Annotated in this window: 51 protein-coding genes (2 of these 51 cut by a window edge); 32 read left to right on the top strand and 19 right to left on the bottom strand. The window is 68.5% G+C overall.

The genetic code is table 11. The features are described 5' to 3' along the window. The 7 genes in view from SAOR_RS02310 to SAOR_RS02280 are tightly spaced (at most 46 nt apart) and all read left to right on the top strand, a layout consistent with a single transcriptional unit that may run on beyond the window. Window positions 1-219, top strand: partial view of a C4-dicarboxylate TRAP transporter substrate-binding protein gene (locus SAOR_RS02310; RefSeq protein WP_185015523.1) — the end only. 903 nt of this gene lie to the left of the window's left edge; the window shows 219 of its 1,122 coding nt (coding positions 904-1,122); the start codon falls outside the window, past its left edge; the stop codon is at window positions 217-219. A 46-nt stretch (window positions 220-265) separates the two neighbouring features. Continuing rightward, on the top strand, window positions 266-1,456 hold the full coding sequence (locus tag SAOR_RS02305; RefSeq protein WP_123630047.1) for a CaiB/BaiF CoA transferase family protein: 1,191 nt from the start codon (window positions 266-268) through the stop codon (window positions 1,454-1,456). Window positions 1,457-1,470: 14 nt separating this feature from the next. Further along, window positions 1,471-2,487, top strand: coding sequence for an NADPH:quinone oxidoreductase family protein (locus tag SAOR_RS02300; RefSeq protein WP_123630046.1), 1,017 nt, complete (start codon window positions 1,471-1,473; stop codon window positions 2,485-2,487). Further along, window positions 2,484-3,017, top strand: a complete 534-nt coding sequence (locus SAOR_RS02295) for a TRAP transporter small permease (RefSeq protein ID WP_123630045.1) — start codon at window positions 2,484-2,486, stop codon at window positions 3,015-3,017. Before SAOR_RS02300 ends, SAOR_RS02295 begins: the two co-directional genes overlap by 4 nt. Continuing rightward, a complete protein-coding gene (locus SAOR_RS02290; RefSeq protein WP_123630044.1) occupies window positions 3,014-4,321 on the top strand; it encodes a TRAP transporter large permease in 1,308 nt (435 codons plus the stop codon). The genes SAOR_RS02295 and SAOR_RS02290 overlap by 4 nt, the downstream gene beginning before the upstream one ends. Window positions 4,322-4,358: 37 nt before the next feature. Then, window positions 4,359-5,708 (top strand): acyclic terpene utilization AtuA family protein, encoded by a 1,350-nt coding sequence (locus tag SAOR_RS02285; RefSeq protein ID WP_123630043.1) that lies wholly within the window; start codon window positions 4,359-4,361, stop codon window positions 5,706-5,708. A 5-nt stretch (window positions 5,709-5,713) separates the two neighbouring features. Further along, on the top strand, window positions 5,714-6,082 hold the full coding sequence (locus SAOR_RS02280; protein WP_123630042.1) for an AtuA-related protein: 369 nt from the start codon (window positions 5,714-5,716) through the stop codon (window positions 6,080-6,082). 370 nt (window positions 6,083-6,452) lie between these two features. Here the strand turns inward: SAOR_RS02280 and gfa are convergent, their stop codons facing one another. Beyond that, window positions 6,453-7,016, bottom strand: coding sequence for an S-(hydroxymethyl)glutathione synthase (gfa, locus tag SAOR_RS02275; protein ID WP_123591502.1), 564 nt, complete (start codon window positions 7,014-7,016; stop codon window positions 6,453-6,455). A gap of 210 nt (window positions 7,017-7,226) precedes the next feature. Between gfa and SAOR_RS02270 the strand changes: the two genes are divergently transcribed. The 8 genes from SAOR_RS02270 to SAOR_RS02235 all read left to right on the top strand — a co-directional run bounded on the left by SAOR_RS02270 (window position 7,227) and on the right by SAOR_RS02235 (window position 17,133). Then, window positions 7,227-8,429: a M48 family metallopeptidase gene (locus tag SAOR_RS02270; RefSeq protein ID WP_185015522.1), complete on the top strand. Its 1,203-nt coding sequence runs from the start codon at window positions 7,227-7,229 to the stop codon at window positions 8,427-8,429. Between the two features lie 314 nt (window positions 8,430-8,743). Continuing rightward, entirely contained in the window at window positions 8,744-10,075 is a 1,332-nt protein-coding gene (locus SAOR_RS02265) for a porin (RefSeq protein ID WP_123630040.1), read from the top strand. Between the two features lie 143 nt (window positions 10,076-10,218). Beyond that, a complete protein-coding gene (locus tag SAOR_RS02260; protein ID WP_123630039.1) occupies window positions 10,219-11,163 on the top strand; it encodes an SHOCT domain-containing protein in 945 nt (314 codons plus the stop codon). A gap of 289 nt (window positions 11,164-11,452) precedes the next feature. Continuing rightward, window positions 11,453-13,219: a PQQ-dependent methanol/ethanol family dehydrogenase gene (locus SAOR_RS02255; protein WP_123630038.1), complete on the top strand. Its 1,767-nt coding sequence runs from the start codon at window positions 11,453-11,455 to the stop codon at window positions 13,217-13,219. 67 nt (window positions 13,220-13,286) lie between these two features. After that, on the top strand, window positions 13,287-13,766 hold the full coding sequence (pedF, locus tag SAOR_RS02250; protein WP_123630037.1) for a cytochrome c-550 PedF: 480 nt from the start codon (window positions 13,287-13,289) through the stop codon (window positions 13,764-13,766). A 41-nt stretch (window positions 13,767-13,807) separates the two neighbouring features. After that, window positions 13,808-15,235 carry a cytochrome c-550 PedF gene (gene pedF, locus SAOR_RS02245; RefSeq protein ID WP_123630036.1) on the top strand — a complete coding sequence of 476 codons (1,428 nt, stop codon included), beginning with the start codon at window positions 13,808-13,810 and terminating at the stop codon, window positions 15,233-15,235. A gap of 186 nt (window positions 15,236-15,421) precedes the next feature. Further along, a complete protein-coding gene (locus SAOR_RS02240; protein WP_123630035.1) occupies window positions 15,422-16,189 on the top strand; it encodes a quinoprotein dehydrogenase-associated SoxYZ-like carrier in 768 nt (255 codons plus the stop codon). Continuing rightward, window positions 16,186-17,133, top strand: a complete 948-nt coding sequence (locus tag SAOR_RS02235) for a quinoprotein relay system zinc metallohydrolase 1 (RefSeq protein ID WP_123630034.1) — start codon at window positions 16,186-16,188, stop codon at window positions 17,131-17,133. The genes SAOR_RS02240 and SAOR_RS02235 overlap by 4 nt, the downstream gene beginning before the upstream one ends. A 284-nt stretch (window positions 17,134-17,417) precedes the next feature. On the opposite strand, the gene SAOR_RS02230 is transcribed toward SAOR_RS02235, so the two are convergent. Genes SAOR_RS02230 through SAOR_RS02205 form a run of 6 tightly spaced genes read right to left on the bottom strand, consistent with a single transcriptional unit; the run spans window position 17,418 to window position 21,721 of the window. Then, window positions 17,418-18,140, bottom strand: coding sequence for a hypothetical protein (locus SAOR_RS02230; protein WP_123591510.1), 723 nt, complete (start codon window positions 18,138-18,140; stop codon window positions 17,418-17,420). A 2-nt stretch (window positions 18,141-18,142) separates the two neighbouring features. Next, on the bottom strand, window positions 18,143-18,655 hold the full coding sequence (locus SAOR_RS02225) for a hypothetical protein (RefSeq protein ID WP_123591511.1): 513 nt from the start codon (window positions 18,653-18,655) through the stop codon (window positions 18,143-18,145). A 27-nt stretch (window positions 18,656-18,682) separates the two neighbouring features. Continuing rightward, window positions 18,683-19,291: a hypothetical protein gene (locus SAOR_RS02220; protein WP_123591512.1), complete on the bottom strand. Its 609-nt coding sequence runs from the start codon at window positions 19,289-19,291 to the stop codon at window positions 18,683-18,685. A 10-nt stretch (window positions 19,292-19,301) separates the two neighbouring features. Then, window positions 19,302-20,039 (bottom strand): MotA/TolQ/ExbB proton channel family protein, encoded by a 738-nt coding sequence (locus tag SAOR_RS02215; protein WP_123591513.1) that lies wholly within the window; start codon window positions 20,037-20,039, stop codon window positions 19,302-19,304. 57 nt (window positions 20,040-20,096) lie between these two features. Next, window positions 20,097-21,407, bottom strand: a complete 1,311-nt coding sequence (locus SAOR_RS02210) for an FCSD flavin-binding domain-containing protein (protein ID WP_123630033.1) — start codon at window positions 21,405-21,407, stop codon at window positions 20,097-20,099. Beyond that, on the bottom strand, window positions 21,404-21,721 hold the full coding sequence (locus SAOR_RS02205; RefSeq protein ID WP_123591515.1) for a c-type cytochrome: 318 nt from the start codon (window positions 21,719-21,721) through the stop codon (window positions 21,404-21,406). The genes SAOR_RS02210 and SAOR_RS02205 overlap by 4 nt, the downstream gene beginning before the upstream one ends. Before the next feature lie 377 nt (window positions 21,722-22,098). Here SAOR_RS02205 and SAOR_RS02200 point away from each other — a divergent pair, with 377 nt between their 5' ends. From SAOR_RS02200 to SAOR_RS02170, 7 genes are read left to right on the top strand one after another with little or no spacing between them, the layout of a single operon-like run. Then, entirely contained in the window at window positions 22,099-23,091 is a 993-nt protein-coding gene (locus SAOR_RS02200; RefSeq protein ID WP_123630032.1) for an ABC transporter substrate-binding protein, read from the top strand. Further along, a complete protein-coding gene (locus SAOR_RS02195) occupies window positions 23,088-23,831 on the top strand; it encodes an ABC transporter permease (protein ID WP_123630031.1) in 744 nt (247 codons plus the stop codon). The genes SAOR_RS02200 and SAOR_RS02195 overlap by 4 nt, the downstream gene beginning before the upstream one ends. Continuing rightward, window positions 23,828-24,628: an ABC transporter ATP-binding protein gene (locus tag SAOR_RS02190; RefSeq protein ID WP_123630030.1), complete on the top strand. Its 801-nt coding sequence runs from the start codon at window positions 23,828-23,830 to the stop codon at window positions 24,626-24,628. Before SAOR_RS02195 ends, SAOR_RS02190 begins: the two co-directional genes overlap by 4 nt. Further along, complete coding sequence (locus SAOR_RS02185; protein ID WP_123630029.1) at window positions 24,625-25,398, top strand: ABC transporter ATP-binding protein; 774 nt, start codon at window positions 24,625-24,627, stop codon at window positions 25,396-25,398. The genes SAOR_RS02190 and SAOR_RS02185 overlap by 4 nt, the downstream gene beginning before the upstream one ends. Continuing rightward, on the top strand, window positions 25,398-26,396 hold the full coding sequence (locus tag SAOR_RS02180) for a PQQ-dependent catabolism-associated beta-propeller protein (RefSeq protein WP_123630028.1): 999 nt from the start codon (window positions 25,398-25,400) through the stop codon (window positions 26,394-26,396). The genes SAOR_RS02185 and SAOR_RS02180 overlap by 1 nt, the downstream gene beginning before the upstream one ends. Window positions 26,397-26,404: 8 nt before the next feature. After that, a complete protein-coding gene (locus tag SAOR_RS02175) occupies window positions 26,405-27,646 on the top strand; it encodes an ABC transporter substrate-binding protein (RefSeq protein ID WP_123630074.1) in 1,242 nt (413 codons plus the stop codon). Further along, the gene (locus SAOR_RS02170; RefSeq protein ID WP_123630027.1) at window positions 27,643-28,455 is read left to right on the top strand and encodes an ABC transporter permease; all 813 of its coding nucleotides are present in this window, start codon (window positions 27,643-27,645) and stop codon (window positions 28,453-28,455) included. Before SAOR_RS02175 ends, SAOR_RS02170 begins: the two co-directional genes overlap by 4 nt. A gap of 372 nt (window positions 28,456-28,827) precedes the next feature. Here the strand turns inward: SAOR_RS02170 and SAOR_RS02165 are convergent, their stop codons facing one another. The 5 genes from SAOR_RS02165 to SAOR_RS02145 form a co-directional block, all read right to left on the bottom strand. Then, on the bottom strand, window positions 28,828-29,406 hold the full coding sequence (locus SAOR_RS02165) for a PepSY domain-containing protein (protein ID WP_185015521.1): 579 nt from the start codon (window positions 29,404-29,406) through the stop codon (window positions 28,828-28,830). 142 nt (window positions 29,407-29,548) lie between these two features. Continuing rightward, a complete protein-coding gene (locus SAOR_RS02160) occupies window positions 29,549-31,873 on the bottom strand; it encodes a TonB-dependent receptor (protein WP_185015520.1) in 2,325 nt (774 codons plus the stop codon). Between the two features lie 109 nt (window positions 31,874-31,982). Further along, window positions 31,983-33,290, bottom strand: coding sequence for a sensor histidine kinase (locus tag SAOR_RS02155; RefSeq protein ID WP_123630024.1), 1,308 nt, complete (start codon window positions 33,288-33,290; stop codon window positions 31,983-31,985). Between the two features lie 4 nt (window positions 33,291-33,294). Continuing rightward, complete coding sequence (locus SAOR_RS02150) at window positions 33,295-33,927, bottom strand: response regulator (protein WP_123630023.1); 633 nt, start codon at window positions 33,925-33,927, stop codon at window positions 33,295-33,297. 197 nt (window positions 33,928-34,124) lie between these two features. Next, a complete protein-coding gene (locus SAOR_RS02145) occupies window positions 34,125-35,636 on the bottom strand; it encodes an aldehyde dehydrogenase family protein (protein WP_123630022.1) in 1,512 nt (503 codons plus the stop codon). A gap of 381 nt (window positions 35,637-36,017) precedes the next feature. Here SAOR_RS02145 and SAOR_RS02140 point away from each other — a divergent pair, with 381 nt between their 5' ends. The 4 genes from SAOR_RS02140 (at window position 36,018) to pqqD (ending at window position 40,219) form a co-directional block, all read left to right on the top strand. After that, entirely contained in the window at window positions 36,018-37,997 is a 1,980-nt protein-coding gene (locus SAOR_RS02140; RefSeq protein WP_123630021.1) for a sigma-54-dependent Fis family transcriptional regulator, read from the top strand. A gap of 196 nt (window positions 37,998-38,193) precedes the next feature. Beyond that, window positions 38,194-39,105 (top strand): pyrroloquinoline quinone biosynthesis protein PqqB, encoded by a 912-nt coding sequence (pqqB, locus tag SAOR_RS02135; RefSeq protein WP_123630020.1) that lies wholly within the window; start codon window positions 38,194-38,196, stop codon window positions 39,103-39,105. Between the two features lie 62 nt (window positions 39,106-39,167). Beyond that, complete coding sequence (gene pqqC / locus SAOR_RS02130; protein WP_123630073.1) at window positions 39,168-39,926, top strand: pyrroloquinoline-quinone synthase PqqC; 759 nt, start codon at window positions 39,168-39,170, stop codon at window positions 39,924-39,926. Then, the gene (gene pqqD / locus SAOR_RS02125) at window positions 39,923-40,219 is read left to right on the top strand and encodes a pyrroloquinoline quinone biosynthesis peptide chaperone PqqD (protein WP_245965370.1); all 297 of its coding nucleotides are present in this window, start codon (window positions 39,923-39,925) and stop codon (window positions 40,217-40,219) included. The genes pqqC and pqqD overlap by 4 nt, the downstream gene beginning before the upstream one ends. A 39-nt stretch (window positions 40,220-40,258) precedes the next feature. On the opposite strand, the gene pqqE is transcribed toward pqqD, so the two are convergent. Next, complete coding sequence (pqqE, locus tag SAOR_RS02120) at window positions 40,259-41,413, bottom strand: pyrroloquinoline quinone biosynthesis protein PqqE (protein WP_123630019.1); 1,155 nt, start codon at window positions 41,411-41,413, stop codon at window positions 40,259-40,261. A 65-nt stretch (window positions 41,414-41,478) separates the two neighbouring features. Next, the gene (gene pqqA, locus SAOR_RS16885) at window positions 41,479-41,685 is read right to left on the bottom strand and encodes a pyrroloquinoline quinone precursor peptide PqqA (RefSeq protein ID WP_221179847.1); all 207 of its coding nucleotides are present in this window, start codon (window positions 41,683-41,685) and stop codon (window positions 41,479-41,481) included. 88 nt (window positions 41,686-41,773) lie between these two features. On the opposite strand from pqqA, the gene SAOR_RS02110 reads away from it, so the two are divergent. Together SAOR_RS02110 and SAOR_RS02105 are read left to right on the top strand one after the other, a co-directional pair. Further along, window positions 41,774-43,243, top strand: a complete 1,470-nt coding sequence (locus tag SAOR_RS02110; protein WP_123592082.1) for a sensor histidine kinase — start codon at window positions 41,774-41,776, stop codon at window positions 43,241-43,243. Beyond that, complete coding sequence (locus SAOR_RS02105; protein WP_123630018.1) at window positions 43,240-44,613, top strand: sigma-54-dependent transcriptional regulator; 1,374 nt, start codon at window positions 43,240-43,242, stop codon at window positions 44,611-44,613. The genes SAOR_RS02110 and SAOR_RS02105 overlap by 4 nt, the downstream gene beginning before the upstream one ends. Here SAOR_RS02105 and SAOR_RS02100 read toward each other — a convergent pair. Continuing rightward, complete coding sequence (locus SAOR_RS02100; protein ID WP_123630017.1) at window positions 44,610-45,638, bottom strand: 3-oxoacyl-ACP synthase III family protein; 1,029 nt, start codon at window positions 45,636-45,638, stop codon at window positions 44,610-44,612. The two genes, SAOR_RS02105 and SAOR_RS02100, sit on opposite strands and share 4 nt — an antisense overlap. A gap of 280 nt (window positions 45,639-45,918) precedes the next feature. Continuing rightward, window positions 45,919-46,317 (bottom strand): rhodanese-like domain-containing protein, encoded by a 399-nt coding sequence (locus SAOR_RS02095; protein WP_185015519.1) that lies wholly within the window; start codon window positions 46,315-46,317, stop codon window positions 45,919-45,921. A gap of 402 nt (window positions 46,318-46,719) precedes the next feature. On the opposite strand from SAOR_RS02095, the gene SAOR_RS02090 reads away from it, so the two are divergent. The 3 genes from SAOR_RS02090 to fhuB all read left to right on the top strand — a co-directional run bounded on the left by SAOR_RS02090 (window position 46,720) and on the right by fhuB (window position 50,386). Then, window positions 46,720-47,487 (top strand): ATP-binding cassette domain-containing protein, encoded by a 768-nt coding sequence (locus SAOR_RS02090; RefSeq protein WP_123590892.1) that lies wholly within the window; start codon window positions 46,720-46,722, stop codon window positions 47,485-47,487. A gap of 92 nt (window positions 47,488-47,579) precedes the next feature. Further along, window positions 47,580-48,416, top strand: a complete 837-nt coding sequence (locus SAOR_RS02085) for an ABC transporter substrate-binding protein (RefSeq protein ID WP_185015518.1) — start codon at window positions 47,580-47,582, stop codon at window positions 48,414-48,416. Then, window positions 48,416-50,386, top strand: a complete 1,971-nt coding sequence (gene fhuB / locus SAOR_RS02080) for a Fe(3+)-hydroxamate ABC transporter permease FhuB (protein WP_123630014.1) — start codon at window positions 48,416-48,418, stop codon at window positions 50,384-50,386. Before SAOR_RS02085 ends, fhuB begins: the two co-directional genes overlap by 1 nt. 380 nt (window positions 50,387-50,766) lie before the next feature. Here fhuB and SAOR_RS02075 read toward each other — a convergent pair whose 3' ends face one another. Then, the gene (locus SAOR_RS02075) at window positions 50,767-52,434 is read right to left on the bottom strand and encodes a multidrug ABC transporter permease/ATP-binding protein (protein WP_123630013.1); all 1,668 of its coding nucleotides are present in this window, start codon (window positions 52,432-52,434) and stop codon (window positions 50,767-50,769) included. Window positions 52,435-52,438: 4 nt separating this feature from the next. Beyond that, a complete protein-coding gene (gene fhuF / locus SAOR_RS02070; protein ID WP_123630012.1) occupies window positions 52,439-53,167 on the bottom strand; it encodes a siderophore-iron reductase FhuF in 729 nt (242 codons plus the stop codon). Window positions 53,168-53,387: 220 nt separating this feature from the next. On the opposite strand from fhuF, the gene SAOR_RS02065 reads away from it, so the two are divergent. After that, entirely contained in the window at window positions 53,388-54,944 is a 1,557-nt protein-coding gene (locus SAOR_RS02065) for a flavin-containing monooxygenase (RefSeq protein WP_123630072.1), read from the top strand. Window positions 54,945-55,038: 94 nt separating this feature from the next. On the opposite strand, the gene SAOR_RS02060 is transcribed toward SAOR_RS02065, so the two are convergent. Then, a protein-coding gene (locus tag SAOR_RS02060; RefSeq protein WP_123590886.1) for a PQQ-dependent sugar dehydrogenase crosses the window boundary here: on the bottom strand, window positions 55,039-55,814 show its 3' portion. The gene runs 493 nt beyond the window's last position; the window shows 776 of its 1,269 coding nt (coding positions 494-1,269); its start codon lies beyond the right edge, outside the window — the gene reads right to left on this strand; it ends in the stop codon at window positions 55,039-55,041.

Raw genomic sequence — 55,814 nt, 5'->3', positions numbered from 1 at the left:
GAGGACATGGCCGAGCGGCGTGACGCCTTCATGGAATCCCAGATCGAGCAGTCCGCCAAGACCGCGCGCGAGCGCGGGGTCGAGAATCCGGACGCCATCGTTCAGGCCTTTCTGGACAATCTGGAGGCGTGGCGTGGTCGCATCGAGGGCCAGGATCTGTCCGAGCAGGAATACTACGCCCTGCTCAAGAAGCACCTCCTGAGCGAAAACGGCCAGTGAGCCGCGACAACCCCGCGGGTCGGCGGAGCACGACGACGAGGACGGCATGAGCGACGCGGCACTGCAGCCCTACCGCGGCATCCGCGTCCTCGATCTGGCCCAGGGGCTGGCCGGGCCCTACGCCGCCGGCATGCTCGCGGCGATGGGCGCGGACGTGATCAAGGTCGAGCCGCCGGAAGGCGACTGGGGTCGGCTCATGGGCGAGACCCGCGGCGGCCACAGCACCATGGCGGCACCGGCCAACTGGGGCAAGCGGGCGATCTGTCTCGACGCCCGCTCCGAGGAGGGCCGGGGCGTGCTGCACCGGCTCGCCGTCAGCGCGGATGTGGTCGTGGAGAGCTTCCGGCCCGGCGTCATGGCCCGGCTCGGGCTCGACTATCCCCGTCTGTCCGCGCTGCGGCCGGGGGTGATCCTGGCCTCGATATCCGGCTACGGTCAGGACGGACCTTATGCGAAGCGTCCCGGGTCGGACACCATTCTCCAGGGCGCGAGCGGCATGGCGGCGATGAATCGCGATGCCGACGGCGCGCCGCGGCGGGTGGGCATGCTTGCGGTCGACATGGTCACGGGGCTGTACGCGGGCTATGCCATGGGCGCGGCCTTGTTCGAGCAGCGCGCGACCGGCGCCGGGCGGCATCTCGAGATCTCACTGCTGGAGGCCGCGGCCGCCTTTCAGATGACCGCGCTGCTGCAGAACCTGATGCGCGACGGCCAGGCCGGGACGCCGACCACCGCGCCGTCGGGCTTCTTCCCGACGCGCACCGGCATGATGGCGCTCACCTGCCTGCGCAACACCATGTTCGAGAAACTCTGCGACGCCGTCGGCCGCCCCGAATGGGCCGCCGATCCGCGTTTTGCCGACAATCGCGATCGCATTGCACACGCCGAGACCCTGCACGCCGAACTGGCCGCGGTGCTGGCCGAGGGCGATCGCGCCGACTGGATCGAGCGCTTCAACGCCGCCGGGGTGCTCTGCGGTCCGGTCAACGAATACGCCGATCTGGTGGACGATCCGCAGGCCCGGCATCTCGGCCTGTTCACCGAGGTCGAGGCCCCGGGGCTCGGGCCGCTGCCGCTGGTCGGGCTGCCGGGGGCGGGGCTGACGCCCGACCGGCTGCGCCCGGACCCGGATCTGGGCGGCCACACCCGCGAGATCCTGGCGGAGGCCGGCTACACGGCCGCGGAGGTATCGACCCTGATCGGCGCCGGCACCTGTCTCGAGCGACCGACGGACTGAAGGAGAAACGCGCCATGCGGGCGATCGTCTGTGAGCAACTCGGCAGTTATCGCGATCTGGCCGTGGCCGAACGGGACGTGCCGTCGCCGGGGCCGGGCCAGGTGCGCCTGCGGGCCGCCTATGCGAGCGTGTCCTTCGCGATCACGCTGGTGATCGCCGGCCGCTACCAGCGCCGCTCGGAGCCGCCGTTCGTGCCCGGCAGCGAGGTCTCGGGGGTGGTCGAGGCGATCGGCGAGGGCGTCGATGCGTTTGCCGTGGGCGACCGCGTGGTGGCGATCGTGCGCGAGGGCGGGTACGCCGAGCACGTGGTCGCCGAGGCCACCACGGTCTATCCGGTGCCCGACGGGCTCGGACTCGACCGGGCCGTCAACGTGCCCATTTCCTACGGCACCGCCTATGCCGGGCTGATCTGGCGTGCGGGCCTGGCCGCCGAAGAGACGTTGCTGGTGCACGGCGCGGCCGGCGCGGTCGGTCTGGCCGCGGTTCAGATCGGGGCCATGACCGGTGCGCGGGTCATCGCCACCGCGAGCAGCGACGCCAAGTGCGAGGCCGCGCAAGCCGCCGGCGCCGCCCATACGATCAATTACGCCCGGAGCGGGTTTCGCGACGCGGTCAAGGGGCTGACCGACGGCGCCGGTGCGGACGTCGTGTTCGACCCGGTCGGCGGCGACGTGCTCGGCGAGTCGCTGCGCGCGACCGCGGTCGAGGGCCGGGTGGTCACCGCCGGCTTTGCCAGCGGCAGCATTCCGCAGGTGCCGGCCAACATCCTGCTGGTCAAGAACATCAGCCTGCTGGGGCTCAATTTCAGCGAATACTTCGGCTGGGGTGTGCGCGATCGCAGCGTCGAGTTCGCGCCGCGGCTCAAGGCGAGCATGGCCACGTTGCTGGAGGCCGCGGCGAGCGGTCGCATCGCGCCGGTGATCGGTCATCGGCGCCCGCTGGAGGAGGTCGTGGCCGCGCTCGATCACCTGGTCGAGCGGCGCGCGATCGGCAAGGTGGTGCTGGTCATCGACGCCGAGGTGGACGCATGAGATCCGTGCTGTCGCCGCTGGCCCGGGTGGCGGCGTTCATCGCCGCCGTCGCGACCGTGCTGATGATGGTGCATGTGACCGTCGCCGTGTTCATGCGGGTGGGCTTCAACGAGCCGTTGCTTGGCACGATCGAGGTCGTGAGCTACTTCTACATGGTCGCCGCGGTCTTTCTCGGCATCTTCACCGCGGCCTGGCAGAACGCCCATATCCGCGTGGATGTGCTGGCCAATCTCCTGCCGGCCCGCGTGCGGCGGGTCACGGATCTGCTGGCCGAGATGATCACGCTGGCATTCTTCCTGTGCTTCGGCTGGGGCCTGTGGCGGACCGCGCTGACCAAGACGCGCCAGGGCGAGGAAGTCGATGCCATCTTCGCCCATCTGACGGTATGGCCGGCGCGCTGGCTGGCGGTGGCGGGTCTGGTGCTGGCGGCGGCGGCGGTGGTCTGGCGGCTCGGCCGCATGCTCGTCGGTGCCGACACGCACGAGGCCGCCGAAGGCCTGGTCATCGACGACGAGGAGGCCACGCGATGAGCCCCCCGATGATCGGACTGTACTGCGTCGGCCTGCTGCTGGTGCTCATCGCCATCCGCGTGCCGATCGGCGTGGCCCTGGGTGCCACCGCGGCCGTGGGCATCTACTGGCTGCGCGGACTCACGGCGATGCTGTCCTCCCTGGGCGCGGCCACGTTCGATTTCGTGGCGCACTGGTCGCTCACCGCGATCCCCATGTTCATCCTGATGGGGGCGGTGGCCTTCCATTCGGGGCTGACCGCACATCTGTTCCGCGCCGCGCGGGCGTGGCTGTCGTTTTTGCCCGGCGGGCTGGCGATCGCGACGAATCTGGCCAGCGCCGGCTTCGCCGCGGCGTCGGGTTCGAGCGTGGCCATGGCCGGGGCGATGTCGCGACTGGCCGTGCCCGAGATGCTGCGCGCCGGCTACGACAAGGGCCTGGCCACGGGCGTCGTGGCCGCCTCCGGAACGCTCGGCGCGCTCATCCCGCCGTCGATCCCGTTCATTCTCTATGCGGTGTTCATGGAGGCCTCGGTCGGCGCACTGCTGCTGGCGGGGCTGCTGCCGGGGCTGCTCACGATGGTGGCCTATACCGGGCTGATCATGGTGCGGGCGACGCTTAACCCCGAGCTCGCGCCACGCAGCAACGACGTGTTCACGCGCGGCGAGAAATGGCGGCTGCTGGTTCGGGCCTGGCCGCTGCCGCTGATCGTGGCCGGCATCGTCGGCGGTCTGTACTCCGGCACCGTCACCGCCACCGAGGCCGGCGCCTTCGGCGCGGTGGTGGCGATCGTGGCCTCGGTGCTCGATCGTTCCTTTTCCTGGGGCATGCTGCGGATTTCGGTGGTCGAGACCGTGCGCACCACCGCGGCGATCTTTCTGATCGCGGTCGGCGCGGTGCTGTTCAGCCGTTTCCTGACCCTGAGCCAGATCCCCATGCAGATCGGCCTGCTGGTCAACGAATACTCGGTGAACCTGCTGGTGTTCTTCCTGCTCACCTCAGCGTTCTATCTCGTGCTCGGGATGTTTCTCGATCCCATCGGCCTGATGCTGGTGACGCTGCCGATCCTGGCGCCGATCATGACCAGCCTGGGCGTCGACGAGATCTGGTTCGGCGTGATCGTGGTCAAGTTCATCGAGATCGGCCTGCTCACGCCACCGATCGGGCTCAATCTGTTCGTGACCTCGGCCGCGGTCGGCGATGCGGTGCCCTTCGATCGCGTCGTGCGCGGGACCCTGTGGTTCCTGTGCGCCGAGGCCGTGGTCATGGTGCTGCTGTTCTCGTTCCCGTCGATCTCGCTATACATACCCAGCCTGATGCAGTGAGCGACATCGTTTTCTGGCTTAAAACCACGGACGAACCATGCTGAGAATCGGAACCGGCTCCGGCTGGTGGGGCGATCGCATCTCGCCGGCCGCACAGGTGGCCGAGAAGGGCGATCTCGATTATCTGTGTTTCGAGACCATGGCCGAGGCCACGGTCTCGACCGCCCAGGTGCGTCGTCGCCGCGATCCGGACTTCGGCGGCTACGACACCTATCTGGAGGATCGCTTCGACGCGGTCCTGCCGCACTGCATCCGCCGCGGCACGAAGATCGTGACCAACCAGGGCTGGGTGAACCCGCTGGGCGCGGCGCGGGCGATTCGGGCCCGGCTCGACGCCCACGGCGCCCATGACTGGAAGGTGGCGGCCGTGATCGGCGCCGAGGTCACCGACCGCATCGGCCGGCTGGCGGGGCCGATTCTGGAAACCGGCGCCTCGATCGACACGATCGAGGGCGATATCGTCTCCGCCGAGGCCTATTTCGGCGCGGAGCCGATCGTCGCCGCCCTGGCCGCGGGGGCGGACGTGGTGGTGACCGGTCGCGTGGCCGATCCGGCGCTGTTTCTCGCGCCCATGATGCACACCTTCGGCTGGACGCGGGCGGACACCGCGCGGCTGGGTCAGGGCGCGGGCATCGGCCATCTGTTGGAATGCGGCGCCCAGGTGACCGGCGGCTATTTCGTCGATCCCGGCTACAAGGACGTGCCCGAGCCGTGGAATCTCGGCTTTCCGGTCGCCGAAGTGGAGGCCGACGGCGCGGCGGTGCTGACCAAGGTTGCGGGCACCGGCGGCGTGATCGACCGGCGCACGGTGCTCGAGCAGATGTTCTACGAAGTGCACGATCCGGCGCGCTACATCACGCCGGACGTGGTGGTGGACTTCACCGGCGCGTCGATCGAGCCGATCGGGCTGGATCGGGTACGCGTGTCGGGCATCACCGGCAGCCCCCGCACGGACACGCTCAAGGTCTCGATCGGCGCGCAGGAGGGTTTCATCGGCGAGGACATGTTCTTCTACGCGGGGCCGGGCGCCCTCGACAAGGCGCGGCTGGCCGAACGGATTCTGCGCGAACGCTTTGCGGTGGTCGACCTGAAGGCGGCGGACCTGCGCTTCGATTTTCTGGGCGTGAACGCCATCCACGGGGCGGCCACGCCGGAACCGGCGGCCGAACCCTACGAGGTCGGGGTGCGGGTGGCCGCGCGCTGCGCCACGCGCGCCGAAGCCGCCAAGATCGGCCGGGAGGTCGACGGCATGGCCGTGTCCGGGCTGGGCTCCACCGGCAAGCGGGTGCCGTACGCCGATCGCGTACGCGAGGTCATCGGCATCTGGTCGACGCTGATCGACCGCGAGGCGGTCGCGCCGGACATCGTCTTCGTCGACTCGGAGTAGGTCGCATGGCTCACCACACCACCGTTCGGGCGCTGGCCCATTCGCGCTCCGGCGACAAGGGCGATACCTCCAACATCGCCGTCATCGCCTACAATCGCCCGGCCTACGTGCTGCTGCACGAGCAGCTCACCGCAGCCCGGGTCGCCGATCGGCTCGCCGGCGTCGTCGAAGGCGAGGTGCGGCGTTACGCGGTCGACGGGCTGGGCGTGCTCAACTTCGTCTGCGAAGGCGCGCTGGGCGGGGGCGTGTCGCGCAGTCTGCGACTGGACAACTACGGCAAGACGCTGGCCTCGGCAGTGCTGCCGATCGAGATCGCGCTGCCGGCCGACTTCGATACCGAGCTGTTGCGCGGGCCGACGCCGACCTTCGACTAGGGCCGTCAACGCCTCACACGAACGCCGCGTCGGCCGCTGCACCTCGTGTCCGGCCGTCGCTGCGTGGTACGCCACGATCCTGGCGTGCAGAGCCCCAGAGCCCCAGAGCCCCAGAGCCCCAGAGCCCCCAGGGCCCCCAGGGCCCCCAGGGCCGACGGTTCAGGGCGGCCCACCCTGAAAGCAAGCGTCCCGTGAAACACAAGAGATGCGGCGATTCAGCGCTGTAGCACGCCGGCGCGAAGATGCCCGCACGGCGCGCGCCGCGCGGGACAGCGGCAGGTCGACGGGCGCGGCTCGTCGTACCGGTGCCCCAACGCGATCGCCCCGGCATGACCGGGGCGATCGACGTCGGGCCGGTGGGTCGCGGCTGCTAGAGCACGCCCTTCTGCTTGGCCGTGTGCGTGGCGATCACGTCCATCAGCGTCGGCGACAGGCAGTCGTAGGGCTCGAGGCCGGTGTCGTGGAGGTGACGGCGGATATCGCCCATCTTCTCCGGGTCCTGGCCCGATTCGATGATCGACGACACGAAGGCCGCGAACTGGGGCGGCGCCCAGCCGTCGTCGTCCGAGAGCTCGGTATGGATGAAGTCCAGCCCGTGGAACGGGTGGTTGGTGTCCTCGATGTGGCCGTACATGTGCACGCCGCAATCCTGACAGGCGTGACGCTTGATCGCGGCGTCCGGGTTGACCACCTTCAGCTTGTCCTGGTTCTTGGTGACCTTGACGCTGTCGCTGGGCACGACGGCGATCTGCGCGAACAGGGCGCCCTCCGGCTTCCAGCACATGGTGCAGCCGCAGACGTGGTTGTGTGCGCACTGAGAGGATACGCTGACCTCGACCGGGTCGCTGCACTTGCAGCGCAGGGTGCCGCCGGAGAAGTTGTCGGCCGCCGGCGTCATGCCCTTGTCCACGGAAGGATGGATCGCGATGCTCATGGAGTACTCCTCGTCTTCGGAAAATGTGATTGTTCGTTGTGGATGCGGGCCGCGGGTGTTCGATCGCGTCCGCGCTATCCGTCACATTACGCGGCTTGCGCAGCAGGTCAACTTGGAGATGCTGTCTGCACGGGCGATGGGCCGAGGCGCGCGGCGCGGGGCGTGGGGCCGACGGGCCGCGCGGGCCGGTTCCCGAACGATGCCGGCGCCATGAGCGGTCTGCCGTGGACCGTGGCGATCGTGCTGGCGGTGTGGTTGCTTGCCGGACTCGTGCTCGAGGCCGTGCTCGCCTGGCGCCAGTGGCGTCATCTGGCACGGGTCGAGCCGGGCCGCGAGCCGGCGGCCACGCATTGTCGACGCATCCGCTACGGTCAGCGGCGCGCGCTGTTCCAGTGGCTGGCCTCGGCCGAGACCGTGCTGCGCGTGGCCGTCTGGCTGGGCGGTGGACTGAGCCTGCTGGCGCGCGCGGTGACGCCGGACGGCTGGCTCTCGGGCGTGGTTTTCGTGGCGCTGTTCGCCGCCGTCGATCAGCTGCTCGGGCAGCCGCTGCGCTGGGGGCGCTGGTGGGCGGTCGAGCGCGCCTTCGGAACGTCCCGTCTCGACGCGGCGGGCATGGCGCGGGACAGGCTCGCATCGGGCGGCCTGGCCGTGCTGCTGGCGACTCTGGCCGCCGCCTGGGCACTCTGGCCGTTCGGCCTGATGCCGGCCGCCGTGGCCTGGCCGCTGTGCGGACTGCTCGCGATCGCTGCCGCACTCGCGTATTTCTGGGCCCGGCCCAACCTGATCGCGCCCCTGTTCAATCGTTTCACATCGCTGCCAGCCGGTGCGCTGCGCCAGCGTCTGGCCGCGATGATGGACCGCAGCGGCGCGCACCTGAGTGATGTCCGCATCATGGACGGATCGCGCCGCTCGACGCTGGCCAACGCCTACTTCGCCGGTGTCGGCCGCAGCAAGCGGATCGTGCTGCTCGATACGCTCATGGAGCAGCTGCCACCGGCCGAGATCGAGGCCGTGCTGGCGCATGAGCTGGGCCATTTTCGGTGCGGTCATTTGCAACGTTATTATGGCCTGTTGTTCGGCCTGATTCTTGCTGCGGTGTCGCTGCTGCCGGCGCTGCTGTCGGCAGCCGGCATGGAGGCTGCGCCGGTAGTGATGGCGGCCGCTCTGTTCGTGCTGCTGCCGGCACTGGCCTGGCCGTTGCGGCCTTTGCTGTCGGCGCTCAAGCGTCGCTACGAGTATGAAGCCGACGCGTTCGCGGCCCGCCACGCAGAGCCCGCGGCGCTGGTTTCGGCCCTGCGGCGGCTGCTGGCCCACAACCTCAACGCGCCCACCATGGATCGCTGGTACGCCGCGTTCCATGCGACCCATCCGCCGGGCGACGAGCGCCTCTCGCGCCTGCGGTGCTACATGTGAGTTTGCTGCGCCCTGCAGCCGGTGGCCGTCTGGGTGTGTTGCAAAAACAAGACAGTGGTGCATCGCCTCGGCGACAGGCTGTCACGCGAGTGAATCGCTGCCGCGCACCCCATCTTCCGATTATTCCCTGAAAACCCGCAGCCGGCGGGTCTCGTTCCAGCATGGCACGCGGATTGCTGCCAAAACTTCATCCGGTCGATTAGGGATGGACCGGTAAGTCGCGGCTTCGACAACAAATAAGGCACGCCGTGCCGCTCGCACAACGCGATCGCCGCAGCCGCATAACAACGAACAAAGTGGAGAGGGGATTCAACATGCGATTGAGGAAACTGGCGCTGTCAGCGGCGGGTTCGCTGGCCCTGATCGGAACGGTGCCCGCGGCCCATGCCATCGACATGGAGGCCGGCGACTGGACGTTCTCGGTCAACGGCAACGTTAATGCCAACTATGTCTACACCTCCTGCGACAGCGGTTCGCCGATCAGCTTCGGCGGTTCCCTGGCGGGCGGTGTCGTGGGGGCCTGCAACATCAACGGTCCCATCGACGACAACGTATCGTCGGTTCGCACCGGCCTGCTGCCGGCGGCGCTGGTCTTCGGCGCCTCGACGCAGCAGAACGGCTGGGACATCTCGGGTACGTTCGGCCTCTATCCGGGCATCGTGACCAACGACAACGCGAACGGCACCGGCGGTTCGCCGAATCTGGCACCGGGCAACAACGTGGCGCTCGGCTCGACCAGTCTGGACATCCGTCAGGTCTTTCTGGAGTTCGGCAATTCGGAGTTCGGCACGGTCAAGGCCGGTCGCGACTTCGGCCTGTTCGGCTATGACGCCATCATCAACGACATGACGATCCCGGCCGTCGGCGTGGCGACGAACGCGGTCGGTTCGCCGGCGAACACCACGCTGGGTTCGATCGGCTTCGGCTACATCTATACGGATACGCTCAGTCAGATCAACTACACCACCCCGGACATGGGTGGCTTCACCGCGACCGCCGGTGTGTTTCAGACGATCGATTCGCTGAGTTCGCCGTCGACTGTTGGCGTAGGCGAGAGCCTGCCAGGGTTTCACGGCCAGCTACGCTATGAGTGGGATGGTGCCTTTGTATCGATGAACGCCGTTACGTTGGAAGTTAATGGCAACGATATTGATATTGACAATGATGGCGCGCTCGAGCCGGGTACTCAAGTGATTGACGACGAGCGCGTCTACGGCGTCGATCTGAACTACAAGCAGTCGCTGGGCGCGCTGGACTTCCTGCTGTCGGGTTACTACACCGAAGGCCTGGGTTCGGTGGCCTATCTGTTCGACGCCTTCGACGCCGAGGGCAACAAGCGCGATTCCTACGGTGGTCTGGCGCAGGTAACCTACACCGCGGGCAAGAACAAGTTCGGCCTGAACTACGGTATCTCCTATCTGGATACCACCGAATTCGACGAGGCCAACCCGACCGCCGACGGTGTCTGCGATGCGGATGCGGTCTGCCTGTTCGAATCCAACCAGAAGGTCACGGCCGGCTACTACTACAGCTTCACGCCGAATCTGACCCTGACGGCCGAGTACTCCTACGCCGAGTCGCAGAACCATGCGGGCGACGAGTACGACGCCAACAACGTCAACGTGGGTGCGTTCTTCTCCTTCTGAGAGCAGCGCGATCCGCATTCTCCAGCCGGGCAGCGGTTTCCCTCTGCCCGGCTTTTTTCGTCATGGCCCGGCGTTGTTCGAACCGGTCATGCTCTATGATCGAAGCCAGCAGTCGAACGATGCAGGGCGAACAGGGAGGAGCAATGCATAACAAGCGAATACTGACGGGTTTGATGATCGCGTCGATGACGGCGGGCTGCAGCGCGCTGCCGAACGTCGGCGACCGGGACAATCCGCCGGCCTACGTCAACGTCGTGAACACCGAGGAGATCCGGATTCGGCTCATCCCGCAGGATGCGGGCGCGCAGCAGACCAACGAGCATCCGGCAGCCTTCGAGCCGGCTCAGCTCGAGGCCCTGCTGAGCTCGCTGCGGATCGAGAACGAGGACGGCCGGGCGTCGACGCTGACGTCGCCGTCGCGCATCCGGCAGCTATCGGCCTCGTTGTCCAAGGCGTTCGTGCGCGCCGGTCCGCGTCAGGACGTGGCCTTCGTGGTGTTCCGACGCGTCGCCCAGGGTCAGTTCGCCGGCAGCGCCCGCCACGTGACCACGGGCCGGGCGTTCTATCGGGGGGATACGCTGCACATCATCTTCGGCGAGTTCGACGACAGGTTCAGCGAATTCCGCGACATGTCGATCAACGAATTCGAGTATGGCAGCCGCGCGGAACCGCGACAGGTGGGTGCGCAGCGCCTCGTGGCCGGCGAGAGCTGGCATTGGCACGGCGAACGGCGCGACTGGATCGAGCTCGAGGCCACGCCCGAGGCGATCGAGGCGGCCCGGGCCGCGGCGCCGCGGGTGATCGAATCGAGTGCGAGCACCGCGGCGCAGCCGCTGGAATACGGCCCGGCCGCCGCCGGCAAGCCCGAGACCGGCACGGCTGAACCCGCATCCGAGGCTCCCGCGGCGGCCGAGTCGTCGGCGTCGATGACGGCTGAGCCGGCGCCCGCGGCCCCTGCCCCGCGGGACGCCGAATGGTCGCGTATCGAAGAGCGACTGACCCGTCTCAAGCGCCTGCGCGAGCAGAATCTGATCAGCGCCGACGACTACGAGCAGAAAAAGGACGCGCTGCTCGAACGACTGCCGTAACCCGCGATACGCCCGATCGGGACAATCTGTCACGCGGCCGGGACATTTTCCCGGCTGCTTTTTATGACGTCCCCCAGAAGACCGGTTCGCGGTCGTGGCCACGGCGGGCCGGCGCGCGGGGTTTGGCGCGTTTTACTATTTTTAAATCAATACTTTGAGGTGCAATCGCGGTGTCTTTTTGAATCGGTCGTGCCGCAATCAATCGCTGGCACCCTTCTTGCGACCCGTGGTCACGGCGTCGCCGGATTCGCCGGTGACACACAAGAAAAACCGTATTCAGGAGGAGACCATGAAAACCGATTCCGTCCTCGGAAGGCGAGGGGGGTTGTTGGCGCTCGGGACGCTGTTTCTGGCGTCTTCGACGGCAATGGCCGCCGGGGTCAGCTGGGAACAGATCAAGAACGACCAGCAATCGACCGACAACGTGCTGCACGTGGGCATGGGCACCCAGATGCAGCGTTTCAGCCCGCTGGACAAGATCAACACCGACAACGTCGAACATCTCTACCCGGCGTGGGCGTTCTCGTTCGGCGGCGAGAAGCAGCGCGGCCAGGAATCCCAGCCGCTGGTTCACGACGGCAAGATGTTCGTCACCGGGTCGTATTCGCGCGCCTGGGCGATCGACGTGAAGACCGGCGAGGAGATCTGGCAGTACGAGCAGCGTCTGCCCGACGGCATCATGCCCTGCTGTGACGTCGTCAACCGTGGCGGCGCGCTCTACGGCGATCTGTTCATCTTCGGCACGCTCGACGCCAAGCTCGTCGCGCTGGACCAGGAGACCGGCGACGTGGTCTGGAGCGAGACCATGGCCGACTACAAGGAGGGATACTCCTACACCGCGGCGCCGCTGATCGTGAACGACATGGTCGTCACCGGCGTCTCCGGCGGCGAGTTCGGCGTGCTCGGCAGAGTGGAGGCGCGTGACGCCAAGACGGGCGAGATGCTCTGGAGCCGGCCCACCGTCGAAGGCAACATGGGCTATGTCTGGAAGGACGGCGAAAAGACCGAGAACGGCATCAGCGGCACCCGCGGCGAGACCTGGCCCGGAGACATGTACAAGCGCGGCGGCGCGGCCACATGGCTGGGCGGGACCTACGATCCGGAAACCGACCTGATCTATTTCGGTGCCGGCAACCCCTCGCCCTGGAACTCGCACATGCGTCCGGGCGACAACCTGTTCTCGTCGTCGATGCTGGCCATCGAGCCCGAGACCGGCAAGATCGCCTGGCATTACCAGAAGACGCCGCATGACGCCTGGGACTACGACGGCACCAACATGTGCATCCCGTTCGACAGCGACGGCGAGAAATACTGTGCGTCGGCCGACCGCAACGGGTTCTTCTACGTGCTGGACCGCACGAACGGCGATCTCGAGAGCGCGACCAAGTTCGTCAACGAGGTCAACTGGGCCGAGAAGGTCGACATGGAGACCGGCCGTCCGGTCGAGACCGGCAAGCGCCCGGGCGATCCGTCGGAGACCGAGGGCAGCAAGGGCGAGTCGGTGTTCGTGACGCCGTCCTTCCTGGGGGCGAAGAACTGGATGCCGATGTCCTACAACCCCAACACGGGGCTGTTCTACGTGCCGACCAACGAGTGGGGCATGGACATCTGGAACGAGCCGATCACCTACAAGGCCGGCGCGGCCTATCTGGGTGCGGGCTTCAACATCCAGCCGCTCAACGAAGATTATATCGGCGCAGTGCGTGCGATCGACCCGAAGACCGGGGAGATCAAGTGGGAGGCCAAGAACAACGCGCCGCTGTGGAGCGGCACGATGACCACGGCCGGCGGCCTGGTCTTCTACGGCACGCCCGAGGGCTATCTGAAGGCGCTCGACGCCGAGACCGGCGAGGAGCTGTGGAAGTTCCAGACCGGCTCCGGCGTGGTCGGTCAGCCGATCACCTGGGAGATGGACGGCGATCAGTACGTCTCCGTGACTTCCGGCTGGGGCGGCGCCGTTCCGCTGTGGGGCGGCGAAGTCGCCAAGCGCGTCAAGTTCCTCAACCAGGGGGGCAGCGTCTGGGTCTTCAAGATCCCCGACGGCCTCAAGCAGTAACGTCTCATCGGGAGGCAGGGCCGGCGTTCGCGCCGGCCTGCGCCTCATTGCACGGATCCACTGACACATGAACAGAACGAACAGGCGTGCGCTGACCGTCGCTATCGGCGCCAGCGCGCTCTGGCTGGCCGTCGGCCCGGCGTGGGCGCACGGCGACGTCGGGCCGCAGGCGGTGGCTACCGACGGTCTCGAACCGCTCGCGGCGGACGCGTGGCTGGATGAGAATCCCTACCGCGGCAATCGGCAGGCCATCGAGATCGGTGCCTCCGCATACGGGCAGAACTGTGCCCGGTGCCACGGGCTCGATGCCGTTTCCGGTGGCATCGCACCGGACCTGCGTGAACTCGGCCCCGAGTATGACGATTATTTCATCGGCAAGGTCCGCAGCGGCGTGCAGCGCAACGGCATGACCTACATGCCGGCCTTCGAGGGTGTGCTGGATCAGGAAGCGATGTGGGCGATCCGCGCCTATCTGGACAAACGCCACTACGAATACAACGACAAGGATCCGGCCGCGCTCTACGAGCAGGCCGAGGGCCGCGGCTGACGCGCCGCGTCGGCAGCGCCGGATCGGAGGAGAAACACCCTATGACGAGATTCAAGCATGCGGCGATGGCGCTGGCCGCCACGGGCGCGATCGTGTTCGGCGTGCCGGCCTTCGCCCAGCACGGGGGCGGCGGCGAGGCGGTCGATACCAGCGCGCTAGCCGACCTGCCCGATGGCCAGTGGCTGAGCGAGAATCCCTACCGGGGTTCGAAGAAGGCCATGGACGTCGGCGAAAGTGCTTACGACGCCAACTGCGCCCGCTGTCACGGCATCGACATGATCTCGGGCGGCATCGCGCCGGATTTGCGCGAGCTCGGGCCGCAGTACGACGAGTACTTCATCAACCACGTCCGTAACGGCGTCAAGCGTGCGGGCATGACCAAGATGCCCGCCTTCGAGGGCGTGCTCGACCAGAAGACGATGTGGGCGATCCGCGCCTATGTCGACAAGCGCCACTACGAGTACAACGACAAGGATCTCGAGTCCCTGTACGAGCAGTCCGACGAGAACGGCTCAAGCGACGAAGACGAAGCCGAAACGGAGGATTCGGCGGCGGCCGACTCGACCGGCGAGCCATCCACGGATGCTGATGGCCGCGACGCGGACACGGCCCGCGCCACGCCGGCGGCCGACACCGACCGTCCCGACGGACTGCAGCGGATCCGCAACAACGGCACCATCGAAGTGGCGGTCTATCGCGACTTCCCGCCGTGGTCCTACAGCTCGGAGAGCGCCGGTGTGACCGGCATCGATGTCGACATCGGCCGGGCGCTGGCCGAGCGGCTGGGGGTCGGCTTCTCGCTGCGCAGCTTCACCGCCGACGAAACCATGGGCGACGACATCCGAAACCAGGTCTGGAAGGGGCACTACCTCGGCGGTGGTACGGCGGATGCGATGCTGCATGTGGGCATGGCGGATGCCTTCCAGAACGCCAACGATCAGGCGACCTTCATCGCGCCCTACTACAACGAGACCATGGGTTTCGCCTACGATGCCAGCCGCCTGGGCGGCGACATCGACGGCGCGCTGGCGCTCAAGGGCCAACGCATCGGTGTCGAGATCGATTCCCTCGGCGATTATTTTCTGACCTCCGCGTTTCAGGGCCAGCTGCGCGAGGACGTCGTGCACTTCGATTCGGTGCCCGAGGCCATGACCGCGCTCAACGAGGGCGAGGTGAGTGCCGTGATGGCCCCGGTCGGCGAACTGGCCGGGGCCGCGGCCATGCTCGACGAACAGAACGTGACGACGCGCACGGTCAAGCTCACCGGTATGTATCAGACGGACTGGGACGTGGGCGTGGCCATCAAGGCCGGCAATCCCGATCTGGCACAGGCGATCCGGACCGAAATGGCCGAAATGCGCAGCGACGGCACCATCGAGGCGATCTTCAAGCAGTACGATGTACCGTATCGTTCGCCGCATGATGACGGCGACGCGGCCGGCGGGGAGGAGCGCCCGACCACCAGCTGAGTGTCGGCGTAAGCCCGACCGGGGCGACGGCGATCGAGCCGGTAGGCAGACGCCGTCTTTCCGGCGGGCGCTGCGCCGTGGTCGCCGCATTCGGCCGGGTGAGACGCGGCGATTGCATCGTCGCGGTACGAGTCGGCGGTCGGGATGTCGGGCACGGTGAGTCACGGCGCGTGAGGAGGCCAACGAATGAACACGATCTCTAAAACCCTGGCCCTGATGCTTTTGGTGCTGGCGATGCCGGCGGCGGCTGCAGCGTCGGATGATCCGCTGGATTCGTCTCAGTGGCGCTATATGCTGCGGCAGTACTTCCCCGATGCGAAGGTGGTTTTCGACGACCGGGTTCGGGTCGTCGCCCCCGACTACGCCGAGGATTCGCTGGCCACGCCAGTGCAGGTGCGGGCCGAGGGCCTGGAGGACGTCGAGCGGGTGCTGGTGCTCGCCGACCACAGCCCGATCAACCCCGTACTGGACTATTACCCGGTTCGCGCCGCACCCGCGATCGGCTTCCATTTCAAGGTGCAGCAAGCCACGCCGATACGCGCGGCGATGCGCACCGCCGACGGCACCTGGCACGTCGGCGGCGTCTGGGTGGACGCCGAGGGTGGCGGCTGCACCGCGCCGAGCGTCGGCAGCGCCAGCCCGCTGTGGGAGTCCCGTCTGGGCGAGGTCGAGGGCCGGCTGTGGGCCCGGGGCGATCGCAGCCAGCGCCTGAAGTTTCGGGTCGTGCATCCGATGGACACCGGCCTGGCCGCCGGCATCCCGGCGTTTTTCATCCGCAGCGTGACCGTCAGCGATGCCGACGGCCGGACGCTGGCCCGGCTCGAACCGGACGAGCCGGTCGCCGAGAACCCGGTGTTCGCGCTCGATCTGAAGCATGCCGGTGCGGTCACCGTGGAAGGCCGTGACAACAACGGCAATGTCTTTAGCGCCCGCATTCCGGCGCCCGCCTCATGAGCCGGGGTGCGTTGTCCGGGTGCCTGCTGCTGGCGGGGCTGCTCGTAATGCCGGGGGCGATGGCGGCATCGCGCTATTACGACATCGAGCCGGTGGAGGTCGCCGCCGATACCTACGTCGTGTTCGGTGCCCAGGAGAACTTCAACGACGCCAATCATGGCGCGATCGCCAATACCGGTTTCATCGTGACCGACGAGGGCGTCGTGGTCATCGACACCGGACCCTCGCGCCTCTACGGCCAGGCGCTGCGCGAAGCCATCGGCAGGATCACCGAGCAGCCGGTGGTCCAGGTCTATATCAGCCACGCCCATCCGGATCATTTTCTGGGGAACAACGCCTTCGACGATGTGCCGATCGCGGCGCTGCCGGGCACCATCGACGCTGTGCGCGCCGTTGGCGCCGATCTGGCCGGGAATCTGTACAACCTCGTGGGCGCGGCCATGCGCGGCACCAGCGCCGTCGTGCCGGATCAGACCGTCGAGGCCGGCACGACCGCCACCTTCGGCGATCATCGGCTGCAACTGCTGGCGGCCTCCGGCCACACCGCCGCCGATCTGATGATTATGGATACCACCACCGGCGTGCTCTTCGCCGGCGACATCGCCTTCCACGATCGCGCGCCGACCACACCCAATGCCGATATCGACGCCTGGCGGGCGGTACTGGCGCAGACCCGGGAGCGCGAATTCGCCGTGCTGGTCCCGGGGCACGGGCCGAGCACGCCGGACGACGCGCCCCTGAGCCAGACCGGCGACTATCTCGCCTGGCTGGTGGATCGCTTCACGCAGGATGCGAACGACGGCATGAGTGCGGCCGAGGTGATGTTCCAGCCGCTGCCCGAGCGCTGGGCGCGGCTCGCGGTGCAGCCCGGCGAGTACCGCCGTTCGGTCTCGCATCTGTATCCGGCCATCGAGCAGTCGGCGCTGCCCGAGCGCACCGAGTAGGATCAGCCGAAATCGCCCGCGTCGGCCTTGCTGCGAGTATCGTTCGAGCGCTTCGCCGGGCGTGAGACCGCCGGCCGTGGGGCGATGCAGCCCGGCCTGCGATCGCAACGGCGCCGATGATCCGAATCCGATCCCGTGGCCCGGAGCTTCGAAGGCCATCAAGCCGGCGCGTCCCGCGGCACCGGTCGACCCGATGGTCCCGGCGTACGGCGTTGATGGCGCGGGTGTATCACGACCGGCGGCGACGCGGCCCGCGGCGGGCGTCGACGAACCGGCGAGCCGTTTCAGCCCGGCGCCCCCGTCAGCACGATCTCGATGCGTCCACCGGTGATCGTGCGGTCGCCGCTGGTCAGGCGTTCGTCCCGCGACAGCCGCGTGAGGCCGACGCCGGGGCAGTACCACTCCCGCTGCTCGATGGGCACGTCCGAGGCGGCGAAGCCCGTCTCCGCGTCCAGATGGAAGCTGGCCCGGCCGACTGCGAGCACGCAGTCGCTGTAACGGCCTGCGGGCACCTCGATCTCGGCGTCGGTGGCTTCGATGTGGTAATCGAGATCAATGGTGTTGCCGGGCGCATGGTCGGAGATGAAGGTGCGCGCGCGGCCGAGCAGATAGGTGTGGGCGGGGGCGCGCCAGCGCTGGCCGGTCTCGACCGGTCGCGGCAGGATGCGCACCGGCGGCTGATCCATGATCGGTACCGTCTGTGCGACCGATTTCACGGCCACCCGATAGAGTCCGTCCTCGCGTTCGGCGATGTAGTAGCGCGTGCCGTGCTGGTTGCGCCGGATGAGGATGTCCTCCTCGCCGGCGAAGTAGCCGCGTTCGACGTTGCTCATGGTCAGGCGGCTGTCGCGCGGGTCTTCGCCGTGGGGACGGGTGGTCACGCGATACTGCCATTCGAGCCCCGCTGCGAGCGGGAACAGCGCATCGGGTTCCGGCGCGCTGTCACAGCCGGCCAGCAGCGTGCCGACGGCGGCCAGGACCAGGCCGGTGCGAAACGATCGGCGCATGCTCATTTCTCCGGCAGGCTCGGCTCGGGCAGGTCCTCGAGCTGGATCTGCTGCGTTTCCGGCGCGAAGTAGTTGGTGTCGGCGGCACGCCGGCCCTCGACGTCCGGAGTGGCCGTGCCGAGCTGCAGCTGGCCGTTGCGCATCTCGTCGCGGGCGCGCTGGACCTGTGTGTGCAGCCGGCGCTCGTAGGGCAGCGCGAAGGCGCGCGGCGTGCCGATCGGGTCGTCGTCGATCACCGGCGTCACCCACAGGTAGATGCGGCCGGGGTCGCCGTCGCCCTCGTCGGGTTCGGTCACTGTCGACGCGTTGAGAATGAAATGGTGGGGCAGAGCCTGACCGGTCGGCCAGCCGCGCAGCCCCTGCAGCGATTGCCAGGTCACGAAGTAGAGCGCGCTCACGGCCACGATGCAGGCCAGTCGCACCCACAGCGGCCAGCCGCTGCGGATGTTGAGCGCGAGCACGAGCACGCCCAGGGCCACGTAGGCGCCGGCGAGCAGCCAAAGGGTCTCAGTCATGGCATACCTCGTTGAAGCCGATCCCGATCATTCCACGATCGATGCCGGCAGGGTGTTCACGTCGTCGACCGAGCCGTCATCGTTGACGGTGAAGCGCACCGCGGTCTTCTCCTGGCCGACGTATTCGAGTGTGGTGTTGTTCCGGTAGACGATCGAGACCTGCGGATTGATCCGGGTCACCGTCACCTCGACGTCCACCGGCCGGCCCTCTTCGCGATCGCTCTCGGTGGCGTAATAGTGCAGGTTGACGACGTACTCGCCCGGCGCCTGACCGCGGATCGTGACCACTTCCTGATTGAGGTCATTGGTTACGCGCCGGCCGTCGACGATCATCTCGTCGTTCTGCAGGCCGCGGTCGTCGCGGTCGAGGTTCATCAGCCCCGACTCCGGATTGAGGTACCACACCTTGGTGCCGCCCGGCCCGCGCACCCACAGGTCGACGTCGTCGGGTCGGCCCGGTTCCCAGGTGGCGGTGATGATGTACTCGGCCTTCGCCGGGATGTCGCCTTCCTTGGTCGGCGGATTCAGGAAGAACACCGAAATCAGGAACATGAAGGTGAAGCCCAGCAGGGCGTTGAACAGCAGATCCGTGAAGGGATCCGTCTCGGTGCCGCGGCGCTTGCGTCGGAACGCCATGCGCGTCGTGTTAGCCGAGGTGCCGCTGCTGGGCGAAGGTCACGATCCGCGCCTGCAGCCGGTCGGCGGCCCGATCGAGCAGCAGATAGTGCAGGCTCAGCACCATGCTCGTCGCCAGACCCGCGAGCGTCGTGTACAGCGCCACCCGCATGCCCTGGCTCATGCCGACCAGCAGCTGCTGGACCGCGGCGACGTCGAAGGAGGTGGCGCTGTCCACGGTCGCCAGCATCACGATGAAGCCGATCACCGTGCCCAGCAGCCCGAGCTTGATCAGGCCGTTGACGATGAACCAGCCGAATTCATGCGGGCCGGACAGGCGTTCGCCGAGCACGTCGACGAGCGCCTCCGGCGCCTCCGCGGAACGGGTGTTGCGAATATGCAGGAGTGCGGCCAGATAGTGCGCGCCGGCGCTGTCGGGCACGCGCCGCGCGCCGACGCTCAGGCCGCCGTCCGTGGCCACGGCGAGCGTGTCGCCGTTTCGGGCGCCGATCATGATGGCGTCGAAGCGGGCCGCCTCGCGTGACAGCCAAGCGCTGCGCAGCCCTGCGTAGCACCAGGTCACGACGAAGATCGCCGCGATCACGAGCGTCATGCGCGTGCGATCGCCCGCGACCAGCGCCTCGAGGGCCCGGTACTGATGCGCCACGAACAATGCGAACACGAGGACGCCGGTGATGATCAGCCACTGCTGCAGGACGCGCCATGCAGCGCCTTCGCGGTGTGGTTGCGCTGTCGTCGATAGCCCCATCTTGTTCTCCCGTTCGCTGCCGCCGGCCGGGTTTTCGCCACCCGGCGCCGATCCCGTTCACCCCGGCGCAGCGCCGCTGCCGAAACTGTCCCGCACCAGATTCCGATACAGCGAACGGGCGTATTCGGATTCGGCCCGGCGCGTGTCGGGGCCCGCCGCCAACGCGGATGTGCCGCCGGCCTGCTGGACCGCGGCGATGCGGTCGCCGTTGATCCGGTAGACCTCGGTGACGCTGATGCCATAGTCCGGCGCGACCAGGCTGTAGCAGGCGTTGATCAGAGGCGCTTCGCCCGGCGGCTCGCCCGCCAGCGCCTGCGCGATCGCCCGGGCACAGACCTGGGCTTGCATGTGTGCCGAATAGGCCGACTTCGGCATCGGCTCCGCGCGGATCGCGTCGCCCAGCACGTGCACCCCCTCGTGGCCGGGCGCCGCGAAGTCGTGCACGTTCACCGGCACCCAGCCGGCGTCGTCGGCCAGCCCCGCGTCGCGTGCGAGACGGCCGGCCCGCTGCGGGGGAATGACGTTGAGCACGTCGGCGGCGATCTCGTCACCCCCGACCGTGTGCACCCGGCGGCCGGCGACGTCGATGGCCATCGCCCGGGCGCCGTCGTCACGTCCGCGCCATTCGACGCGGCCCGGATAGCGGCTGTCCCAGCCGATCCGGAACAGCGGCTCCTTGGAGAAGTGGTTCTTGGCATCGAGCAGCAGCACGCGGGCGCGCGGCTTGTGTTCGGCCAGAAAATGCGCGATCAGGCTGGCGCGTTCGTAGGGTCCCGGCGGACAGCGGTAGGGATTGTCCGGCACGGTGAGAACCACGCGGCCGTCCTCGGGCATGGCCTGCAGCTGGCCGTGCAGGCGGCGCAGCGCCGCGGCGCCGCCCGGCCAGGCCGCGGGTACGCGGTCCAGCGCTTCCGGGCCGTAGCCGTCGAGCGCGTCGTAGTCGAAGTCGATGCCGGGGGCGACCACCAGCCGGTCGCCCGCGATCCGGCGGCCGTCGGCCAGATGCGCGGCGCGTGCCGAGGGATCCACGCCCTCGATCTCGGCGTGGACGACATCCACGCCGGCCGCGGCCAGGCCGCGATGGTCCTGCGTGATCGCGGCGGCCGGGTTCAAACCGCCGACGACCGTGTTGCAGAACGGGCCGGTGACGAATTCCCGCTGCCGGTCGATCAGGGTGACCCGCGCCGCCGGGGCCAGCCGCCGCAACGCCAGCGCGCAGCTGGCACCGGCGAAGCCGCCGCCGGCGATCACGATCCGGGGCCCGCGCTGCGCGCCGAGGATCGGCATCGGCGCCGCTGCCGCGAGCAGGCCGGTGCCCGCCAGGGCGCGCATGAGCGCGCGGCGACGCGCATCGTGACCGTCGCTCATGGCGAGGCGGGCTCGGGTCGGTCGGCGAAATACCGCGCGAGGGCGGCCGTCGCGGCGGCATCGTAGGCCGGCGCGAGACGATTCATGATCGTGCCTTCGCCGTCGCGGAACGCGGCCATGCGCCGCTCGAACTCGGCCACCGGCATGCCGGCGATGTCGGGCACCGCGCCGGCGCTGTGGCCGCCCGGCCCGTGACAGCCGGTGCAGGCGGCGGCCAGATCGGCGCCGTCGGTCGTGCCGGCCAGGGCTTGGGCCTGGGCCGGGCCGACGGCGAGTGCGATCAGGACAATCGGCAGCCGGAATCGGGATTGCATAATGCACTGACGCTACGCCGCCCGCGCCGCTCGAGCAACCGTCTCGTTTTCGTGACAGGCCGATTGCAGCCGATTGCGTGTCGTCGCGGTAGAAACTCGGGAACGTCGGCGCGGGGCTATGGTCGAATCGGGGAAGAAACACGCCCCGGCTTGGTTGCTTCGGAAGCGCTTTACGGGCAATTTGATTGCTTGGCGCGGAATAACGTGCGGCAACGGCTGGCGGCGGGCGATGCCGGATCACGCACGGCCGGGTCATCAGAACGAACAATACGATACGGGCCGCGGCTCTCAGAACCGACGGCTCCGGGCGACGGCGCCAGCCGTCCCGCGAGGCGGGCCGGTGCGAGGCAGGAGAGACAATGACGATATATGGACGCATGCGTCGGGGCACGGCGGCGTGTCTGGCGGCTGCGATGCTGCTGGCACTGCTGACGGGCTGTACCGGTGAGGACAGCGAACCGGACACGCTGCGCGTGGGCGTGCTCAAGTTCGGCAGTGTCAACTGGGAACTCGACGTGGTCGATCGTCGCGGTCTCGACGAAGCGCACGGCATCGACATCGAGGTTGTGCCGCTGGCGTCGGAGAACGCGCTCGCGGTGGCGCTGCAGGGCGATCGCGTCGATCTGATCGTCTCCGACTGGCTCTGGGTCGCCCGCCAGCGGGCCAAGGACAAGGACTACCAGTTCGCCCCGTATTCGCTGGCGGTGGGCGCGATCATGGTCAATCCGGCCGCGGAGATCGACAGCCTCGCGGACCTGGACGGCCGCAAGCTCGGCATCGCCGGCGGCCCGATCGACAAGACCTGGCTGCTGGCGCGCGCGTACGCGCACCAGACCGAGGGTGTGGATCTGGAATCCGCGGTCGAGCCCACCTTCGCCGCGCCGCCGATGATCAACAAGCTCGTGATGGACGGCACGCTGCCGGCGGCGATCAATTTCTGGCACTACAACGCACGGCTGTCCGCGCTCGGCATGGAGCCGCTGCTCTCGGTCGAGGACATGCTCGACGGGCTGGGCATCGAGACGGTGCCGCCGCTGCTCGGCTGGGTGTTCTCCAGCGACTGGGCGGATGACAACCGCGAAGCGCTCCAGTCCTTCATGGAGGCGACCTACGAGGCCAAGGAGATCCTGGCCGAGTCCGACGAGGCCTGGCAGCCGCTCGAACCGCTGGTCAAACCCGAGAGCGAGGCCGTGTTCGCGGCCATCCGCGAGGGCTACCGGGCCGGGATCATCGAGCACTACGGCGCGGCCGAGATCGCTGCGGCGGGGCAGGTGTTCAACATACTCGCCCAGGAGAGCGACGGCGAGATCACCGGCGGCGTCAGCGAACTCTCGCCCGACGTGTTCTGGGACGGCTTCCGCCTGCAATGAAATGGCGCTGGCTGATCCGTACCGCCTCGCTGGCGGGCCTCGTTCTGATCTGGCAGCTGGTGGCGCTGATCGCCGCCAGCGACCTGCTGCCGACCCCGCTGGCGGTGCTGGCCAGCGTCGCCACGCACACCGCCTCCGGCGAGCTGCCCTTTCATCTGTCGGTGACGCTGGCGCGAGTCGCGGTGGCGTTCTTTCTGGCGATGGCCATCGGTACCGCCATCGGTATCATCATGGGCCGCTACAAGCAGCTGGATCTAGTGTTCGACGGCGCCCTGGTGCTGGGCCTCAATATCCCGGCGTTGGTGACCATCATCCTGTGCTACCTGTGGTTCGGGCTGACCGATGTCGCCGCCGTGCTCGCGGTCGCGCTGAACAAGATCCCGATCGTGGTGGTCATGGTCCGCGAGGGCGCCCGGGCGGTGGATCCGAAGCTGCTGGCCGTGGCCCAGGCCTATCGTCTGCCGCGCCTGACCGCGCTGCGGCGGGTCTTTCTGCCGCAGCTGTATCCCTATCTGATGGCGTCGGCGCGCAACGGGCTGGCGCTGATCTGGAAGATCGTGCTGGTGGTCGAACTGCTCGGTCGCAGCAACGGTGTCGGCTTCCAGCTGCATCTGTACTACCAGTTCTTCGACATCACCAGCATCCTGGCCTACACGCTGGCGTTCGCCGGCATCGTGCTGCTGGTGGAGGCCTTCATCATGCGGCCCATGGACAACCGGCTGAATCGGTGGCGCTCATGAGCGGACTGCGGATCGCGATTCGGGAGAAGCGCTTCGACGGCGAGGCGGTGCTCGGCGAGATCGAAATCACCGCCGCGCCGGGCGAATTCATCGCCCTCGTTGGGCCGTCCGGGGCCGGCAAGAGCACGCTGCTGTCGCTGGTCGCCGGGCTCGATGCCCACTACGACGGCGCGATCACCTGGGACAGTGCGCCGCTGTCGCGGCCCGGCCAGTCGCCCGAGCACATGGGCATGATGTTCCAGGAGCCGCGGCTGATGCCCTGGTTGACCGCGCTGGACAACGTCCGTCTGGTCGAGGCCGAACGCGCGGCGCGCGAGTCGGGGTTCGAGTCGCGCGCGGCCGCGCTGCTCGACGAGGTCGGTCTCGAGGCCGCGCATCAGGTCTGGCCGAACCAGCTCTCGGGCGGCATGCAGCGGCGCGTGGCCCTGGCCCGGGCGTTCGTCAACGAACCGCGCCTGCTGCTCATGGACGAGCCGTTCGTCTCCCTGGACATGCCTACGGGCAACCGGCTGCGACGCTCGCTGCTGGCTCTGTGCGAACGCCAGCGGCCGCTGGTGCTGTTCGTCACCCACGATCTGCGTGAAGCGCTGGCCATGGCGGACCGGGTGCTGTTCATGGGCGATGCGCCGGCCCGCGTGCTGCTCGATCATCCGGTGGATACGCCCCGCGGCCGCGATCTGGAATCCGTCGACGTGGCCGCCGCGCAGCAGTCGCTGCTGGCCCGCCACCCGCAGCTGCTGTCAGGCATACTCGGGGCCGACGCGAATCAGGACGAGAACAACGAGGAGCAGGCATGAGCGGCGCAGCCGACACGCCGGATCGCGCAGCGCTGGCCGTCGAGGAGGTCAGCAAGTCCTACGGCAGCCTCAAGGCGCTGGATACCCTCTCGATCGCGGTCGCCCGCGGCGAATTCGTGGCGCTGCTGGGACCCAACGGCGCCGGCAAGAGCACGCTGTTTCAGCTGCTGACCGGTCTGTTCGTGCCCGACGAAGGGCGTATCGAGGTCGCCGGCCACGACATGCGCCACGAGTCCCGGGCCGCGCTGGCCAAGCTCGGCGTGGTGTTCCAGCAGCCCACGCTCGACCTCGATCTGTCGGTGGCCGCGAACCTGCGTTTCCACACCCGCCTCCACGGCATGGGCCGGGCGGCGAAGCGCCGCATCGAGGACGAACTGGCGCGCATCGGCCTGGCCGAGCGCAGCCGCGAGGCCGCGCGCAACCTCTCGGGCGGCAATCGGCGCAAGGTCGAGCTCGCGCGGGCGCTGCTGCACGATCCGGCGCTGCTGCTCATGGACGAGCCCACAGTGGGCCTCGATCCCGGTTCCCGCGAGCTGCTGGTTGACTATGTCCACCAGCTTTGCCGTGATCGCGGCATGGGCGTGCTCTGGGCGACCCATCTCGTCGATGAAGCCGAGCGCGCGCACCGCGTGATCGTGTTGCACCAGGGCCAGCGCATCGCCGTGGACACGCCGGCGGCATTGCGCGAACGGGCCGGAACGAACTCGCTCGGTGCGGCCTTCATGGCCCTGACCGGGGAGACGCCACAGAAGAAAGAGGAGACTGTTTGATGTCTATTTCATCCAATCGATTGCTGCCGGGCATCGCCGCGGCCGCGCTGCTCGTTGCCAGCCCCGCGCTGTGGGCGGCCGGTACCGGCAATGTCTACGTATCCAGCGAGGACGACGACGTCGTCACCGTGCTCGACGGCGAGAACCTCGAAAAGACGGACACCATCGAGGTCTCGGAGCGGCCGCGCTGGCTGGCGTTCTCGCCCGACCACAGCCGGCTCTACGTGGCCTGCGGCGACGACGACTCGATCGACATCATCGATGTCGACAAGGGTGAGGTCGTCGACCGCCTGACCGGCATCGACGATCCGGAGATCTTCGCCATCGGCCCGGACGGCAAGCATCTGTACATCTCCAACGAGGACGACGCCCGGTTCACGGTCTACGACATCGAGGCCAAGAAGGCAGTCACCCAGGTCGACGTCGGCCAGGAGCCGGAGGGCGTGCTGGTCACGCCGGACGGCAAGACCGCCTACGTCACCTCGGAGGTGGCCAACATGGTCCACCGGGTGAACCTCGACAGCCACGAGATCGAGGCCAACATCGTGGTCGGCAATCGGCCGCGCCGCTTCGCGCTGACCGAGGACGGCGCCCATCTGTGGGTGACCAACGAACTGTCGGGTTCGGTGAGCATCATCGACACCGAGAGCAACGAAGTCACCGACACCATCGAGTTCGATCCGGACGGCTTCCGGCCCGAGGACGTCACCCCGGTCGGGATCACGTTCTCCGACGACGGCAGCCAGGCCTTCGTGACGCTCGGTCGCGCCAACCACGTGGCGTTCGTGGACGTGGCCTCGCGCGAGGTGCAGGACTACGTGCTCGTGGGCGATCGCGCCTGGGGCGTCGCGCTGTCCAACGACGGCAGCCAGCTGTACGTGACCAACGGTCTGTCCGACGACATGTCGGTGGTCGACGTTGACGAACGCGAGCAGCTGCGCTCGATTCCCGTCGGCCGGGTGCCGCACAGCGTGGTCGTCGATACGGCGTCGGAGTAGAGGTGGCGATGCTCGCGAACCGCAGGCGAGGGCGTGACGGACGATGCCTGATCGCCGCGCTGATGCTGCTGGCGGTGCTGACGGCGGGCCTGCCGTCGTCGGCGCTGGCGCAGAAGGACGATCTCACTCCGTTCGCCTTCGGCTACATCGGCTGGGACGAGGATCCGCGCTACTCGCAGGCCCGGCTCGATCAGGAGTTCCAGGGCGAGCCCTGGGGCCGGCCGGTCGCCGGCGCCCGCGTGGCGATCGACGAGGCGCGCTTCCCGGGCATCTCAGCCGGCGTTGAATTCTCGCTCGACGAGCGGCAGGTCGGCAATACGCGTGAGGTGCTGGCCGCGATACGCGAGATGCGCGATCAGGACACGCGCTTCTTTCTGCTCGATCTGCCGCCGGGGACGGTCTCGCGCGTGGCCGACGAGTTCGCCGGCGAGGACATCACGCTGTTCAACGTGGCCGCCCGCGACGATCGCCTCAGGGGCGCGCACTGTCAGGCCAACCTGCTGCACACGATTCCGTCCGACGCCATGCGCAACGACGCGCTCGCGCAATACCTGGTCTCGCGCCAGTGGAACGACGTACTGCTTCTGGTCGGGCCGGAGCGCGCCGACGCCGTGCTGGCGGACTCCTTCCGGCGTTCGGCCGAGCGCTTCGGCCTGAACGTGGTGGCCGAGCGCCGGTTCGTGCTTGGCAACAACCCGCGCGAGCGCGAGAAGAACAACCCCAAGCTGCTGACCTCGGGGCTGGACTACGATGTGGTCTATATCGCCGATACCCAGGGCGAGTTCTCCCGCCGCGCCAATTTCGCGGTCCAGAAACCACGGCCGGTCGTCGGCAGCAGCGGCCTGGTACCGCAGGCCTGGCACTGGGCCTGGATGCGTCACGGCGCACGCCAGCTCAACAATCGGCTGGAGGACAAGGCCGATCGACACATGACCGCCTACGACTGGGCTGCCTGGGTGGCGGTCAAGTCGGTCGTCGAGGCGGTTCAACGCACGGGTGAAACCGGCCACGGCACGCTCGTCGACTACATGCTTGGCGACGAATTCAATCTCGACGGCTTCAAGGGCTACCGCATGGGCTATCGGCACTGGAACGGCCAGCTGCGCCAGCCGATTCTGCTGGCGAGCGGCAACTGGGTGATCGCGCGCGCGCCGCTGGAAGGTTTCCTGCATCCGGACAACTATCTGGACACCCTCGGCTTCGACCCGCGTGAGAGCGCCTGCGAGCGGCCCGTGGAGGACGCGTCATGAGCCTGCCGCGCATCGGCCATGTCCTGCAGGCGCTGCTGGCGCTGTCCTCGCGCGAGACGGTCAAGTTCTTCCACCAGCGCGGCCGTCTCGCCTCGGCCGTGGTGCGCCCGAGCCTGTGGCTGCTGATCTTCGCCGCCGGCTTCAAGAACGTCTTCGGCGTCTCCGTGCTGCCGCCCTACGACAGCTACATCGAGTATCAGGTCTACGTGGTGCCGGGGCTGCTGGGCATGGTGTTGCTGTTCAACGGCATGCAGTCGTCGCTGGCGATGGTCTACGACCGCGAGATGGGCCTGATGCGGCTGCTGCTGACCGCGCCGCTGCCGCGGAGCGTGCTGCTTGCCTGCAAGCTGACCGCGGGCACCGTGCTGTCGGTGCTGCAGGCCTACGCGTTTCTCGTGGTCTGTGCCCTGTTCGGCGTCGACCTGCCGTGGTGGCCGGGTCTGCTCACGGTGCTGCCCGCGCTCATCCTGACCGGGCTCATGCTCGGCGCGCTCGGGCTGCTGCTGTCGGTCTACATCAAGCAGCTCGAGAACTTCGCCGGCACCATGAACTTCGTCATCTTCCCGATGTTCTTTCTGTCGCCGGCGCTGTATCCGCTGTGGAAGCTGGAGGAGTCGGGCGCGACGATCATCTACCAGCTGTCGCGCATCAACCCGTTCACCCACGGCGTGGAATTGGTGCGCTTCGCGATGTACGGCCAGTTCAACGCCGTCGCCTTCGCCGTGGTCGCCGGCGCGCTCGCGGCTTTCTTCGCGATCGCCGTCTGGGGCTACGATCCGCAGCGGGGGTTGGTGCGGCGCAAGGGGTAAGCGTCTCGTCGGCCGGGCTGACAGGCGTCGGCCGGCGCGTAGACATGAGCCTCGTCGACTTTCGGCCCGGGTGGGCTGGAAACTTGCGCCCGAGGGCCGCTCGGCTCGAATCAGGCGCGGTGTTTGGTTCGCTGACGCCACGCGGCGATCGGGCCGGGCAGGCGGGAGACGAGCCCTCTGGGGTATCCGGCGGGAGAGCGCTCGCGCCGCGTGCTGAGATTCGCTATACGCGGCCGCCATTCGATGGCCCGGGCGGCCGGGTTTGTTCCCGTGGCCGCCGGCAAGCGTTAGTGCGGACCACGGTATAGCGCCTTTGCAGCGAGCGTCTGGGCGCGGGCCCGGCGGGCCCGCGCCCAGAACGTGATGGGATCATCAGGACGCGTCGCTCGACGCGTTCTGCCGGTCGCCGGCTTCCTCCGGCTCCTGACCGATCTGCCACTGTTCGACCGACACTTCGATGATATCGCCGGAGACGGCGTCGACCTCGACCTTGAATTCGGTGTCCTGGCCGTCCTGGGCCAGATCGATCTCGTAGGTCGGCGAGCCGTCGGCTTCGACTTCGTACTCGAGTGCGACGATCTCGCCGCCAAAGCGATCGGTGGCGGTCGTTCTGGCTTCCTCCTCGCTGATCTTGGCGGTCTTTGAGAAGAGTTCGTCGTCGGCGGAGTCGACTTCGGTCTCGATCTCGTAGATGTCACCCGAGCGGGCATTGCACATCAGCTCCCACTCCGTGTCAGAGCTGTCCCGGATCTCGATCTCGTAGGTCGGTGCGCCCGCGGGGCTCACGCTCAGATACTCGACCTTGACGATGTCGCCCTGGCGCACGGATTGGGCGGACTTGATGCATCCGTCCAGGGAGACGTCACGATCACCGCTTCCGGCGAAAGCAGGGCCGGCTGCCAGCAGTGCCAGCGGGACGGTATACAGAATGCTGCGCGTGGTCGAAATCATACGGATACCTCTTTCGATCGTGGGTGATTCATGGCTCGATTGTGCCAAAAAAAAGCAGGGAACCGACCGGCACACCGAGGGGAGAAAGTGTTGCCGGCCGGCCCCTGCCGGAGGAGACCTCAATCGATGCTGTGATGCGGCGCTAGAGCTCCACGCGCACACCGCCCCAGATGCCCCGGGGCGCGCCCGGACCGATGAAGCGGCTGGCATCTTCGTAGCGATCGCCTTCGAGCACTTCGTCGGCTTCGCCGTACAGGCCGAAGGTTTCGTAGTCGGAATCGAACAGGTTGTTGACCCGCACGAACGTCGTGATGCGGTCGGTGACCTTGAACGAGGCGTTGGCGTTGACGATGGCATAGCCGTCGATCTGTTCGTCGTCGGTGTTCGATTCGTCGCCGCGGTAGATCTGGTCACCGTTGCCGATGACATCCATGCCCACCATCAGACGATCGGTCGCGCGCCAGTCGAGACCCACGTTGAACAGGTGCTCCGGGATCAGCGGGATGCGATCACCGGACTCCACCTGCTGCGTCGGATCGTCGCCGGGCGCGGCGTCGTCGTCGGCTAGCGGATGGTTCGGGGAATTGGTGATGAACGGATCGCGGAACTCGGCGTTCAGGTAGGTGTAGTTGGCCGAGACGCGCCAGCTGTCCGCGAACGTCCAGTCCAGGCCGAGCTCGACGCCCTGGCGCCGGGTCTTGCCGACGTTGTCGAAGTAGCCGGCGAAGCGCGATTCGGCCGCGATGAACAGGATGTCGTCCTGGTTGTCCGAGCGGAAGGCCGCGGCACTCCAGTGCAGGTCGTCGTTTCCGCCGCGCAGGCCGATCTCGTAGGTCGTGGCCACCACCTGTTCGAGCGGCGGATCGTCGACGAAGCCGTTGGGCAGTCGGCACGGCGCGTCCGGATTCGCACAGGTGAGCTCGACCGGCGAAGGCGCCCGGGAGGACTGCGAGACACTGCCGAAGCTGGTCAGGTGATCGTTGATCTCCCAGGTCAGGCCGCCGGCCAGATTCAGCCGTTTGAACTCGTGATCGCCGCTCAGGCTGGTGCCGTCGTCCTCTTCGCCCGGATAGCCCGGCGAGGTGTCGTGCAGAGAGATGGCGGTGCGGTTGTAGCGTCCGGAGACGGTGGCCTCGACGCTGTCGGTCAGCGGCGTGCGCTGCATGAAGAACAGGCTGGCGGTGCTGTTGTGGGCCGACACGCCCGTCAGTGATTCGCCGCTGAAGATGCCGCTGCCGACGGTGCCGCGCTCGTCGGTCAGGCGCGCCAGCTCGGTGCGCGACTGGAATTCGCTGCTGCCGTAGTCGAGGCTGGTGCCGACGATCAGTTCGCCGCCGAGTACGCCGTTCTGCTGCCCCTGAAGGTTGAAGCCGAAGCCGTCCTCCTTGGTCTGCGAGGTGTTCTGGGTGCCGCCCAGCACGGCCGGGCGCGTCGCGATCGGGTTGCCGTCGGTATCGACCACGACCTCGGGTTCCCCGCCGCCTTCGGCTTCTTCACAGAGTACGCCCGGATTGCCGTCGCAGGCTTCGAACTCGGAACCGTCGCCGTTGAAGGTGTTGATCTCGTTGCGGCGGTAGTAGGCGCCCCAGGCCAGCGTGAAGTCCTCGGTCATCTCTTCGGTGCCGCGGAGATTGAGCATCACCATGTTCGGATTGGTTTCGTCCGGGTAGGTGAAGATCGAGTCCCGGCCCTCGGCGTCGGCCAGTTCGCGCGGTATCGCGCCGTTGCCGCGGAGGGTGTTGTCGGCCGCGGTGATCGAGAAATCCAGCGTGCCGTTGTCGGTGAGCGTCGAGAACTGGGTGAACAGCTGGGTCACCTCGGAATCCGAGAAGTCCCGCCAGCCGTCTTCCGACATGCCCTGGGCGGCGAAGTACCAGCCGGTCTCGCCGTCGTTGCCGCCGGCCTGGACGTGACCGCCGTAGCGGCCGAAGTCGCCGCCGAAGAATTCGAACTCACTGCCCTCGTAGGTGAAGCCGGTCTTGGTCTTGACCGAAATCGCGCCGCCCAGCGTGTTCTGGCCGAACAGCGGGTTGGAGCCGGGCACGAGGTCGATCGAATCGATCGCCACGTCGGGAATCAGGCCCCAGTTGACGGTGTCGCCGAACGGCTCGTTCACGCGCACGCCGTCCTGGTAAACGGACAGCCCCTGGGGCAGGCCGAGCAGCGGCGACGCGGTGTAGCCGCGGTAGTTGAGATCCGGCTGGAACGGGTTGTTGGTCGCGTCGTTGACGTGGACGCTGCCCAGTTCCTGATTCATGTATTCATTGAGGTTGAGCGTCGCGCTGTCGGCGATGTCCTCGGCATCGCCATGCTGCACGTTGGCCGGATAGCGCTCCGCGTCGATGTCGCTGCCCGAAAACGGCGTTGCCCCGATCACCTCGATGGCGCCGAGTTCGTTGTCCTGTGCCGCCGCGGTCGTCGCGCACAGCACCCCCAGGGCCATGCAGAGGCCTCTTGTTGCTCCCATATCCATCCCCTTCGGATTTTTCGTCTTGTGCATCGGCCGAGTGGCCGTGCATGCAGTATTCATCGACCGGGACGCCGGCCTCAATGGGAAATATTCCCGGTCTCGGGTGTCAGTGGCTGAGCGGTACGTCGGCGGCCACGCGGGTGCCGTGCCCGGGATGGCTCGTCAGGTGAAAGTCGCCGCCCAGCAGCTCGATGCGCTCGGCCATGCCCGCCAGGCCCAGCCCCGGGGCCGTGGCATCGGTGTCGAAGCCGCAGCCGTCGTCGCTGACGGCGACGCGCAGCCGATCCGTATGGGCGGCCAGGCGCACGCTGATTCGTCCCGGTCGCGCATGCCGCAGGGCATTGGTCAGGGCCTCCTGCACGAGCCGGAAGACGTGAATGGCGGTGTTCGTGGTCAGCGTGTCCGGTGTGTCGTCGCCGTCGAACACGAAGGCCACGTCGGGCCGCGTGCGCTGCCAGCCGGCGATATGCTCCTCCAGTGCCGCCGTCAGGCCCAGTTCATCGAGCCCGGGCGGCCGCAGCCGGCGCATCATCACGCGGGCCTGGTCGTAGAGCCGGCCGGCGACATCGGCGATGGCGCGGGCGGATTCCGCGACGCCTGTGGGCAGGGCGTCGCGGTGCGCGAGGATGCCGGCCGCGTCCGCCCGGATCGCGGTCAGGCTCTGCCCGAGCTCGTCGTGCAGTTCGCGCGCGAGGCTGCGGCGTTCATCCTCCTGGATGCGCAGGGAATGATCGCGCAGGCGCTGGTTCTCGTCCCGGGCGGCGGCGAGCGTGGCCGCCATGTGATTGAACTGGGCGGCGATACCGTCGAATTCCGGCAGCGTGAAGGTCGGCAGCCGCATGTCGTACCGGCCGTGCTCGATGCCGCGCAGGGCGGCGTCGATACGGCGCACCGGCACGATCGCACGGCCCAGGAGCAGGTAGACGGTGACCAGGATGGCGGCGTAGAAGACCAGCAGCAGACCGAGCAGCCCGCGCGTGTCACGCCAGGTCTCGTCGATTTCGTCGTGCGGATCGGCGAGCACGCGGATGCGCGTGTCCGGAGCCACGCGAATGATGCGTTCGGGCAGTTCCGCGGGCCGAGTCGCGGCGGCGAACCAGGCCGGGGCGCGGCTGGTGGCGTCGGTCGCGCAGGGCCGGGGCGACCGATCGGCGACGATCAGCGACAGGCACAGATGTCGCAGGTGCCCGATGTCGGCCAGCTCGCGCGCCGCCGCCAGCGCACCGTCGCCCGAGCTGAGGCTGGCTTCGATGAGATCCGAGGCCAGGGTGACGCTGGAATCCATCTCGTCGGAGATCGCCCGATGGGCGTTGACGATGACGAGCACGCCGGCGGCCAGCAGGATCACCGCCAGCAGCAGCGTCACCGAGAGCATCAGGCGCTGGCGCAGCCGCAGGCGGGCGGGTCTCCACATCGGTCTACAGGCTGACGACGCCGGTCCGGATCGCCAGCCGCGTGAGATCGGCCGTGCCTTGGGTGCCGAGCTTGGCGCGCAGGCGGCTGGTGTGATTGGCCACGGTCTTGGGGCTCAGGAACAGTTCGTCCGCGATCGCCTGAATGCTGGCACCCGAGGCCAGCAACCGGAAGATCTCGAACTCACGGGCCGACAACTGGGCGAGCGGATTGATATCGCCGCGATCGGGATCGGCGTCGAGCAGGGCGCCGATATAGCGCTCGCCTCGGGCCACGCAGCGGACCGCATCGACCAGCACGTCGGAGACCTCGCGCTTGCTGATGTAGCCGGTCGCACCGGCGGCCAGGGCGCGGCGCACGAAGATGTTCTCCTCGTGGACGGAGAACACCAGCACGCGCACCCCCGGATGGCGGCCGTGGATGCGCTTGGTGGCCTCGATGCCGCTCATGCCCGGCAGCGACAGGTCCATGACGATGACGTCGAAGGCGGTCTCGCGGCAGGCCGCATAGGCGCGTTCGCCGCTGTCCGCCTCGCCGGCGACCGTGATGTCGTCGGCCATCTTCAACAGCCGGCTGTAGCCGGCCCGCACCACGGCGTGGTCGTCGACCAGCAGAACCTGTATCGGCCGCTTGTTCATGAATGCTCCTCCTCCCTGGCGCCCGCAACGAGAACCGCAACGGACGCGCCCGTGCGACACCGTCGATGGCCGCATCATGGCATGAACGCCGACGGCGGCGCGTGTGCAACGACGCCCGAACGCCAGCCATTAAAAAGCCGGCTGCCACGACGGCAGCCGGCTCGTGACGCATCGCCGCAGCGATGCCGTCGGACCTGCTAGAGCGAGACGGTGACCGTCTTCGTCTCGAGGTAGTTGTCGAGCACCTGGGCGCCCATCTCGCGGCCCCAGCCGGACTGCTTGAAACCGCCGAACGGCAGCGCCGCATCGAAGATGTTGTAGCAGTTGACCCACACGGTGCCGGCGCGCAGCTGGTTGGCCAGCCGGTGCGCTCTGCCGATGTCCTGGGTCCACACACCCGAGGCCAGGCCGAACACGGTGTCGTTCGCGCGCTTGACGAGTTCCTCGTCGAAGTCGGAGAACTTGGTCGCGGTGACGACCGGGCCGAAGATCTCTTCCTGGACCACCTTCATGTCGTCCGAGACGTCGGTGAGTACCGTGGGCTTGACGAAGTAGCCGTCGCCCTCGCCGCGCTCACCGCCGGCCGCGGCCTTGGCGCCCTGGCTCTTGCCGGAGTCCAGGAAGCCGGTCACGCGCTCGAGCTGGGTGCGCGAGACGAGCGGCCCCATCTGGGTCTCCGGATCCATGCCCGGACCGAGCTTGATGTTGCGGGCGAAGTCGGCCATGCCCTCGACCACCTGGTCGTAGATCCGCTCGTGCACGAACAGACGCGAACCGGCCGCGCAGCACTGGCCGTGGTTGAAGAAGATGGCGTTGGCCGCGCCCGGAATCGCCTTGTCCAGATCGGCGTCCTCGAGAATGATGTTCGGCGACTTGCCGCCCAGTTCCAGCGACACCTTCTTGAGGTTGCCCTTGGCGGCGTCGACGATCAGACGGCCGACTTCGGTGGAACCGGTGAAGGCGATCTTGTCCACCTGCGGATGCGCGGCCAGCGGCGCGCCGGCCTCTTCGCCGAAGCCGGTGATGACGTTGACCGCGCCGTCCGGCACGCCGGCTTCCTGCATGAGCTCGGCGAGCTTGAGCCCGGACAGCGGCGTCTCCTCGGCGAGTTTCATGACGATGGTGTTGCCGGTGGCCAGCGCCGGGGCCAGCTTCCACGCAGCCATCAGCAGCGGGAAGTTCCACGGAATGATCTGGCCGCAGACGCCCACGGCCTCGCGGCGGGTGTAGGCGTGCCACTCGGCGCCGGGGGCGTAGGGCACGGTCGGGCTGATCAGTTCGCCGTTGAGCTTGGTCGCCCAGCCGGCCATGTAGCGGAACATCTCCGCGGCCAGCGGGATGTCGGCCGCCCGGGCGATCGAGATCGGCTTGCCGTTGTCCAGGGACTCGAGCTGGGCGAGCTCCTCCTGGTGCTCCATGATCAGATCGCCGATCTTCCAGACGATGCGCTGGCGCTCGGCCGGCGCCATCTTCGTCCACGGGCCGTCGTCGAAGGCCTTGCGGGCGGCCTTCACGGCCTTGTCGACGTCGCTCTTGCCCGACGACTGCGCCTGCGCGATGACCTGGTCGTTGGACGGGTTGTAGACGTCGAAGGTCTCGCCGGATTCACTCGCGACCCACTGGCCGCCGATGAGCATCTTGCGCGGCGTATCGATGAATTGTTTGACGCTGGGATCCAGCGCGACTTCGGATGCAGCTACTGCACACATGGTTGTATCTCCTCCAGTGCATGTTCGCGTACGCCGCCACCGATGCGGTGGCGGCGGCGTGTGTCGAGCACGTGTCCGCCCCTTGCGCGGCGACCGTGCCTGAGCGGGTTCGAAGCAAGGATCAGGCCACGCCCGCTCGCCGTCCTTCGCCCGCTCTGTTCTGTCTTTATCGGCGCTTCGACGATGGCACTGTCACGAATGTGGCGCAACCGTGTTGCATCCGGTGTGGCTTTGCGATGACTGCGCTTGTCCGTTCGCGCCAAAGGTGCTAAAAGCGAAGACGAACAATGACAAGGCCGCGCGAGATGCGGTCGGCTGATTTCATCGGCGATAACAACGAACGGGCGCGGGTGCGAGCCGCGTCACGAGGAGGAGAGCACCATGGCCACCGTAGCGGCGCAGCACGAGGCTGCGGTCTATGCGCGCGCCGGGGGGAGCAACGCGGACGATTTCATCGCGGGTTCCTGGCAGCGCTGTCTCAGCGACTACGGGCTGGACCCGTCCCAGATCGAGCTGGACGTCGTCTCCCGCAGCAAGCTCAGCGAGCATCGCGACGAACTCGGCGAAGTGGTGAGCATCGCGCGCGCCGAAATGGAGAATCTCGCCGCCCAGATCTCCGGCTCCGGCTACGCGCTGCTGTTGACCGATGCCCACGGCCTGATTCTCTACAACCGCGTCGAGCAGGCGCTGCGTTCGAGCTTCCGCGCCGCGGGGCTCTGGGACGGCGCCGACTGGAGCGAGTTGCGCCAGGGCACCAACGGCATCGGCACGTGCATCGTCGAGCATCGGCCGGTGACCGTGCACTGCGCCGATCATTTTGCGGCCCGCCACACCGACCTGAGCTGTTCGGCCGCCCCCATCCGCAATCCGCAGGGCCAGCTGCTGGCGGTGCTGGACGCCTCGTCGGTGCAGTGCGAGGGCACCCGTGCCGGCCAGACGCACACCATGGCGCTGGTCAGCATGTCCGCCCGCCTGATCGAGAAGTGCGTGTTCCTCAACGCCAACCGCGAGCATCTGGTGCTGCGCTTTCACAGCCGGCCCGAGTTCGTCAGTCTCATTCACGACGGCATGATGGCGGTCGGCGCGGACGGGCACATCGTTGCCGCCGACGACAGCGCGGCGTGCCAGCTCGGGCTCGAGACCCGGCAGTCGGTGGTCGGTCTGGACATCGCCGAGGTGTTCGACGTGGACGCCGACATGCTCCACGAGCGCTCCACCGATGGGTCGCATTCGGTCTGGCCGATGCACGAGGTCCAGCGCGGCCGGCGTTACTTCGCCAGCGTGCGAGCCAGCGGTGAGGCCGGCCGTCGGGTCACCGTCGCCCGCAACGACGACTCCGCCCTGCGCGTGAGTGCGGCGCGGCGGCATCAGGCGCGCGGCTTCGCCGATCTGTGCGGCAACGACCCGCGCATGGCCTACAACGTGCGCTGTGCACGGCGGGTGGTGGACCGGCAGGTCCAGATCATGCTGCGCGGCGAGACCGGCACCGGCAAGGAGCTGTTCGCGCGCGCCATACACGACGTCAGCCGGCGCGCGGCCTCGCCGTTCGTCGCGGTCAACTGCGCGGCGATTCCCGAGTCGCTGATCGAGTCCGAGTTGTTCGGCTACAAGGCCGGAGCGTTCACGGGCGCACGGCGCGAAGGCATGCGCGGCAAGATCCTCCAGTCCTCCGGCGGGACGCTGTTTCTCGACGAGATCGGCGACATGCCGACCGAGCTGCAGACGCGCCTGCTGCGGGTACTGGAGGAGCGCGAGGTCGTGCCGCTGGGCAGCGAGACGCCGATCACGGTCGATCTCAACGTGGTCTCGGCCACCCACGCCGATCTCAAGGACATGGTGGCGGCGGGGCGTTTCCGGGAGGACCTCTACTATCGCCTCAACGGCATCACGCTGACGCTGCCGCCGGTACGGGAGCGCGTCGATCGCCAGGCGCTGCTCGGCTCCATTCTGGCCCTGGAGCACGACGGCGACGTCGAGGCGCGCGTGGACGAAGAGGCCCTGGCCGCGCTCACCCGTTATTCCTGGCCGGGCAACATCCGTCAGATGCGCAACGTGCTGCGCACGGCGCTCGCCCTCTGCGAGGATTACATCATCCGCGCGGCCGATCTCCCGCCCGAGATCGTCGAGGGCCCGATGAGCGCCGAGGCGTCCGGCCACGGCGACGACGCCGCGATCGCCGGGGCCGGGGATACCGGGCCGGGCCCGAACCCGCTGGACTCGGCCGAGCGTTCCGCGATCCTGACCGCGCTCGACGACAACCGCTGGAACATCACCAACACGGCGACGCGGCTCGACATGAGTCGCAACACGCTGTATCGGAAGATGAAGAAGCACGGCATTCCGCTGTCCGGTCGCGGCTAGCATGCGCCGCCCGCGTCTCCGGCGCTGCCGTGCCGCGCGACGGGATCGCGCGGCATCATCGGCCGCGATTCGCGCCCGCGGATGCGGCCGCACGGGCGCCGTCAGGCCGACAGGCCACTGACCGCGCAGCACACCACGAAGTGGCACGAGTCCTGCCTGCGGGCAGGACAGCCGCTTCATCGAATCAGGGATCAGCATGTTCGTACGCGTACTCGGCTCCGCGGCCGGCGGCGGGTTTCCGCAGTGGAACACCAACGTCGGTCTCAACCGGGCCTGGCACGAGGGCACGACCCGGGCGAGCCCGCGCACCCAGTCGTCGATCGCGGTCAGCGCCGATGGCCGCCACTGGCTGCTGGTCAATGCCTCGCCGGATGTGCGTCAGCAGATCCTGGATTTCCCGGCGCTGCGGCCGGCCCCGGACACCCGCGGCACCGGCATTGCGGCGATCCTGCTCATGGACAGCCAGATCGACCACACCGCGGGGCTCACGATCCTGCGCGAGGGCGAGCCGTTGACGGTATGGTCCACGCGGCCGGTGTACGAGGACCTGACCACCGGGCTGCCGCTGTTCAACGTGCTGGCCCATTACTGCGGCGTGGACTGGCATGAGATCGATACCGCCGGTGGCGAGTTCACCATGGCCGGCGTGCCCGGGCTGCGCTTCGACACGGTCGAACTCAGCTCGGCGGCGCCGCCGTATTCGCCGCACCGGGGCGATTCGCATCCGGGCGACAACATCGGCCTGATCGTGACCGACGAGACGACCGGCGGGCGGCTGTTCTATGCGCCGGGCCTGGGTGCACCGGACGACGAATTGGCCGCGGTTGCACGCGATGCCGACTGTCTGCTGGTGGACGGGACCTTCTTCACCGAGACCGAGATGATCGACCAGGGTGTGGGCACCAAGACCGCGGCCTCGATGGGCCACCTGCCGCAGTCGGGCGAGCACGGCATGCTGGCCTGGCTCGGCCGGTTTCCGGACACGCGCCGGGTGCTCATCCACATCAACAACACCAACCCCATCCTCGATCCGGACTCGCCCGAACGGGCGACCGTCGAACGCGCGGGGGTGGAGGTCGCCTTCGATGGCATGGAGATTCCGCTATGAACAGGCCTGAAAGCGTGACGGGTGCCGCCGGCGCGGATGAGACCCGCGGCCGGGCGGCCCCGATGGCGCCGGCCGCGGCCGGCACGAGCGCGCCGGCGGCGCCCTGGCCGCGCGACGAGTTCGAGGCGAGATTACGGGCGCTGGGCGCGCGCTATCACATCCATCATCCCTACCACCGGATGATGCACGAAGGCCGCTGCACGAAGGATCAGATTCGTGGCTGGGTGATCAACCGCTATTACTATCAGGTCTGCATCCCGATCAAGGACGCCAACGTGCTCGCCAACTGTCCGGACCCGGCCGTGCGGCGCGAGTGGGTCCAGCGGATCATCGATCACGACGGCGCGCCCGGCGAGACCGGGGGCATTGAAGCCTGGCTGGCGCTGGCCGATGCCTGCGGGCTGGATCGCGAGCGCGTGGCCGCGCTCACCGACGTGCTGCCCGGGGTGCGCTTCGCGGTCGACGCCTACGTCAATTTCGCCCGCCGCGCGAGCTGGCAGGAGGCGGCCTGTTCCTCGCTCACGGAACTGTTCGCGCCCGAGATTCACCAGCAGCGCCTGACCGGCTGGCCCGATCACTACCCGTGGATCGATGACGCCGGCCTGACTTATTTCCGCAAGCGCCTGTCCGAGGCCCGCCGGGACGTCGAGCACGGACTGGCGATCACGCTGGATCACTTCACCACCCGCGCCGATCAGGAGCACGCCCTGTCCATCCTCCAGTTCAAGCTCGACGTGCTCTGGAGCATGCTAGACGCGATGTGGATGGCCTATGTGGCCGACATGCCGCCCTATCACAGCTGCGCGGAGCCGCGACCGTGAACGATCCCGAGACGACCCCGCCGGAGATCCGGCGCGACGCCGTGCCGCGGATCGCGCGCGGCCATCGGCTGCAGTTCGAGCCCGCCCAGGACTGTCACGTGCTGCTCTATCCCGAAGGCATGGTCACCCTCAATCCGAGCGCGGCGGAGATTCTGGGTCGCTGCGACGGCGCGCGCACGGTGGCCGAGCTGTGCGCGGCGCTGTCGGCCGATTTCGGCGGCGCCGCGGTGGACGACGACGTCCATCACTTTCTGCAGCTCGCGCGTTCGCACGGCTGGGTGACGCTGGACTGACGGTCGAGGGCCGTCCGCTGCGGCGCGGACGCCGGTCGATCAGCGCTCGGTCGCGGTACCGTGAATGCGCTTGGAGTTGCGCGGGTTGCGGAACACAATCGGCTGGGACGAGGCCTCGGCCACCGGGCGCTCGTTGGCCCGTTCCACGGCGTCGGTCACGCGGTGGTGGGACGGCGACTTCGCGCACACCGGGTCGGCGGCGTACATGTCGCCGGTGAGCATGTAGGCCTGACAGCGGCAGCCGCCGTAGTCCTTGGTCTTCTCGCTGCAGCTGCGGCAGGGCTCGGCCATCCAGTCGTAGCCGCGGAAGTGGTTGAAGGCGGGCGACTCGCACCAGATCCAGTCCAGGTCGTGCTCACGTACGTCGGGAAACGAGAGTCCCGGCAGCTGGCGTGCGGCGTGGCAGGGGAGGGCGAGCCCGTCCGGAGCGATGGTCAGGAAGATTTCGCCCCAGCCGCTCATGCAGGCCTTGGGCCGTTCCTCGTAATAATCGGGCACGACGAAGTAGAGCTTCATCGCGCCGCCGCGCTCGCGATATTCGGTGGTCACGCGCTCGGCGTGGGCGAGTTGCTCGCGCGTGGGCAGCAGAGCCTCGCGGTTGTGCCAGGCCCAGCCGTAGTACTGGGTGTTGGCCAGTTCCACGTAGTCGGCGTCCAACGCCTCGGCCATGGCGATGATCTCCTCGATATCGTCGATGTTCTTCCGGTGCAGGACGATGTTGAGGACCATGGGATAGCCCTGACTCTTGATCGCGCGGGCCATCTCCTTCTTCTGCTCGAAGCTGTCGGTGCCGCCGAGGAAGTTGTTGAGCTCGGCGTTGCTGGCCTGGAAGCTGATCTGGATGTGGTCGAGCCCGGCCTCAGCCAGGCGCGCGGCGCGGTCGGCGTCCATGCCCACGCCCGAGGTGATCAGATTGGAGTAGAAACCTAGGCGCCGGCCCTCGGCCACGATCTCTTCCAGATCGCGCCGCACCAGCGGCTCGCCGCCGGACAGGCCGAGCTGGGCCGCGCCCATCGCGCGGGCCTGGCCCAGCACGCGGATCCAGTCCGCGGTGTCCATCTCCCGGCCGATCTGCGCCAGTTCGGTGGGGTTGCTGCAGTACGGGCACTGCAGCGGGCAGGCGTAGGTGAGCTCGGCCAGCAGCCAGAGCGGTCGTGCCGTCGTCTCGCCGTCGTGTCGTGTGGGGAATTCCATGGGTTTGCCGGCTATGGAAACAAAAGAGGGGGCGCGCGGCCCCCTCCCTCGTCGGCCACCGCGTGCTAGCGGTTGCTGACGTACATCGTGATTTCGAATCCAAGACGCATGTCATGCGCCGTCGGGGTCGTCCACTGTTTCATGCCGATCTCCTCTGATTGTGTGGAATGGCACACGAAATAATGCATCGTCCATGCCAGGCATGGCTTTGTCATGTTTTTTTCTAAATCGCTGATTTGCATACGTTGTATTCCGGTTTCGTTCAGCGACATTGGCGTTGGCCGGTGAGTGGCCAGGAGAGTGGCTGAAACTGGCCGCCCGAATGGCCAATAGTGGCCAGCGGCGGTGCCGGCGCGGCGCATGGAGACAGCGCCCGTCCGCGTCTCTAGACTCGGCGGCATGTCGAACGCGCACAGTCTGTCGCTCAAGAGCCTGATCCGGCGCTATCAGTTCGCGCTGCTGCTGATTCTGGCGGCGGCCGCCGGCGTCGGCGGGCTGTGGGCCAATCTGTGGCAGTCGGGGTACCAGGCCTCGCTGCGGCTCAACGGGCTGCTGGTGGAGGCGCAGGCCGTGCGTGGCGATCTCTACCGCCAGATCCGTGCGATCGACGAGGTCCGCGCCCGCGGGCCGCGCGAGGATTACTGGCAGCGTCTCTACCGCATCGACGAGCATTTCTATCGCATGCGCGGCTATGCCGAGACCGCCGACGAACAGGCGAGCATAGCCCGCATGGAAGCCGCCTACGGCCTGATTCTGGCCGCCATGAACCGCGTGGTGACCAACCCAGGCAGTGCCGCCGCGGCGGACGCGCCGATCGACCAATGGAGCACCGGCGACTTCGAGGCGGCCTACAACGCCCTGACCGCCGAAGTCGCGGCCGAGCGCGACAGGCTCTCCGAGCGGCTGGGGCTGTGGAATCGGTTGGCGCCATGGCTGGCCTGGCTGCCGCTGGTGTTCGGCCTGGCCCTGGCCGTGTGGCTCAACCGGCGTTTCGTCCGAGATTTTCTCCAACCGCTGCAGCGACTGCTCGACGGAACCGGCGAACTGGCGCGCGGGGATCTGTCCCACCGGCTGAACGCGCAGGGCGTGACCGAGCTGCGCCGGCTGGCCGAAACCGTCAACGGCATGGCCGCGGAGTTGGAGGCCAACCGGCGTGCGCTGGTCGAGCGCGAGCGCCAGGCTGCACTCGGCGCGCTGGTCCCGGTCATCGCGCACAATATCCGCAATCCGCTCGCCGGCATCCGCGCCAACGCGCAGATGCTCGACCGTGAGGCCGACACCGACGAGGTGGTCGAGACCGGCGCCGACATCATCGATGCCGCCGACCGCCTCGAACGCTGGCTCGATGCGCTGCTGGCCTATCTGCACCCGCTCAAGCTGGACCGGCGCGATCACGTCTTCGACGATATCGTCGACGGGGCCGTCGCCGCGCTGGGCGGCCGGCTGGCCGCGGCCGGCCTCACGCTCGATCGCGAGCGCGGCGCTGCAGCCCGCGTGGCCGTGGACGGGCCGCTGCTGGAACAGGCCCTGCACGGGCTGCTCGCCAACGCCCTCGAGGCGTCGCCGCCGGAGACCACGCTCCGGGTGGCCACGCGCGCGACCGACGCCCAGGTCGAGCTCGTCATCGACGACGCCGGCCCGGGCATGGCGGTGGCCCCGGACCCCGAGGCGAGGGCCCCGCTGCCCACGACCAAGCGCCGCGGCACCGGGCTCGGCATCCCGTTCGCCTACAAGGTCATCCACGGGCACGGGGGCAGCCTGGACTACAGTGCGGCGCCGGACGGGGGCACGCGCGTCTGTTGTCGCCTGCCCCGGGAGACGATCGCATGAACGCCCCGCATATTCTCCTGCTCGAGGACGAGCGCGCCCTGGCCCGCGCCATCGACCGCCGCCTGCGTCGCGACGGCTATACGGTGGCGGCCTGCGAGAATCTGGCCAACGCCCGCCTGGCCGCGCAGCGCCGGCCGCCGGAGCTCGCCGTGCTCGATCTGCGCCTGCCGGACGGCCACGGTCTGGAATTCCTCGAGTGGCTGCGCGCCGAGATCGGGCCGGTGCCCGCGCTGGTGATGACCGCCTTCGGCGAACTGGACGACGCCATCGGGGCCATGCGCCTGGGCGCGGTGGATTTCCTCAAGAAGCCGCTGGACCTGGACGCGCTTGAACGCATCGTCAGCGACGCCCTGCATCGGGATAGTCCCGCGACCCGGACCGAGGCCGCGGCCGGCGACGCCACGGGCGCGCCCGTGATCATCGGCGACAGCCCCGCGGTGCGCACGCTGCGCCGGGAGATCGAGCGCATCGCCGCCCTCGGGCGCGGCTCGGCGCCGCCGAACGTGCTCGTGACCGGCGAGACCGGCACCGGCAAGGATCTCGCCGCGCGGGTGCTGCATGCGGGCTCGCCGCGCGCCGAGGCGCCGTTCGTGCAGGTCGACTGCGCGGCGCTGCCGCGGGACCTGATCGAGGCCGAGCTGTTCGGGCACGAAAAGGGCGCGTTCACCAACGCCCATCGGGCGCGCCGCGGCCTGCTCGCCGCCGCCGGCGCGGGCAGTGCCTTTCTCAACGAGATCGGCGAGCTGCCGCTGGGGCTGCAGGCCAAGCTGCTGACCGCGCTGGAGTCGCGAACCATGCGCGAGATCGGCAGCGACACCGAGCGCGCGATCGAGGCCTGGTTCATCGCGGCCACCAATCGTGACATCGAGCAGATGATGGCCGCTGGCGACTTCCGTCAGGATCTCTACTATCGCCTCAACGTGCTGACCCTCGCCCTGCCGCCGCTGCGCGAACGCGGCGAGGACGTGCTCGAGCTGGCCCGGTATTTCGTCGACGAAACCGCGGCACGCTATGAGCGCGATCCGCCGAGGCTCACCGAGGCCGCATGCGTGGCGCTTATCGACCACGACTGGCCGGGCAACGTGCGCGAGCTGCGTCACGTCATCGAACGGGCCGTGCTGGTCCATGCCGACACCCGGCTCGAGGCCGGGCATCTGCGCCTGCGTCCGAGGCGGGCGACGACCGAGACGGTATCGGCAGAGGCGGCCGGCGAACGCGCGCCCGGCAGCGACGGCACCCTGGCCGGCAACGAGCAGGCGCTGATCGAGCGCACGCTCGCCGAGACCGGCGACAACATCTCGGAGGCGGCCCGCCGCCTCGGCCTGAGCCGCGGCGCCCTGCGCTATCGGCTGGACAAGTACGGGCTCTAGCGCTGGAAGTCCGTCGGCAGGCGCACGATGGTCGCGCCCCAGGACAGGCCGACGCCGAAGCCGGCCAGCAGCAGGCGATCCCCCGGGCCGATGCGGCCCTCGGTGACCGCGCGCTTGAGCGCGATCGGCACGCTGCAGGAGACGGTGTTGCCGATGTCCTCCATGCACACGATGAAGCGCTCCGGCGGCAGGCCCAGCTTCTTGCGCACGCCGTTGAGCACGGTGGCGCTGGCCTGGTGGGGTATGACGGCGTCGATCTGGTCCAGCGACAGGCCGGCGCGCTCGCAGAGCGTCAGAATGGACTTCGGCACCTCGCGCAGCGTGAATTCGATCACCGCGCGGCCGTTCATGTAGATGTGATGATCGCTGCGGGTGTTGCCGTGGCGATCGGTGTATTCCTCGGCGCTGTGGTTGTAGGGCTGCTTGCGCATGCCGCTGGTGGGCACGATCAGATCGTCCGCGCCCGAGCCGTCGGTGCCGTAGACGAAGGGGCCGATGGTCTCGTCGTCGCCGCGGTTGCTCATCAGCGTGGCCGCGGCCGCGTCGCCGAACAGCGCGCGCACGCTCTTGTCGCCCGGATGGACGAACTTGCTGTAGGTATCGGCAGTGATCAGCAGCAGCCGGCTCGCCTGGCCGGTCTCGAGCAACGCCTTGGCCACGCCCAGCGCGTAGATGTAGCCCGAGCAGCCGAGGTTGATGTCCAGCGCGCCGACGTGACGGCCCAGGCCGAGCCGGTCCTGGATCAGGCAGGCGGTGGTCGGGGCCAGATAGTCCGGCGTCTGGGTGCAGAAGATCAGATAGTCGATCTCGCCCGGATCGGTGCCGGTGCGTTCGAACAGCTGGCGGGCCGCGATCACGCCGAAGTCGGAGGCGCATTCATCCTCGGCGGCGACGTGGCGGGCGCGGATGCCGGTCTTCTCGGCGATCTTCTCCAGCGGCCAGTTGGGAAAGCGTGCGGCGATCTCCTCGATCGATTCGGTGCGCGCCGGCAGCATGTATTCGATGGCGTCGATGACGGCGGGCATCAGCTCCAGTCCTTTTCCGGCGGCAGACGGGTCAACGCGGCTCTCCCTGAACTTTCGGTCGCCGCCCGGCCTCGGGCGGTGCACCCGCGGCGCGGGTCAAGCGACAATATCGGTATCGAGACCGCCAGCGTCAACGTTGCGGCGCGATGGCGGGGCCCGCGCGGCGGCCGTGAATCGGCGTGAACACGTATTGACATGCGGCTGGCGGCGATTCGGGCGCGGGGCGCATCCGACCGTCGGCGAACGCCAGTACGGGCCACGCGTGCGCCCACTGCGCGGCTCAGCGCGCGGATGGGTCGCGCCGTTCGGGCCGTTCCACCGGATAGCCGGCACGACGCCAGTCGCCATAGCCGACGGCCAGGGCCCGCACCCGGGCGTAGCCGTTGGCCCGGAGTGCGGCCGCCGCCCGGGCCGCGCGTGCGCCGGCCGCGCAGTAGGTCACGATCAGGGCGTCCGCGGTCACCGTCAGGCGCGGGTCGGAGACGAGCTCGTCGACCGGCCGATGCACCGATCCCGCGATATGGCCGTCGCGCCATTCGAACGTCTGGCGCACGTCCACGAAGCGCGCGCCCGCGCGATAGGCGCGGTAGGCGCCGGCAAGGGAAACGGCGGTGGAGTCGTCGTCGGGTGGCGCCTTTGCGCCGTCGATCAGTGATCGGGTCCAGTGCAGAATCGACATCCCGTCTCCTTGCCGCTCGCGATCGCAGCAGCTTAAGCGCGGCGGGCGACGAGTGCGAGCCGCTGCGTTCGGTACCTGCATAAGCCACCGATACGCAAGACGATATCGGATGTCGTCCGTTTCGGCGGGGTGGGCGACGCCGCCGAAACGCGCGGGCGCCGCCGACCGGCCGGTTGCCCGGCGGGGTTCCATGTCTCGCATGCCGGCGTGCGGGGGCGCACACTGCGGGTCGGATACCGTCGGAGTGTGGCCTGCAGTGCGGTTGTCAGGCACCGCGAGCGCGGTCTCACGCGGCGCCTGCCGAAGCGCCGCTCTTTTTGATACGCATTCGTATTCAGTTTATTCTCGTGGCGCGCTCCCCGCCGCCGGACGGCGTTCGCGGCGGGCGCCCTGGAGAAGCCCATGTTCGAACTCAACGCCTGCCGCTTCGAGGTCAACGGCCACTGTCTGCTGGAGGCCGACGATCTGAGTTTCCGCGAGGGCCTGGTCTACGGCCTGATCGGCCACAACGGCTCGGGCAAGTCGACGCTGCTCAAGCTGCTCGCGCGCCAGCAGTGCGCCAGCTGCGGCGAGGTCTGTCTCAACGGCCGGTCGGTGCAGGCCTGGGGCGATCGCGAGTTCGCGCGCAACGTGGCCTATCTGCCCCAGCATCTGCCCGGTGCGACCAGCCTGACGGTGCGCGAACTGGTCGCCTTCGGGCGCTATCCCTGGCGCGGTCTGCTCGGGCGCATGACCGCCGAAGACCGGGGCCAGGTCGATCGCGCGCTCGATCTGACGCACACGGCCACGCTCGCCGAGCGCATGGTCGACACGCTCTCCGGCGGCGAGAAGCAGCGCGTCTGGCTGGCGATGCTGTTGGCGCAGGGCAGCCGTTTCCTGCTGCTCGACGAGCCGCTGTCGGCGCTGGACATCGCGCATCAGGTCGACACGCTGGCGCTGATCCGCGAGCTCGCCGGTTCGCTGGGGCTGGGCGTGATCATCGTGCTGCACGACGTGAACATGGTCTCGCGCTACTGCGATCAGCTCGTGGCCCTGCGCGGCGGCCGTCTGCTGGCCCGGGGCACGCCGCACGAACTCATGCGGGACACGACGCTCGAGGCCATCTACGGCATCCGCATGAGCGTGATGGCCCACCCCGCGGACAACCACCCCATCGCCGTCGTCCAGTGACGCGACGGGCAGGCGCTCGCAGCGCCGCCGGGCGGCGGCGCGCGTGGACTTCGGGCTGGCTCGTCGGGCTGGCCCTGTTTTTTTGCGGCGCCGTGGCGGCCGCGACCGACGGCGGGGACCGCCCGCGGGTGGCCGCGATCGACTGGGGGCAGGCGCAGACGCTGATCGCGCTCGGCGCGCCGCCGGTGGCCATGGCCCAGATCGATGCCTATCAGGACTGGGTGGGCGTGCCGCCGGTGCCCGACTCGGTGCGCGAACTCGGCCTGCGGGTGCAGCCGAACATGGAGCTGATGTCGCAGCTGGATCTCGACTTGATCACGATCACGCCGATGTATGCCAGTTCGCGCGCGCGGCTCGAGGCGATCGCTCCGGTGGAGACAATCGACGTCTACTACCACGAGGGCAGCGCCTGGGATAACACCGTCGAGTCGACCCGCCGCCTGGGGGCGCTGGTCGGTCGCGCGGACGCGGCCGAGCGGCTGGTGGCGGACACGCGTCGGACCGTCGAGACGGCGGCCGAACGTGTCCCGGCCGAGGCGCCGCGGCTGCTGGTGGTGCAGTTCATGGACGCGCGTCACGTGCGCGTCTACGGCGAGGGCAGCCTGCTCGACGACGTGATGACGCGCATGGGTCTCGACAATGCCTGGACCGGCTCGACCACCTTCTGGGGCTTTGCGCTCGTCTCGCTCGAGCGGCTGGCCGAGGTTGACGACGCGCGCATGGCCGTGCTCGATCCGATGCCGGTCGGCGTGGCCGAGGAGATCGATGGCAGCGTGCTCTGGAACCATCTGCCGGCCGTGAGGCAGGGGCCGGTGCTGGACCTGCCGGCGGTATGGAGTTTCGGCGGGCTGCCCTCGGCGGCGCGCTTTGCGCGGGCGCTCGCCGACGCGCTGAGCGCGCCGCAGGTGGCCGGGACGCCCGACTCCTGATGCCGCGGCCCGCGCTCACCCCCGGCCGGCTGTGCGGCCTGTTCGCCGTCGTGCTCGCGGTGCTCGCGGTGTTGACGCTGCGCGAGAGCGCGCCGGCGGGTCTGGCCGCGCTCTGGGCGCCCGGGGAATCGCTGTCCGGCATTCTCGCCCGCCACGTCTGGCTGCCGCGGCTGGCGGCGTCGCTGCTCGGCGGTGCGGGGCTGGCCCTGGCCGGCGTGCTCATGCAGCAGACGCTGCGCAACCCGCTGGCCGCGCCGACCACGCTCGGCGTGGTCAGCGGCGTGCATCTGTTCCTGCTGCTTGGCACGCTTTTCGCGCCCGCGCTCATGTTGCACGCCCGCGGCGTGGTCGGGTTCGTCGGCGGCGCCGCGGCGATGGGGCTGGTGTTCCTGCTGGCCTGGCGACGATCGCTGGCGCCGACGGTCGTGGTGCTCGCCGGGCTGGTGGTCAACCTCTATCTCGGCTCGCTCGCGGTCGTGCTGCTGCTGTTCAACCAGGAAGCCCTGCGCGGCATGATGATCTGGGGCGCCGGTTCACTGGCCCAGAACAACTGGGGCGGCGTGGGCTATCTGCTGCCGCGGCTGCTGATCGGCGGCGTCGCCGCGGCCGCCCTGGCGCGCGCCCTGGCCCTGCTGGATCTGGATGACACCAACGCCCGCAATCTGGGCGTGTCGCTGGCCTGGCTGCGCGCGGCGAGCCTGGGCGTGGCCGTGTTCACCAGCACGGCGGTGGTCGTGGAGCTGGGCGTCATCGGCTTCATCGGGCTGGCGGCGCCGTCGATCGTGCGCCTGGCCGGCGCGCGCCGATTGCTGGCGCGGCTGGTCTGGGCGCCGGTGCTCGGCGCCCTGCTGCTGGCGGTCACCGACCAGCTGCTCCAGCTGTGGACTGCGGACGGCGCGGCGTTGATCCCGACCGGGGCGACCACCGCGGCGCTGGGTGCGCCGCTGCTGCTGTGGCTGATCCCGCGTTTGAACATGCATCGCGAGGCGCCGACCGCGGTCGCCGGCGCACCGGCGCCGCGCCGTTCCGCCACGGGTGGACTGCTGCTCGGCCTGCTGGCGGCGATGGCGGCCATGGTGGTAGTGGCGCTGCTCGTCGGTCAGGGCGTGCACGGTTGGAGCTGGCCGTTCGAGCTGCCCTGGGCCGAGACCGGGGCGTGGCGGGTCGCACGGGTGCTCGCTGCGGGCGCGGCCGGGGTGATGCTGGCGGTGGCCGGCACCATCGTGCAGCGCGTCTCGGCCAACCCCATGGCGAGTCCCGAAGTGCTGGGCATCAGCGCCGGCACCGCCATCGGTGTGCTCGGTCTGGTGCTGGTCTGGCCGACGGCCGGCACGCCCGCGATGCTGGGCGCCGGGGTGGTCGGGGCGCTGCTCACGCTGGCGCTGCTGGTCGCACTCAACGCCCGCAGCGGCTTCGAGCCGGAGCGCGTGCTGCTGACCGGCATCAGCGTGCTGTTTCTGTTCGACGCCATCTCCAAGATCGTGCTCGCCGGCAGCGACCCGCGCACCCAGCAGCTGCTGGCCTGGATGTCGGGGACCACCTATTACGTCGATCTGTCGCTGGCGCTGACCGTGTCGGTGCTCGCCGCGCTGCTGCTCCTGGTGGTCCGGCCGCTGGTGGTGTGGCTGGATCTGCTGCCGCTGGGCGCGCCCACGGCGCGCGCGCTCGGGGTCAACGTCACCTGGAGCCGCCTGATCCTGCTCCTGGTCATGGCGGTGCTGACCGCCGGAGCGACGCTGGTGGTCGGCCCACTCAGCTTTGTCGGCCTGCTGGCGCCGCACATGGCCCGTCTGCTCGGACTGGCCCGGGCGCGCGAGCAGTTCGTCGGTGCGGCGCTGCTCGGCGGGCTGCTGATGATCGCCGCCGACTGGCTCGGCCGCATGCTGCTGTTTCCCAATGAAATACCGGCCGGGCTGGTGGCCACGCTGGTCGGCGGCAGCTATTTCATGTGGCGACTCCGGCGGCTCTAGCCGGGCATTGAGACGCATACCGCGCGGGGCGGTGAACGATCCGGTATCGGCCGCGGGTGCCGCCGACCGCGCCGCCGCGTCGGACGGCTAGGGCCTTTTGACGTTTCGTACGCGTCCGCGCCAAACGCTGTTGTGCGGCAAGACGAGGCTTAGTAGCGCGCCATGCAGTCATTCTGCACAAGCACGCTAGAACGCTGGATTGCCGTCGTATCGCTGATTTTCCGGGCGTTTGTTCCGATGGGTCGGGCCGCCCATGAAAAACGACCAGGGGGCCGGCGTTGCGGGCCTGGGTCGTGACACGCCCAGAGCCGGCGGTTCGCGCCTTGCCGGACAGGATGTGCGGTCGGAAACAGAGCGCTCGCAGGACACGTCAACAGACTCTAGCGTTCGCCGGTCCGGGCCACGGCATCCGCACTCGCCGCGCGGCGCATCTCGCCGGTCAGCTCGGTCAGCCGGCCGGCGCGCATCTCGAGCAGGCGGTCGGCGTGCTCGAAATAGCTGTCGTCGTGGCTGATGGCGAAGACCGTGTGCCCGCGTTCGCGGAAGATCGGCAGCAGGTCGCGGTAGAACACGCGGCGAAAGCCCGGGTCCTGATCGGCCGCCCATTCGTCGAGCAGCAGCACGTCGCGCGATTCCGCCAGTGCCAGCATCAGGGCCAGACGCTTGCGCTGGCCCTGGGACAGCGCCGTATCGGCGATGCGGGCATCGGCGTCGACACTCAGCTTGGCGTCCAGCCCGAGGCGGTGTCGCCAGTCGTCGACGAATGCCGCATCGGCCGGATTGCCGGCGCCGTCCAGCAGCGTGTCGAACAGGTGGAAGTCGGTGAACACGGCCGTGAACAGGCGGCGATAGGCGCCGCGATCGGCTTCGGCGACCGGCCGGCCGTCGACCCGGATGGTGCCGCCGGTGCCGCCGGTGGGGCGGTAGAGCCCGGTCAGCAGCCGGGCCAGCGTGGTCTTGCCGCTGCCGTTGCCGCCGATGAGAAAGATCAGCTCGCCGCGTTCGATCGTGAGGTCGATGGGGCCGATGCCGAAGCCGTCCTCGCGGTCGTAGGCGAAGGTCACGCCGCGGAGCTCGATGGTCTGCCAGTCGGTGTCGAGCGGCGCCGGGGTGTCGAAGGCGGGGTCGTGCTCGGCCAGAGACAGGGTCGCGAGCTTGTCGAAGGCGACCTGGGCGTTGATCAGCGTCGGCAGGGCGCCGATCGCCTGGATCATGGGCGTGCGCAGGAACAGGATCGTCAGGGCATAGGTCGCCGCCACCGAGGTGCTCGCCCAGCCCAGGCCGTTGGCCAGGAAGAACACCACCCCGATGGCGCCCAGCATCATGATGTTCGCCCAGTTGTTCGCACTCAGATGAAAGGTGTCCGAGCGCACGATGTGGTGCCGATAGCGCCGGGCGTTGGCGCGGAAGACGTCCTCGAAGACCCGGCGGGCGCGCGCCCGGTTCAGGCCCAGCTCCTTGCGGCCGTCGATCACGGTCTCGTAGTCGCGGTAGAGGGCGTCCTCGGCCTCGCGCACGTGATGCAGGTGGTGATAGACCCGCGCCACCAGCCAGGCGCCGACCGCCATGGTCAGGCCGATCCAGAGCGCGGTGACGACCAGGATCGAGGGCGACAGCCAGGCCAGATAGGCGATGCTGGCGACCGTCAGGATGGTGCCCTGGACCAGCTCCGGCAGGCGCACGAAGGCGATGGTGACGTTGCGGATGTCCGCCGACAGGCTCGCCAGCAGCGAGGCGCTGCCCAGGGCCTCGATGCGCTCGATGTCGGTGTCGAGAATGCGCTTGACCAGGCGCGTGCGCAGGTCGAGCACAAAGCGGTGGCCCAGCCAGGTCAGCCCCAGCTGGGCGGCCAGCGATACCGCCAGCAGCAGCGCGATCAGGCCGAAGAACTGGGGCAGGGCGCTCAGCGCGTGGTCGCCGGTCTCGATCAGGCGGGCGTTGATGAAGGCGATCACGCCGATACCGAGCGCCGCGCTGGCGATACTCGCGGCCATGACGGCGATGAACGCCGCGCGGTAGTCGCGCAGCACGAGGCGGAGCAGGGTCATCGGATCAGCCGTGGGTGCCGGTCGCGAGCGTGATCGCCCGCGGGCAGTTCGCGCACAGCCCCCATTGTGCATCCAGGTCGCGCACGCAGCACAGGCGGCGGCAGTGGCTCACGGGTTCGCCCTCGCCGTCGCGCGCGCCGGGCGGTACGCGCTTGTAGGGGGCGTGGAGGATGTTGCGGTGCCCGTTGCGCCGCCGTACCTCCATCAGCTTCTCGGCCCGGGCCAGGCGCGGCGCCGGCACCCGAGCCTGGGCGCGCAGCTGGCCGAGCGCCCATTCGAAGTAGATCGAGGCGTTGCTGGCGAAGATCCGCGGCGCCAGCCCCGAGCGCTCGTGCAGCGTGGCGATCACCGGCGCGAAGGCGTCGTCGAGCAGGCCGTCGAAATCGTCGCCGGGTGCCGCGCGCGGGCTTACGCCGCTGAAATGCTGCGGCAATCCGTCGGCGTCGAAGGCGATGCGCAGCCGCTCCAGATCGACGTCGAGCGCGCGGTCGGTGGCGAGCTGGACCACGGTGACGGCGATACCCAGCCGGCTGAAGAAATACTTCGACCACTGGGAGGCGGTCGCGCGGCGTTCGCGACAGCCGGCGGATGCGGCGTAGCGATCCAGGAGCGCGTCGATATGGTCCGACTCGCGCAACTGGCCGCCGTCGAGCACGATCGGCGCCGCGGGCAGGCGGGCGACGAGCGCGTCGGCGAACCCTGTCAACAGGCCCTGGAAATGCTCGGCGTACATGCGTGCGCGCCTAGAACGGCGGCGTCGAACGAGGCGGCCGGGGCGCGTCCGTGCGGCGTGAGATGATGAGAATCATTATCAATACGGTAACCCGCGACTGCTGGCGGCGCCAGTCGTTTAATGTGACATCGTGTCTTGTCAGAAATAATGAAACTTGGTATTTTCAGATCCGCCGGGGCCCGAGACCGGCCGATCCATTCGACCAACGGTGGCACGCATCATGGGCGTCTCCTCCCTGCTTTCACGCTTCAATCCGCTGTCGACCGACACCACGATCGACACCGACATGAACGTCGTCATCATCGGCGCCGGTTTCTCCGGCCTCGGCATGGCCATCCGCCTCAAGGAGGCCGGCCTCGACGACTTCACTCTCCTCGAGCGCGCGGACGACGTCGGCGGCACCTGGCGGGACAACCATTATCCGGGTGCGGCCTGCGACGTCGCCTCGCATCTGTATTCGTTCTCCTTCGAGCAGAACCCGAACTGGTCGCGTGCCTTCGGCCGGCAGCCGGAGATCTTCGACTACATCCGCCGCTGCACGGAGAAATACGACCTGCGTCGCTACATCCGCTTCAACACGGCCGTGGTCTCGGCGACGTTCGACGAGCACAGCGGCATCTGGACGGTGACCACCGCCGACGGCGACACCCTGACCGCGAACTTCGTGATCTCCGCGGTCGGCGCGCTCGCCGATCCGGCCTATCCGCGCATCGCCGGCCTGGACGGCTTCCGCGGCAAGCTGATGCATACCGCACAGTGGGACGACGACTACGACCTCGCCGGCAAGCGCGTGGCGGTGATCGGCTCGGGCGCCAGCGCGATCCAGGTGGTGCCGGAGATCGCAGGCCAAGCCGCGCAGCTGACCGTGTTCCAGCGCACGCCGAGCTGGATCATGCCCAAGCCGGACCGGCCGATTCCGGATTCGGAACAGGAAAAATACAGCGAATCGCCGCTGAAGCTGCGTGCACGCCGGCTGCGGATCTACTGGCTCAACGAATTGTTCGCGCCGTTCATCATCTCGGATGTCGGGCTGTTCAAGAAGCAGGCCGAGGCGATCGCCCGGCGCCACATCCGCAAGCAGGTCGCCGACCCGGCCATGCGCCGGCGGGTCACACCGGACTATCAGATCGGCTGCAAGCGCATTCTCATCTCCAACGACTGGTATCCGGCTCTGCAGCAGGACAACGTCGAGCTGATCGGCGACGGGCCCGAGCGCATCACCGAGCACGGGATCGTCACCCGCGACGGCCGCGAGATCGAGGTCGACGCGATCGTCTGCGCGACCGGCTTCCGGGTGCCGAGCACGGCCTCGCCCTTCGAGGTGACCGGCCGCAGCGGCGTCGATCTCAACCGCGTCTGGGCCGACGGCGCGGAGGCCTACAAGGGCGTGACGGTGTCGGGCTTTCCCAACCTGTTCTTCCTGATGGGGCCAAACACCGGGCCGAGCCATACCTCGGTGCTGGCCTTCACCGAGCAGCAGATGGACTATGCCCTGCAGGCCATCGCGCACGTCGCGCGCCGCGGGCTGAAGTTCGTCGACGTCAAGCAGCGGGTGCAGGATCGATTCAACCGCGGCATCCAGTGGCGGATGAAACACACGTCCTGGACCTCGGGTTGCAACAGCTGGTATCTCACCGACTCCGGCAAGAACACCACGCTCTATCCCGGCTTCAACTGGGAGTATCGCCTGCGGCTGTGGCGCTTCGCCCCGGGGGACTACGAGGAGGTCGGTCGCGACGCTTCGGCGGGCCGAGGGCATTCGGCGCGAGCGGCGTAGTCCGACATTTCGCCGGCGGTCCGGAAGATGGCGCACGAAAAAAGGCCGGCACCGCACGTGCCGGCCTTTTGCATTCGCGCGCGTGGGCGCGCGCTCAGTCGCCGCCGTGGGTCACACGGAAGATCGTGCTGCCCTGATCGTCGCTGATATAGAGCGCGCCGTCGGCGGAGGTCGCCAGGCCGGCCGGGCGATGCTCGGCGCTGCCGGGCGAGCGGATCGTGTCCGATCCGGTGAAGCCTTTCGCCTCGGCGAACGTACGATGGTCGTCTGCCGGCTTGCCGTTCTCGAACGGCAGATAGACTACGCGATAGCCCGCCTGCGGGCTCGGTGCCCGGTTCCAGGAGCCGTGGAAGGCGATGAACGCGCCGCCGCGATAGTCCTTCGGGAAGGCGTCGCCGCTGTAGAACGCGATGTCCATCGGCGCCCAGTGCGCGGGGAAGGTGGCGATGGGATCCTTGAACTGGTCGCAGCGGCCGACCTTCTCGCCGTCGCCGCCGTATTCCGGCCCGAGCACCTTCTTGTCCTGATCCGGATCGTAGTAGCAGTAGGGCCAGCCGAAGTCGTCGCCCTCGGAAACGGCGAACATCTCCTCGGCCGGCAGGTGTGCGCTCTGCTTCTGGGTGAATTCATCCGGCCAGTTCGAGTGCAGCTGGTCGCGGCCGTGCTGCACGCCGTAGAGCTGGCCGTCGTGGAAGGCGAGCGCGAACATGTTGCGCAGACCGGTGGCGAAGCGCGCATCCGGCGAGAATTCCTGGCCCGTCTCGGTGGCCGAGAACTGCCAGATGCCGCCGTGATTCTCCAGCAGCGGACAGGGGTCCTGACCCTTGGAGCCCGGCGAGCGATCCTCTTCCTGACAGGCGTTGGACGGCG

The sequence above is a fragment of the Salinisphaera orenii subsp. orenii MK-B5 genome (assembly GCF_003788635.1).
Taxonomy (GTDB): domain Bacteria; phylum Pseudomonadota; class Gammaproteobacteria; order Nevskiales; family Salinisphaeraceae; genus Salinisphaera; species Salinisphaera orenii.
This window is presented reverse-complemented; position numbering and strand designations above follow the sequence as displayed.

What these genes read in the sequence shown, in the direction of transcription:
- SAOR_RS02305 (WP_123630047.1), top strand. Translation starts at nt 266, where the DNA reads ATGAGCGACGCGGCACTGCAGCCCTACCGCGGCATCCGCGTCCTCGAT.
- SAOR_RS02300 (WP_123630046.1), top strand. Translation starts at nt 1,471, where the DNA reads ATGCGGGCGATCGTCTGTGAGCAACTCGGCAGTTATCGCGATCTGGCC.
- SAOR_RS02295 (WP_123630045.1), top strand. Translation starts at nt 2,484, where the DNA reads ATGAGATCCGTGCTGTCGCCGCTGGCCCGGGTGGCGGCGTTCATCGCC.
- SAOR_RS02290 (WP_123630044.1), top strand. Translation starts at nt 3,014, where the DNA reads ATGAGCCCCCCGATGATCGGACTGTACTGCGTCGGCCTGCTGCTGGTG.
- SAOR_RS02285 (WP_123630043.1), top strand. Translation starts at nt 4,359, where the DNA reads ATGCTGAGAATCGGAACCGGCTCCGGCTGGTGGGGCGATCGCATCTCG.
- SAOR_RS02280 (WP_123630042.1), top strand. Translation starts at nt 5,714, where the DNA reads ATGGCTCACCACACCACCGTTCGGGCGCTGGCCCATTCGCGCTCCGGC.
- gfa (WP_123591502.1), bottom strand. Translation starts at nt 7,016, where the DNA reads ATGAGCATCGCGATCCATCCTTCCGTGGACAAGGGCATGACGCCGGCG.
- SAOR_RS02270 (WP_185015522.1), top strand. Translation starts at nt 7,227, where the DNA reads ATGAGCGGTCTGCCGTGGACCGTGGCGATCGTGCTGGCGGTGTGGTTG.
- SAOR_RS02265 (WP_123630040.1), top strand. Translation starts at nt 8,744, where the DNA reads ATGCGATTGAGGAAACTGGCGCTGTCAGCGGCGGGTTCGCTGGCCCTG.
- SAOR_RS02260 (WP_123630039.1), top strand. Translation starts at nt 10,219, where the DNA reads ATGCATAACAAGCGAATACTGACGGGTTTGATGATCGCGTCGATGACG.
- SAOR_RS02255 (WP_123630038.1), top strand. Translation starts at nt 11,453, where the DNA reads ATGAAAACCGATTCCGTCCTCGGAAGGCGAGGGGGGTTGTTGGCGCTC.
- pedF (WP_123630037.1), top strand. Translation starts at nt 13,287, where the DNA reads ATGAACAGAACGAACAGGCGTGCGCTGACCGTCGCTATCGGCGCCAGC.
- pedF (WP_123630036.1), top strand. Translation starts at nt 13,808, where the DNA reads ATGACGAGATTCAAGCATGCGGCGATGGCGCTGGCCGCCACGGGCGCG.
- SAOR_RS02240 (WP_123630035.1), top strand. Translation starts at nt 15,422, where the DNA reads ATGAACACGATCTCTAAAACCCTGGCCCTGATGCTTTTGGTGCTGGCG.
- SAOR_RS02235 (WP_123630034.1), top strand. Translation starts at nt 16,186, where the DNA reads ATGAGCCGGGGTGCGTTGTCCGGGTGCCTGCTGCTGGCGGGGCTGCTC.
- SAOR_RS02230 (WP_123591510.1), bottom strand. Translation starts at nt 18,140, where the DNA reads ATGCGCCGATCGTTTCGCACCGGCCTGGTCCTGGCCGCCGTCGGCACG.
- SAOR_RS02225 (WP_123591511.1), bottom strand. Translation starts at nt 18,655, where the DNA reads ATGACTGAGACCCTTTGGCTGCTCGCCGGCGCCTACGTGGCCCTGGGC.
- SAOR_RS02220 (WP_123591512.1), bottom strand. Translation starts at nt 19,291, where the DNA reads ATGGCGTTCCGACGCAAGCGCCGCGGCACCGAGACGGATCCCTTCACG.
- SAOR_RS02215 (WP_123591513.1), bottom strand. Translation starts at nt 20,039, where the DNA reads ATGGGGCTATCGACGACAGCGCAACCACACCGCGAAGGCGCTGCATGG.
- SAOR_RS02210 (WP_123630033.1), bottom strand. Translation starts at nt 21,407, where the DNA reads ATGAGCGACGGTCACGATGCGCGTCGCCGCGCGCTCATGCGCGCCCTG.
- SAOR_RS02205 (WP_123591515.1), bottom strand. Translation starts at nt 21,721, where the DNA reads ATGCAATCCCGATTCCGGCTGCCGATTGTCCTGATCGCACTCGCCGTC.
- SAOR_RS02200 (WP_123630032.1), top strand. Translation starts at nt 22,099, where the DNA reads ATGCGTCGGGGCACGGCGGCGTGTCTGGCGGCTGCGATGCTGCTGGCA.
- SAOR_RS02195 (WP_123630031.1), top strand. Translation starts at nt 23,088, where the DNA reads ATGAAATGGCGCTGGCTGATCCGTACCGCCTCGCTGGCGGGCCTCGTT.
- SAOR_RS02190 (WP_123630030.1), top strand. Translation starts at nt 23,828, where the DNA reads ATGAGCGGACTGCGGATCGCGATTCGGGAGAAGCGCTTCGACGGCGAG.
- SAOR_RS02185 (WP_123630029.1), top strand. Translation starts at nt 24,625, where the DNA reads ATGAGCGGCGCAGCCGACACGCCGGATCGCGCAGCGCTGGCCGTCGAG.
- SAOR_RS02180 (WP_123630028.1), top strand. Translation starts at nt 25,398, where the DNA reads ATGTCTATTTCATCCAATCGATTGCTGCCGGGCATCGCCGCGGCCGCG.
- SAOR_RS02175 (WP_123630074.1), top strand. Translation starts at nt 26,405, where the DNA reads ATGCTCGCGAACCGCAGGCGAGGGCGTGACGGACGATGCCTGATCGCC.
- SAOR_RS02170 (WP_123630027.1), top strand. Translation starts at nt 27,643, where the DNA reads ATGAGCCTGCCGCGCATCGGCCATGTCCTGCAGGCGCTGCTGGCGCTG.
- SAOR_RS02165 (WP_185015521.1), bottom strand. Translation starts at nt 29,406, where the DNA reads ATGATTTCGACCACGCGCAGCATTCTGTATACCGTCCCGCTGGCACTG.
- SAOR_RS02160 (WP_185015520.1), bottom strand. Translation starts at nt 31,873, where the DNA reads ATGGGAGCAACAAGAGGCCTCTGCATGGCCCTGGGGGTGCTGTGCGCG.
- SAOR_RS02155 (WP_123630024.1), bottom strand. Translation starts at nt 33,290, where the DNA reads ATGTGGAGACCCGCCCGCCTGCGGCTGCGCCAGCGCCTGATGCTCTCG.
- SAOR_RS02150 (WP_123630023.1), bottom strand. Translation starts at nt 33,927, where the DNA reads ATGAACAAGCGGCCGATACAGGTTCTGCTGGTCGACGACCACGCCGTG.
- SAOR_RS02145 (WP_123630022.1), bottom strand. Translation starts at nt 35,636, where the DNA reads ATGTGTGCAGTAGCTGCATCCGAAGTCGCGCTGGATCCCAGCGTCAAA.
- SAOR_RS02140 (WP_123630021.1), top strand. Translation starts at nt 36,018, where the DNA reads ATGGCCACCGTAGCGGCGCAGCACGAGGCTGCGGTCTATGCGCGCGCC.
- pqqB (WP_123630020.1), top strand. Translation starts at nt 38,194, where the DNA reads ATGTTCGTACGCGTACTCGGCTCCGCGGCCGGCGGCGGGTTTCCGCAG.
- pqqC (WP_123630073.1), top strand. Translation starts at nt 39,168, where the DNA reads ATGGCGCCGGCCGCGGCCGGCACGAGCGCGCCGGCGGCGCCCTGGCCG.
- pqqE (WP_123630019.1), bottom strand. Translation starts at nt 41,413, where the DNA reads ATGGAATTCCCCACACGACACGACGGCGAGACGACGGCACGACCGCTC.
- pqqA (WP_221179847.1), bottom strand. Translation starts at nt 41,685, where the DNA reads ATGTCGCTGAACGAAACCGGAATACAACGTATGCAAATCAGCGATTTA.
- SAOR_RS02110 (WP_123592082.1), top strand. Translation starts at nt 41,774, where the DNA reads ATGGAGACAGCGCCCGTCCGCGTCTCTAGACTCGGCGGCATGTCGAAC.
- SAOR_RS02105 (WP_123630018.1), top strand. Translation starts at nt 43,240, where the DNA reads ATGAACGCCCCGCATATTCTCCTGCTCGAGGACGAGCGCGCCCTGGCC.
- SAOR_RS02100 (WP_123630017.1), bottom strand. Translation starts at nt 45,638, where the DNA reads ATGCCCGCCGTCATCGACGCCATCGAATACATGCTGCCGGCGCGCACC.
- SAOR_RS02095 (WP_185015519.1), bottom strand. Translation starts at nt 46,317, where the DNA reads ATGTCGATTCTGCACTGGACCCGATCACTGATCGACGGCGCAAAGGCG.
- SAOR_RS02090 (WP_123590892.1), top strand. Translation starts at nt 46,720, where the DNA reads ATGTTCGAACTCAACGCCTGCCGCTTCGAGGTCAACGGCCACTGTCTG.
- fhuB (WP_123630014.1), top strand. Translation starts at nt 48,416, where the DNA reads ATGCCGCGGCCCGCGCTCACCCCCGGCCGGCTGTGCGGCCTGTTCGCC.
- SAOR_RS02075 (WP_123630013.1), bottom strand. Translation starts at nt 52,434, where the DNA reads ATGACCCTGCTCCGCCTCGTGCTGCGCGACTACCGCGCGGCGTTCATC.
- fhuF (WP_123630012.1), bottom strand. Translation starts at nt 53,167, where the DNA reads ATGTACGCCGAGCATTTCCAGGGCCTGTTGACAGGGTTCGCCGACGCG.
- SAOR_RS02065 (WP_123630072.1), top strand. Translation starts at nt 53,388, where the DNA reads ATGGGCGTCTCCTCCCTGCTTTCACGCTTCAATCCGCTGTCGACCGAC.